The sequence below is a fragment of the Streptomyces sp. NPDC096311 genome (assembly GCF_044763085.1).
Classification (GTDB): Bacteria; Actinomycetota; Actinomycetes; order Streptomycetales; family Streptomycetaceae; genus Streptomyces.
Map to the genome: position 1 here is coordinate 1 of NZ_JBIWFN010000010.1, position 54,606 is coordinate 54,606.

Annotated in this window: 52 protein-coding genes and 2 pseudogenes (1 of these 54 only partly in view); 23 read left to right on the forward strand and 31 right to left on the reverse strand. The window is 71.2% G+C overall.

Annotation, left to right across the window (positions count from 1 at the left end; genetic code table 11):
- Positions 1–91: 91 nt before the first annotated feature.
- The 3 genes from ACIRA5_RS24990 to ACIRA5_RS25000 are packed head-to-tail and all read right to left on the reverse strand — an operon-like array spanning position 92 to position 4,180.
- The gene (locus tag ACIRA5_RS24990) at positions 92–574 is read right to left on the reverse strand and encodes a methylated-DNA--[protein]-cysteine S-methyltransferase (RefSeq protein ID WP_403693879.1); all 483 of its coding nucleotides are present in this window, start codon (positions 572–574) and stop codon (positions 92–94) included.
- A gap of 50 nt (positions 575–624) precedes the next feature.
- Positions 625–2,106: an AlkA N-terminal domain-containing protein gene (locus ACIRA5_RS24995; RefSeq protein WP_403693881.1), complete on the reverse strand. Its 1,482-nt coding sequence runs from the start codon at positions 2,104–2,106 to the stop codon at positions 625–627.
- A 55-nt stretch (positions 2,107–2,161) separates the two neighbouring features.
- Positions 2,162–4,180, reverse strand: a complete 2,019-nt coding sequence (locus ACIRA5_RS25000) for a heavy metal translocating P-type ATPase (protein WP_403693882.1) — start codon at positions 4,178–4,180, stop codon at positions 2,162–2,164.
- A gap of 34 nt (positions 4,181–4,214) precedes the next feature.
- Here ACIRA5_RS25000 and ACIRA5_RS25005 point away from each other — a divergent pair, with 34 nt between their 5' ends.
- A complete protein-coding gene (locus tag ACIRA5_RS25005) occupies positions 4,215–4,592 on the forward strand; it encodes an ArsR/SmtB family transcription factor (RefSeq protein WP_403693884.1) in 378 nt (125 codons plus the stop codon).
- A 16-nt stretch (positions 4,593–4,608) separates the two neighbouring features.
- On the opposite strand, the gene ACIRA5_RS25010 is transcribed toward ACIRA5_RS25005, so the two are convergent.
- Both ACIRA5_RS25010 and ACIRA5_RS25015 read right to left on the reverse strand, forming a co-directional pair.
- The gene (locus ACIRA5_RS25010) at positions 4,609–5,550 is read right to left on the reverse strand and encodes a M48 family metalloprotease (protein WP_403693885.1); all 942 of its coding nucleotides are present in this window, start codon (positions 5,548–5,550) and stop codon (positions 4,609–4,611) included.
- Entirely contained in the window at positions 5,550–5,936 is a 387-nt protein-coding gene (locus ACIRA5_RS25015; RefSeq protein WP_403693887.1) for a BlaI/MecI/CopY family transcriptional regulator, read from the reverse strand. Before ACIRA5_RS25015 ends, ACIRA5_RS25010 begins: the two co-directional genes overlap by 1 nt.
- Positions 5,937–6,052: 116 nt before the next feature.
- Between ACIRA5_RS25015 and ACIRA5_RS25020 the strand changes: the two genes are divergently transcribed.
- The 4 genes from ACIRA5_RS25020 (at position 6,053) to ACIRA5_RS25035 (ending at position 9,521) form a co-directional block, all read left to right on the forward strand.
- The gene (locus ACIRA5_RS25020) at positions 6,053–6,754 is read left to right on the forward strand and encodes a DedA family protein (protein WP_403693888.1); all 702 of its coding nucleotides are present in this window, start codon (positions 6,053–6,055) and stop codon (positions 6,752–6,754) included.
- Positions 6,751–7,359: a phosphatase PAP2 family protein gene (locus ACIRA5_RS25025; RefSeq protein ID WP_403693890.1), complete on the forward strand. Its 609-nt coding sequence runs from the start codon at positions 6,751–6,753 to the stop codon at positions 7,357–7,359. Before ACIRA5_RS25020 ends, ACIRA5_RS25025 begins: the two co-directional genes overlap by 4 nt.
- 79 nt (positions 7,360–7,438) lie before the next feature.
- Positions 7,439–8,101, forward strand: coding sequence for a response regulator transcription factor (locus ACIRA5_RS25030; protein ID WP_403693892.1), 663 nt, complete (start codon positions 7,439–7,441; stop codon positions 8,099–8,101).
- 55 nt (positions 8,102–8,156) lie between these two features.
- Positions 8,157–9,521: a sensor histidine kinase gene (locus ACIRA5_RS25035; protein ID WP_403693893.1), complete on the forward strand. Its 1,365-nt coding sequence runs from the start codon at positions 8,157–8,159 to the stop codon at positions 9,519–9,521.
- Positions 9,522–9,558: 37 nt separating this feature from the next.
- Here ACIRA5_RS25035 and ACIRA5_RS25040 read toward each other — a convergent pair whose 3' ends face one another.
- The 3 genes from ACIRA5_RS25040 to ACIRA5_RS25050 form a co-directional block, all read right to left on the reverse strand.
- A complete protein-coding gene (locus tag ACIRA5_RS25040) occupies positions 9,559–10,386 on the reverse strand; it encodes a hypothetical protein (RefSeq protein WP_403693895.1) in 828 nt (275 codons plus the stop codon).
- A gap of 555 nt (positions 10,387–10,941) precedes the next feature.
- Complete coding sequence (locus tag ACIRA5_RS25045) at positions 10,942–11,889, reverse strand: YbhN family protein (RefSeq protein ID WP_403693897.1); 948 nt, start codon at positions 11,887–11,889, stop codon at positions 10,942–10,944.
- The gene (locus ACIRA5_RS25050; RefSeq protein WP_403693898.1) at positions 11,886–13,391 is read right to left on the reverse strand and encodes a hypothetical protein; all 1,506 of its coding nucleotides are present in this window, start codon (positions 13,389–13,391) and stop codon (positions 11,886–11,888) included. Before ACIRA5_RS25050 ends, ACIRA5_RS25045 begins: the two co-directional genes overlap by 4 nt.
- A 199-nt stretch (positions 13,392–13,590) precedes the next feature.
- On the opposite strand from ACIRA5_RS25050, the gene ACIRA5_RS25055 reads away from it, so the two are divergent.
- Together ACIRA5_RS25055 and ACIRA5_RS25060 are read left to right on the forward strand one after the other, a co-directional pair.
- Complete coding sequence (locus ACIRA5_RS25055; protein ID WP_403693900.1) at positions 13,591–13,974, forward strand: BlaI/MecI/CopY family transcriptional regulator; 384 nt, start codon at positions 13,591–13,593, stop codon at positions 13,972–13,974.
- A complete protein-coding gene (locus tag ACIRA5_RS25060) occupies positions 13,971–14,867 on the forward strand; it encodes a M56 family metallopeptidase (RefSeq protein ID WP_403693902.1) in 897 nt (298 codons plus the stop codon). Before ACIRA5_RS25055 ends, ACIRA5_RS25060 begins: the two co-directional genes overlap by 4 nt.
- 45 nt (positions 14,868–14,912) lie before the next feature.
- On the opposite strand, the gene ACIRA5_RS25065 is transcribed toward ACIRA5_RS25060, so the two are convergent.
- Together ACIRA5_RS25065 and ACIRA5_RS25070 are read right to left on the reverse strand one after the other, a co-directional pair.
- Entirely contained in the window at positions 14,913–15,764 is an 852-nt protein-coding gene (locus ACIRA5_RS25065) for a hypothetical protein (protein WP_403693903.1), read from the reverse strand.
- A gap of 209 nt (positions 15,765–15,973) precedes the next feature.
- Complete coding sequence (locus ACIRA5_RS25070; protein WP_403693905.1) at positions 15,974–16,885, reverse strand: polyprenyl synthetase family protein; 912 nt, start codon at positions 16,883–16,885, stop codon at positions 15,974–15,976.
- Positions 16,886–17,772: 887 nt separating this feature from the next.
- Between ACIRA5_RS25070 and ACIRA5_RS25075 the strand changes: the two genes are divergently transcribed.
- The gene (locus tag ACIRA5_RS25075) at positions 17,773–18,393 is read left to right on the forward strand and encodes a TetR/AcrR family transcriptional regulator (protein ID WP_403693906.1); all 621 of its coding nucleotides are present in this window, start codon (positions 17,773–17,775) and stop codon (positions 18,391–18,393) included.
- Positions 18,394–18,439: 46 nt separating this feature from the next.
- Here ACIRA5_RS25075 and ACIRA5_RS25080 read toward each other — a convergent pair whose 3' ends face one another.
- From ACIRA5_RS25080 to ACIRA5_RS25095, 4 genes are read right to left on the reverse strand one after another with little or no spacing between them, the layout of a single operon-like run.
- Positions 18,440–19,516, reverse strand: a complete 1,077-nt coding sequence (locus ACIRA5_RS25080) for an alpha/beta fold hydrolase (protein ID WP_403694456.1) — start codon at positions 19,514–19,516, stop codon at positions 18,440–18,442.
- Between the two features lie 45 nt (positions 19,517–19,561).
- Complete coding sequence (locus ACIRA5_RS25085) at positions 19,562–20,176, reverse strand: GPP34 family phosphoprotein (RefSeq protein WP_403693908.1); 615 nt, start codon at positions 20,174–20,176, stop codon at positions 19,562–19,564.
- 19 nt (positions 20,177–20,195) lie between these two features.
- Positions 20,196–21,530 (reverse strand): YbfB/YjiJ family MFS transporter, encoded by a 1,335-nt coding sequence (locus tag ACIRA5_RS25090; RefSeq protein ID WP_403693909.1) that lies wholly within the window; start codon positions 21,528–21,530, stop codon positions 20,196–20,198.
- Positions 21,531–21,561: 31 nt separating this feature from the next.
- The gene (locus ACIRA5_RS25095; protein WP_382246839.1) at positions 21,562–21,864 is read right to left on the reverse strand and encodes a muconolactone Delta-isomerase family protein; all 303 of its coding nucleotides are present in this window, start codon (positions 21,862–21,864) and stop codon (positions 21,562–21,564) included.
- 216 nt (positions 21,865–22,080) lie between these two features.
- Here ACIRA5_RS25095 and ACIRA5_RS25100 point away from each other — a divergent pair, with 216 nt between their 5' ends.
- The 3 genes from ACIRA5_RS25100 to ACIRA5_RS25110 all read left to right on the forward strand — a co-directional run bounded on the left by ACIRA5_RS25100 (position 22,081) and on the right by ACIRA5_RS25110 (position 24,337).
- Positions 22,081–23,001, forward strand: coding sequence for a LysR family transcriptional regulator (locus ACIRA5_RS25100; RefSeq protein WP_403693910.1), 921 nt, complete (start codon positions 22,081–22,083; stop codon positions 22,999–23,001).
- 218 nt (positions 23,002–23,219) lie between these two features.
- Complete coding sequence (locus tag ACIRA5_RS25105) at positions 23,220–23,933, forward strand: SDR family NAD(P)-dependent oxidoreductase (RefSeq protein ID WP_403693911.1); 714 nt, start codon at positions 23,220–23,222, stop codon at positions 23,931–23,933.
- Positions 23,934–23,959: 26 nt separating this feature from the next.
- Positions 23,960–24,337 carry a YybH family protein gene (locus ACIRA5_RS25110; protein WP_403693912.1) on the forward strand — a complete coding sequence of 126 codons (378 nt, stop codon included), beginning with the start codon at positions 23,960–23,962 and terminating at the stop codon, positions 24,335–24,337.
- A gap of 25 nt (positions 24,338–24,362) precedes the next feature.
- Here the strand turns inward: ACIRA5_RS25110 and ACIRA5_RS25115 are convergent, their stop codons facing one another.
- The 8 genes from ACIRA5_RS25115 to ACIRA5_RS25150 form a co-directional block, all read right to left on the reverse strand.
- Complete coding sequence (locus ACIRA5_RS25115) at positions 24,363–24,881, reverse strand: adenylate kinase (RefSeq protein WP_403693913.1); 519 nt, start codon at positions 24,879–24,881, stop codon at positions 24,363–24,365.
- Between the two features lie 45 nt (positions 24,882–24,926).
- Positions 24,927–25,436: an O-acetyl-ADP-ribose deacetylase gene (locus ACIRA5_RS25120; protein ID WP_403693915.1), complete on the reverse strand. Its 510-nt coding sequence runs from the start codon at positions 25,434–25,436 to the stop codon at positions 24,927–24,929.
- Positions 25,437–25,512: 76 nt separating this feature from the next.
- A complete protein-coding gene (locus tag ACIRA5_RS25125; RefSeq protein ID WP_403693916.1) occupies positions 25,513–26,985 on the reverse strand; it encodes a beta-1,6-galactanase in 1,473 nt (490 codons plus the stop codon).
- A gap of 226 nt (positions 26,986–27,211) precedes the next feature.
- Positions 27,212–28,621 (reverse strand): phytoene desaturase family protein, encoded by a 1,410-nt coding sequence (locus tag ACIRA5_RS25130; RefSeq protein ID WP_403693918.1) that lies wholly within the window; start codon positions 28,619–28,621, stop codon positions 27,212–27,214.
- Between the two features lie 427 nt (positions 28,622–29,048).
- Positions 29,049–29,894, reverse strand: coding sequence for an inositol monophosphatase family protein (locus ACIRA5_RS25135; RefSeq protein WP_403693920.1), 846 nt, complete (start codon positions 29,892–29,894; stop codon positions 29,049–29,051).
- 86 nt (positions 29,895–29,980) lie between these two features.
- A complete protein-coding gene (locus ACIRA5_RS25140) occupies positions 29,981–31,804 on the reverse strand; it encodes a gamma-glutamyltransferase family protein (protein WP_403693922.1) in 1,824 nt (607 codons plus the stop codon).
- Between the two features lie 304 nt (positions 31,805–32,108).
- Positions 32,109–32,522, reverse strand: a complete 414-nt coding sequence (locus tag ACIRA5_RS25145; RefSeq protein ID WP_403693924.1) for a hypothetical protein — start codon at positions 32,520–32,522, stop codon at positions 32,109–32,111.
- Between the two features lie 614 nt (positions 32,523–33,136).
- Positions 33,137–33,352 (reverse strand): hypothetical protein, encoded by a 216-nt coding sequence (locus ACIRA5_RS25150; protein ID WP_403693926.1) that lies wholly within the window; start codon positions 33,350–33,352, stop codon positions 33,137–33,139.
- A gap of 399 nt (positions 33,353–33,751) precedes the next feature.
- Here ACIRA5_RS25150 and ACIRA5_RS25155 point away from each other — a divergent pair, with 399 nt between their 5' ends.
- Positions 33,752–34,138 carry a VOC family protein gene (locus ACIRA5_RS25155; protein ID WP_403693927.1) on the forward strand — a complete coding sequence of 129 codons (387 nt, stop codon included), beginning with the start codon at positions 33,752–33,754 and terminating at the stop codon, positions 34,136–34,138.
- 64 nt (positions 34,139–34,202) lie between these two features.
- Here the strand turns inward: ACIRA5_RS25155 and ACIRA5_RS25160 are convergent, their stop codons facing one another.
- Positions 34,203–34,871 (reverse strand): response regulator transcription factor, encoded by a 669-nt coding sequence (locus ACIRA5_RS25160; protein WP_352044622.1) that lies wholly within the window; start codon positions 34,869–34,871, stop codon positions 34,203–34,205.
- Positions 34,868–35,980, reverse strand: a complete 1,113-nt coding sequence (locus ACIRA5_RS25165) for a sensor histidine kinase (protein ID WP_403693929.1) — start codon at positions 35,978–35,980, stop codon at positions 34,868–34,870. Before ACIRA5_RS25165 ends, ACIRA5_RS25160 begins: the two co-directional genes overlap by 4 nt.
- Before the next feature lie 216 nt (positions 35,981–36,196).
- Between ACIRA5_RS25165 and ACIRA5_RS25170 the strand changes: the two genes are divergently transcribed.
- From ACIRA5_RS25170 to ACIRA5_RS25180, 3 genes are all read left to right on the forward strand, one after another.
- Entirely contained in the window at positions 36,197–37,198 is a 1,002-nt protein-coding gene (locus tag ACIRA5_RS25170) for a carboxymuconolactone decarboxylase family protein (protein ID WP_403693930.1), read from the forward strand.
- Entirely contained in the window at positions 37,195–38,028 is an 834-nt protein-coding gene (locus tag ACIRA5_RS25175) for a class I SAM-dependent methyltransferase (RefSeq protein ID WP_403693931.1), read from the forward strand. Before ACIRA5_RS25170 ends, ACIRA5_RS25175 begins: the two co-directional genes overlap by 4 nt.
- A gap of 122 nt (positions 38,029–38,150) precedes the next feature.
- Positions 38,151–38,816, forward strand: coding sequence for a hypothetical protein (locus tag ACIRA5_RS25180; RefSeq protein ID WP_403693933.1), 666 nt, complete (start codon positions 38,151–38,153; stop codon positions 38,814–38,816).
- A 110-nt stretch (positions 38,817–38,926) separates the two neighbouring features.
- Here the strand turns inward: ACIRA5_RS25180 and ACIRA5_RS25185 are convergent.
- Positions 38,927–39,587 (reverse strand): annotated as a pseudogene (locus ACIRA5_RS25185) (DNA-methyltransferase); the annotation flags it as partial.
- Between the two features lie 1,083 nt (positions 39,588–40,670).
- The gene (locus ACIRA5_RS25190) at positions 40,671–41,090 is read right to left on the reverse strand and encodes a winged helix-turn-helix transcriptional regulator (RefSeq protein ID WP_403693935.1); all 420 of its coding nucleotides are present in this window, start codon (positions 41,088–41,090) and stop codon (positions 40,671–40,673) included.
- 91 nt (positions 41,091–41,181) lie between these two features.
- Here ACIRA5_RS25190 and ACIRA5_RS25195 point away from each other — a divergent pair, with 91 nt between their 5' ends.
- The 4 genes and pseudogenes from ACIRA5_RS25195 to ACIRA5_RS25210 form a co-directional block, all read left to right on the forward strand.
- A complete protein-coding gene (locus ACIRA5_RS25195; protein WP_403693937.1) occupies positions 41,182–42,033 on the forward strand; it encodes an SDR family oxidoreductase in 852 nt (283 codons plus the stop codon).
- The gene (locus tag ACIRA5_RS25200) at positions 42,033–42,767 is read left to right on the forward strand and encodes an alpha/beta fold hydrolase (protein WP_403693938.1); all 735 of its coding nucleotides are present in this window, start codon (positions 42,033–42,035) and stop codon (positions 42,765–42,767) included. Before ACIRA5_RS25195 ends, ACIRA5_RS25200 begins: the two co-directional genes overlap by 1 nt.
- 260 nt (positions 42,768–43,027) lie before the next feature.
- Complete coding sequence (locus ACIRA5_RS25205) at positions 43,028–43,618, forward strand: TetR/AcrR family transcriptional regulator (protein ID WP_403693940.1); 591 nt, start codon at positions 43,028–43,030, stop codon at positions 43,616–43,618.
- A 492-nt stretch (positions 43,619–44,110) separates the two neighbouring features.
- Positions 44,111–44,719 (forward strand): annotated as a pseudogene (locus ACIRA5_RS25210) (LuxR C-terminal-related transcriptional regulator); the annotation flags it as partial.
- A 113-nt stretch (positions 44,720–44,832) separates the two neighbouring features.
- Here the strand turns inward: ACIRA5_RS25210 and ACIRA5_RS25215 are convergent.
- Complete coding sequence (locus ACIRA5_RS25215) at positions 44,833–45,882, reverse strand: enoyl-CoA hydratase/isomerase family protein (protein ID WP_403693941.1); 1,050 nt, start codon at positions 45,880–45,882, stop codon at positions 44,833–44,835.
- A 121-nt stretch (positions 45,883–46,003) separates the two neighbouring features.
- On the opposite strand from ACIRA5_RS25215, the gene ACIRA5_RS25220 reads away from it, so the two are divergent.
- Both ACIRA5_RS25220 and ACIRA5_RS25225 read left to right on the forward strand, forming a co-directional pair.
- The gene (locus tag ACIRA5_RS25220; protein ID WP_403693943.1) at positions 46,004–46,420 is read left to right on the forward strand and encodes a hypothetical protein; all 417 of its coding nucleotides are present in this window, start codon (positions 46,004–46,006) and stop codon (positions 46,418–46,420) included.
- Positions 46,417–47,844 (forward strand): amidohydrolase family protein, encoded by a 1,428-nt coding sequence (locus tag ACIRA5_RS25225; protein WP_403693944.1) that lies wholly within the window; start codon positions 46,417–46,419, stop codon positions 47,842–47,844. Before ACIRA5_RS25220 ends, ACIRA5_RS25225 begins: the two co-directional genes overlap by 4 nt.
- 361 nt (positions 47,845–48,205) lie before the next feature.
- On the opposite strand, the gene ACIRA5_RS25230 is transcribed toward ACIRA5_RS25225, so the two are convergent.
- Positions 48,206–49,033, reverse strand: a complete 828-nt coding sequence (locus ACIRA5_RS25230; RefSeq protein WP_403693945.1) for an SDR family oxidoreductase — start codon at positions 49,031–49,033, stop codon at positions 48,206–48,208.
- 74 nt (positions 49,034–49,107) lie between these two features.
- On the opposite strand from ACIRA5_RS25230, the gene ACIRA5_RS25235 reads away from it, so the two are divergent.
- Positions 49,108–49,722, forward strand: coding sequence for a TetR/AcrR family transcriptional regulator (locus ACIRA5_RS25235; RefSeq protein WP_403693946.1), 615 nt, complete (start codon positions 49,108–49,110; stop codon positions 49,720–49,722).
- Between the two features lie 62 nt (positions 49,723–49,784).
- Here ACIRA5_RS25235 and ACIRA5_RS25240 read toward each other — a convergent pair whose 3' ends face one another.
- Positions 49,785–50,105, reverse strand: a complete 321-nt coding sequence (locus ACIRA5_RS25240) for a hypothetical protein (RefSeq protein ID WP_403693947.1) — start codon at positions 50,103–50,105, stop codon at positions 49,785–49,787.
- On the reverse strand, positions 50,105–52,453 hold the full coding sequence (locus tag ACIRA5_RS25245; protein ID WP_403693949.1) for a CoA transferase: 2,349 nt from the start codon (positions 52,451–52,453) through the stop codon (positions 50,105–50,107). The genes ACIRA5_RS25240 and ACIRA5_RS25245 overlap by 1 nt, the downstream gene beginning before the upstream one ends.
- Before the next feature lie 195 nt (positions 52,454–52,648).
- Between ACIRA5_RS25245 and ACIRA5_RS25250 the strand changes: the two genes are divergently transcribed.
- Entirely contained in the window at positions 52,649–53,035 is a 387-nt protein-coding gene (locus ACIRA5_RS25250; protein WP_403693951.1) for a nuclear transport factor 2 family protein, read from the forward strand.
- 50 nt (positions 53,036–53,085) lie between these two features.
- On the opposite strand, the gene ACIRA5_RS25255 is transcribed toward ACIRA5_RS25250, so the two are convergent.
- Positions 53,086–54,606 carry the 3' portion of a class I adenylate-forming enzyme family protein gene (locus tag ACIRA5_RS25255; RefSeq protein ID WP_403693953.1) on the reverse strand. It continues 24 nt past the right edge of the window, so the window shows 1,521 of its 1,545 coding nt (coding positions 25–1,545); its start codon lies off the right edge, out of view; it ends in the stop codon at positions 53,086–53,088.

Genomic DNA, 54,606 nt, shown 5'->3' on the forward strand with positions numbered 1-54,606 from the left:
CAACTGCGCCCGAGCACGGTTCACTTCATGTGCGTCCACACACTCAGCATGCCGCTGAACACGGCCGACAGAAAGACCTAACGGAGTCCTACTAGAACAGTGCCGTACCGCTCTCGAAGTCCAGCAGGCGCTGCTTGCGGTCCAGGCCGCCGCCGTATCCGGTGAGGCTTCCGTTCGCGCCGACCACGCGGTGGCAGGGCACGATGATGCCGATGGGGTTCTTGCCGTTGGCGAGGCCGACCGCGCGGGAGCCGCCCGCGTTGCCCAGGGCTTCGGCCAGTTCGCCGTACGTGCGGGTCTCGCCGTAGGGGATCCGGCTCAGCTGCTCCCAGACGCTGCGCTGGAAGGGGGTGCCGGACATACGCAGTTCGAGGGTGAACTCCTTCAACTCGCCCTCGAAATAGGCCTTCAGCTGGTCGGTGACCTCGCCGAAGGGGGTGTCGTCGCGTTCGCCGAAGGTCTCCTCCGGCGGGCGGTGGCGTTGGCCGACCATGTAGAGGCCGCACAGGACGCCGTCGTCGGCGACGAGGGTGAGCGGGCCGTACGGGCTGTCGATGACCGTGTGCTGTTTCACAGTTCGTACCTTCGAGTCGTTTGAAGCCATCTGCATGTGCTTGAAGTCGCTTATACGGGGAGGAAGTTGATCGGGTGGCTGTCCGTCGCCCACAGGTACTGGACCGCGTACGCCCGCCACGGGCGCCACGCCGCCGCGCGCGACGTCAGGGCGGCGGGGGTCGACGGCAGGCCCAGCTCCTGGGCCGCGCGCCGGATCCCGAGGTCGGTGGGGAGGAACGCGTCGGGGTCGCCGAGGGCGCGCATGCCGATGACGTCGACCGTCCAGGGGCCGAAGCCGGGGAGGGCGAGAAGGCGGGCGCGGGCTTCGGCCCAGTCGCTCTCCACTCCCAAGTGGAGGGATCCGTCTGCGAGTTGGCGGACGAGCGTGGTGAAGGTGGTGCGGCGGGTGTTCGGCATCGCGAGTGACGACGGGTCCAGGGCCGCGAGCGCCTGAGGGGAGGGGAAGAGGTGAGTGAGGCCGCCTTCGGGGTCCTCGACGGGTTCGCCGTGCGCGGTGACCAGGCGGGCCGCGTGGGTGCGGGCGGCGGCGGTGGAGACCTGCTGGCCCAGGACGGCCCGTACGGCGAACTCGGCCTCGTCGACCGTGCGCGGCACCCGGCGGCCGGGAGCCTTCGCCACCAGGGGCGCCAGCACCGGATCCGTCCGCAACTGGTCGTCGACGGCGACCGGGTCGGCGTCCAGGTCGAGCATGCGGCGGCAGCGGCTGATCGCGACGGGCAGGTCGCGCAGGTCGCTGAGGGTGAGGCGGCAGGCGATGTGGTCGACGTGCGGGGTGAGCCCGACGATCCCGTGGCCGTAGGGCAGGCGCAGGGTGCGCCGGTAGGCGCCGTCGCGCCACTCCTCGACACCGGGTACGGCGGTCGCCGCGAGGTGACCGAAGAGGTTGTCGGGGTTGAGCGGGGCGCGGAAGGGGAGCCGCAGGCTCAGGACGCCCGGTGTGGCCGGGGCGCGTTTCTTGGGCACCCGGTCGCGCAGCTCGCTCGGGGCGAGGGCGAAGACCTCGCGCACGGTGTCGTTGAAGGTGCGGATGGAGGAGAACCCGGCCGCGAAGGCGATCTCCGCCATCGGGAGCGTGGTGGTCTCGATGAGCAGCCGGGCGGTCTGGGCGCGCTGGGCCCGGGCGAGCGCGAGCGGTCCCGCGCCCAGCTCGGCGAGCAGCTGCCGCTCGACCTGGCGGATGCTGTAGCCGAGCCGGCCGGCCAGACCCGGAACGCCCTCGCGGTCCACGACCCCGTCGCCGATCAGGCGCATCGCGCGGGCGACGAGGTCGGCTCGCTGGTTCCACTCGGGCGAACCGGGGCTGGTGTCCGGACGGCAGCGCTTGCAGGCCCGGAACCCGGCCTGCTGGCAGGCCGCCGCGCTCGGGTAGAACGTCATGTTCTCGGGTTTCGGCGGCACCACCGGGCAGCTCGGCCGGCAGTAGATTCGCGTGGTCAGGACCGCTGTGAAGAACCATCCGTCGAAGCGCGCGTCCTTCGACTGGACAGCGCGCACACAGCGCTCCGTGTCGGTGTGCATCCCATTCCGCATGTCTCAAGCATCGGGCACCCGCGCGGCCGGGGCTGGCGAGAATCCGACATCAACCTCACAGCGCCCGAGGTCGGCCTCCGTCCGGCCGACGCCATGCGGACTCCCGCAGCAGCCGAAGCCCGTTCAGCCCGACCAGCACCGTGGAGCCCTCGTGGCCCGCGACGCCGAGCGGCAGCGGGAGGTGTCCGAGCAGGTCCCACACGACGAGGACGGTGATGAACGTACCCGCAACAAGGAGATTCTGGACCACCAGGCGGCGGGCCGCGCGGGACAGCCGTACGACCGCGGGGATCGCCGCCAGCTCGTCGCGGACGACGACGGCGTCCGCCGTCTCCAGCGCGAGGTCGGAACCCGCCCGGCCCATGGCGACCCCCACATGGGCGGCGGCCAGGGCAGGCGCGTCGTTGACGCCGTCACCGACGAACAGGACCTTGCGGCCGGCGCGTTGGAACTCCCGTAGGGCCGTGACCTTGTCCTCGGGCAGCAGGCAAGCGCGTACGTCCGTGATGCCGGTGGCGGTGGCCACCTGGGCGGCGGCGCGCGGGTTGTCGCCGGTGAGGAGCACGGGTGAGGTGCCCGTCAGCGCGGCGAACCCCGCGACCGTCTCGGCGGCGTCGGCGCGCGGGCGGTCGGCCAGGACGAGCGTGCCGACGGGGGCGCCGTCGCGTTCCACACGGACGACCGTGCCGCCTTCGACGTCGACGTCCGTGCCCGTGCCCGCGTCCGTATCCGTGCCCGTATCCGTGTCCAGGCCCGAGTCGGGGCGGCCGACCGTGACGACCCGGCCGTCGACCGTGGCGGTGACGCCGTGTCCCGGCTTCGCCGCGAAGTCGCGGGCGGGGGCGAGGCGCAGGTCTCGGGCGCGGGCGGCGGCGACGATCGCGCGGGCGAGCGGGTGTTCGCTGGGGTGCTCGGCGGCGGCCGCCAGCGCCAGCAGGGCGTCCTCGTCCAGCCCCGATCCGGCCGCCGGGCGTACGGCCGTCACCTCGGGCGCGCCCTCCGTCAGCGTGCCGGTCTTGTCGAGGGCGGCCGTGTCGATCTCACCGAGGCGTTCCATGGCGAGCGCGGACTTGACCAGCACGCCGTGCCGGCCGGCGGTGGCGATGGCGGAGAGCAGCGGGGGCATGGTCGCGAGGACGACCGCGCACGGCGAGGCGACGATCATGAACGTCATGGCCCGCAGCAGCGCGCCGGTGAGGTCCGCGCCGAAGGCGAGCGGCACGGCGAAGACGGTGAGCGTGGCGGCCACCACGCCCACCGCGTAGCGCTGTTCGATCTTCTCGATGAACAACTGCGTCGGCGCCTTGGTGCGCGAGGCCTCCTCCACGAGGGTGACGATCCGGGCGATCACGGAGTCGGCGGGGTCGCGCTCGACACGGACGCGCAGGGCTCCGGTGCCGTTGAGGGTGCCCGCGAAGACCTCGTCGCCCGGGGTCTTCAGGACCGGCAGCGGCTCGCCGGTGATGGTCGCCTGGTCTGCCTCGCTCGTACCGTCGAGGACCCGTCCGTCGGCTCCGATCCGCTCCCCCGGCCGGATCAACAGCTCGTCACCGACGGAGAGTCGGCTCACCGGGACGGACTCCTCACCGTCGGCGCTCACCCGGGTCGCCGTCGCGGGCGCGAGGTCGAGCAGACCGCGTACGGAGTCGGCGGTGCGGGCGGTGGCCAGGGCCTCCAGGGCGCCGGAGGTGGCGAAGATGACGATCAGCAGGGCGCCGTCCAGGACCTGACCGATCGCGGCCGCGCCGAGGGCCGCGACGATCATCAGCAGATCGACGTCGAGGGTCTTCCCGCGCAGCGCCCGCAGCCCTTCCAGCGCCGGTTCCCAGCCACCGGCGAGGTAGGCGATCGCGTAGAGCGGCCCGTACGTCCAGCCGGGCGCGTCGGCGAAGTGCAACGGGAGCGCCAGCAGGAAAGCGGCGGTCGCGAGGAGCGCCCAGCGGGCCTCCGGCAGCGCGAGGAATCGGGTGCGGCGGCGCGGGGCCGTACGGGCGGATGCGTCGAGGGCGGGGACGAGCGGGAGGTCGAGAGTGGAGGACACCCTGGCACCATACAGGAACACATGAAGACTCATTCATACCTTCATGTGCGATGGGTAAGATACGCCCATGGGTCATGGAGCCGTCACCACCGCGCAGGACGCCGCCGCTCAGAACGTCACCTCGCGCGTGCGTCTGGACGCTGCCAATGTCGCGAAGGTGGCCACCACGCTCCAGGCCCTGTCCACCCCCTCACGGCTGCTGATCCTCGCGCGGCTGCGCGAAGGGCCGCTTCCGGCGACGGAACTGGCCGCCGAGGTGGGCATGGAGCAGTCCGCCTGCTCGCACCAGCTGCGGCTGCTGCGTAATCTGGGCCTGGTCGTCGGCGAGCGCCGCGGCCGGTCGGTGGTCTACGCGCTGCACGACCACCATGTCGCCGAACTCCTCGACCAGGCGGTCTACCACGTGGAGCATCTGCGGCTCGGTCTGAGCGACGCGTCCGAGTAGCGCCGGCCCCGAAGGGTCAGCGGGTCTCCTCGCCCTGGGCGATCTCCACCTCGTGATGGAAGGCGAGAACGCCGGTCGCCGCCGCGGAGGCCGAGACGGTCGCGCAGGCGACGAGGAGGAGGGCGATCCAGGAGGCGGCGCGAGGGCGGCGCCCGGGAGCCGCGAGAAGGGCCGCGACCCGCTGGGGTACGGGTCCGGTGGTCGCGGCGGCGGCGAAGTCGGGGCGGGTGGAGCGGGCGGCCGTGGTGGCGAGGGCGGCGCGGGCGATGGCGCGGGCGGTCAGCCGCCGGTCCCCCACCGCCGTGGCGGCGGCCTCGTCCGCGGCGCGCTCGGCCGCGAGCGCGATGCTGTCGCGGACCGGGCGCAGTCCGGGATGGCAGTGCGCGGCGATCTCGGCCGCGACGAGGAAGCGGTGGTGGTTGCCCGCGTTGTGGGCCCGTTCGTGGGCGAAGAGCACCTCGCGCTCTTCGGGACAGAGGCTGCGGAGCATCCCGGTGGTCACGACGATGCGGTGCGGACGGCCCGGCAGCGCGTACGCGTCCGGGTGGGGCGATTCGATCACGCACAGGTCACCCGCGGCCGGTCGGCGGTCGGCCTGACTGCGGGCGGTGCGGAAGGCGCGCAGCTGGCGCAGGGCGGAGCGTGCGAGGGTCGCGGCGCCGACGGTCAGGAGGCCGGTGGCCGCCGCCGCCAGGGGCAGGACGATCAGGTTCGACGGGGTACGCAGGGGGTGGACGAGGTCACCCAGGCCCGCCAGGACCGGCAGCTTGAGCAGGCCGGTGAGGAGCAGCGCGCCGAGCGCGGCCACGGAGGCGCCGGCCAGCACGAGGACCGTGAGGGTCAGTGCCCACAGGGCGGCGACCGGCGCGAGGCGGTCGAGGCAGCGGCGGGCCAGCCCCGGCAGTGCGAAAGGCAGCAGAAGCGGGACGAGCAGCGGAATGATCAGCAGAGTGGTCATTACTCACCCGATTCCAGTGGCTCACCCGATTCCAGAAGATCACGCAGGAGGCGCTCGTCGTCGGGGCTGAGCTGGGCGACGAACCGGGCGAGCGCCGTCTCCCGGTCCTCGTCCCGGTCGAGCACGGTGTGCATGCGCCGGGCGGTGAGTCCGTGCGGGTCCTGAACGGGGAAGTACGCGAAGCCCCGGCCCTGCCGCTCCCGGCCGACGATCCCCTTCTCATGCAGCCTGGACAGGATCGTCGTCACCGTCGTACGGGCCAGCCCCGAGCCGAGCTCCGTCTGGACGCGGCCCGGAGTCAGGGGTGCGCCGGCGGCCCAGAGGGCGGCCATGACGGAGGCCTCGAGCTCACCCGCCGGTCGGCGTTCGTCCTTCGCGCTGGTCATGGGAACGATCCTCACCCCGGTATCGTCTACAGTTCAGTAGACCGTCTACAGGATTGTAGTCACTCGGGTGCCGTCACCACTGCGCCCGCCCGTCCAGTATGAGAGGGCTCCCGGCGATGGCCGCACCTTTGTTCGCAGCGTCACAGCTCGGATCACAGCTGGGGTCGGAGCTGGCGGTGAACATCCTCAGCGCCCAGTCCCTGCTCGCCGCCTTCGGTGTGCTGGGTGTCGGCGTCGTGATGTTCGCGGAGACCGGGCTGCTGATCGGCTTCTTCCTGCCCGGTGACTCGCTGCTGTTCACGGCGGGCCTGCTGTGCACGGGGTCGGGCCACGGCGGACTGAAGCTCTCCCTGGGGCCGCTCCTGGTCTGCGCCGCCGTGGGCGCGCTGGCCGGCTCCCAGTGCGGCTATCTCATCGGCCGCAAGGCGGGCGGCGCGCTGCTCGCCCGCAGCGGCTCGTCCCGGCTGCACGAAGGGGCCAAGCGCGCCGAGGAGCTGCTGGAGCGGTACGGCCACGCGAAGGCGATCGTGCTGGCCCGCTTCGTCCCGGTCGTACGCACGGTGCTGAACCCGATGGCGGGCGCCCTCCAGGTCCCCGCCCGCACGTTCACCGTGTGGCAGGTCGTCGGCGGTCTCGTCTGGAGCATCGGCCTCACCCTCGCGGGCTACGCACTGGGCTCGTCGATTCCGAACGTCGACCGCTATCTGCTCCCGATCATCGCCGTGATCGTCATCGTGTCGCTGATCCCGCTCGCCGCCGAGTTCCGCCGCTCCCGCAAGGCCGCGACCGCGACCGCGGAGAAGGGCGCCCAGGGATGATCCTCGCGTTCAACGGGTCGTCGATCGACGGCTCCACCTACACCTACGTGGTGAATCTCGCCCATGACTCCCCGCACTGGCTGGACAGCCTGGTGTCCGCCTGGTCGACGTACGGGCTGGCGCTGTTCGCCGTTCTCATGCTCGTGGGCTGGTGGCAGGCCCGTCGCAGCAGCGCCCGGGCGGCGATGGTCGCGCTCGCGGTGCCGCTGATCGTCGTCGTGGCGTTCGGGGTGAACTCCCTGTTCAAGATGGTCGTGCGCGAGGACCGCCCCTGTCAGAGCCTGCACGTGAAAACACTGGAGGCGTGTCCTGCGCCGGGCGACTGGTCCTTCCCCAGCAATCACACGGTCATCGCCGCCGCGGCCGCCGTGGCCCTGCTCTACGTCTCCCGTCGCCTCGGCACCATAGCCCTGCTGGGCGCCTGTCTGATGGCCGTCTCCCGGGTCTGGGTCGGCGCGCACTATCCGCACGACGTGGTCGCCGGTGTCCTGGTCGGCACGCTGATCGCGATGCTGCTGACGGCCCTCCTGCGCAGACTCTCCGACCCGCTGGCGGGCCGGCTGACGGACTCGCGGCTGCTGCGGCCGTTGCTGGTCTCGGCGTAGGCCCACGGCTACGGCTACGGCTACGGCTACGGCTACGGGGAACAGGCAAGCAGCCTTCCGGAGCGGCTGAAGGAGGACCATGCGGCACACGATCCTGGTCGTCGAGGACGATCACGCCCTGCGTGACGTCCTGCTGCGCGGGCTGCGCGACGAGGGCTTCGACACCGTGCCCGCCCCGGACGGGGCGACCGCGCTGCGGCTGGCCGGGGACGACGTCGACGCGGCCGTGCTGGACGTCGGGCTGCCCGACGCGGACGGGCGGGACGTGTGCCAGGCGATCCGAGCCAATGGCTTCCTCTCACCCGTCATCTTCCTGACCGCCCATCACCACCTCACGGACCGGCTGGCGGGCTTCTCGGCCGGCGGCGACGACTATCTGCCCAAGCCGTTCCACCTGACGGAGCTGGCCGCCCGGCTGCGGGCGGCGCTCAAGCGCAGCGGACCGCTTCCGGCCACCACCGCCGGGGACCTGGTCCTGGACCCGGTCGGGCACAGCCTCACCGTCCAGGGCACCCGGGTCGGCCTCACCCCGACGGAGTTCCGGCTGCTGGCGGCGCTGATGACGGGGTCCGGGGACATCGTCCGCAGGCGGGAGCTGATCAGAGCCGGCTGGCCGGAAGGCGCCCAGGTCAGCGACAACACGCTGGACCAGTATCTGACCCGGCTGCGCCGCAAGCTCCGGGACGGCGGCAGCGCGCTGACCATCACCACGGCGCGCGGCATCGGCCATCGGCTGTCATGAAGACCCTGTCAGGCGGTGTCATGAGGGCCCTGGCAGCCGGCGCGAAGGCACGGTCATGAGGGCGTTCGCCTCCCGCTGGTGGCCGCGCACCCTGCGAGGCCGGCTTTCCCTGGTCGCGCTCACCACGGCGACGATCCTGATGGTGATCCTCACGGTCGCGTTCAACACGGTCGTACGCCGTCACCTTCAGCACCAGGCGGACGACGAGCTGCGCACCCGGGCCGCCGCCGTCGCCGCGACCGTCGTCACCGACGGCTCCCGGGTGCGGGTCCTGGAGACCCCGGGCGAGGAGCTCCTCGACACGAACGTGTGGATCTACTCGGCCGGCCGGCTGCTCGAGAAGCCCTCGTCCGCCACCGCCACCAGCCCGCTGACCCGCGCCGCCGGCCGGCTCGTGGCACGCGGCGCCCGGCACTGCGTCACGGTGCACAGTCACGACGAGGTACGGCTGTGCTCGCGCCCGGTGCCCGGTGGCAAGGGCGCCGCCACCGTCGTCACCGCACTGGACCTCTCCCCGTACCGCGGGTCGGCCGACACGATGCTCTTCGCGTCCCTCGCCCTCGACGCCGCGATGCTCGCCTGCACCTACGCGCTGACGCGGCTGGCGGTGGGCCGCGCCCTGCGTCCCGTGCGTTCGATGACCGAGCACGCCACCCAATGGAGCGCGATAGCCTCCCAGGAGCGCTTCGGCGCCGTGCCCCGTCCCACCGAACTCGCCCAGCTGGGCGGTTCGCTCGACGCCCTCCTCGATCGCATCCGCGCGCTGCTGCGGCACGAGCAGCAGCTCACCCGGGAGCTGTCGCACGAGCTGCGCAACCCGCTCGCCCGGATCATCGCCGAGCTCGACTGGTGGGGAGCCCGCCCCCGCTCCGACGCCGACACCAAGGCCACGCACGCGGCGATCGCCGACGCGGCCCAGTCCATGCGCACGATCTGCGACACCCTGCTCGACGAGGCCCGCGACAGCGCCGCCACCGCGCCCGGCACGGCCGACGTGCTGCCGGTGCTGCACCGACTGGTGAACCGCCTCGGCCCCACGAAGGCGGGCGTGGAGGTCGTCGTCACCGCCTGCGACGCGCGGTTGTCGGCCGGGGTGCCGGACGCCCTTGTGGAGCGCATCGTCAGCCCGCTGCTCGACAACGCCCTACGGCACGCGCGTACCCGGGTCGAGATCCTGGCCCGCGCTCGGCCCGGCGGCGTACGCATCGAGGTCGGGGACGACGGTCCCGGCGTACCGGCGTCGTTCGCGGCGCAGCTCTTCCAGCCCGGCCGGCGCGCCGATCCCGAGGACGGACACGGCGGAGCGGGGCTCGGGCTGCCGCTGGCGCGACGCCTGGCCCGCTCCGCCGGCGGGGAGGTGGACCACGACGGGCGGCGCACCCGCGGCGCGACGTTCGTGGTCACGCTTCCCGCGGGTTGAGCACGTCATCCCGCCTGAAGACCTCTGCTCGCGGCCCCTACGGGAGGCTGAGCTCCCGCTCGGACTCGGTGACGTCCTTGCGGGTCATCGACAGGTACACCACCAGAGCGAGGATGACCGCGAGGAACAGCACGCTGGTGACCGTGGTGCCCAGGCCCAGGCCGCCGTCGCCGGTGGGCTGCGAGAGGTAGTCGCCCATCGAGGCACCCAGCGGGCGCGTCAGGATGTACGCGATCCAGAAGCTCAGCACGGCGTTCAGGCCGAGCGCGAAGTGCGCGACCGCCACCGCGGCGATGGCAAGGCCGAACAGGATCGCGGACACCCAGTATCCGAGGGCCATCTTCTCCGCGACGAGGTCACCGGCCGCGGTGCCCAGCGCGAAGGTGAACAGGACGGCCAACCAGTAGTAGGCCTCGCGGGACACCGTGTCGATGCTGTGGATGGACAGCGTTCCCTCGCGGCGGTACCAGATGGCGAAGACGACGGCGAGGGCGACGGCGAACACGGTGGTGCAGGTCGTCAGCGACACGCCCAGATTGTCGGTGAGGTTGTCGCTGATCAGCGTGCCGACGATGCTGATCAGGGCCACGGCGAACCAGTACACGCCGGGCCGGTAGGCCTTCGTGCGGAACTGGACGACGAGGACCCCTATCAGCAGCGCGCTCATCAGCAGCGACACGCCGGTCAGGCCCATGCCCAGGTTCGAGTTCAGGAAGTCCGCCGCGGTCTCGCCGACCGTGGTGCACAACACCTTGATGATCCAGAAGTACGCGGTGACCTCGGGAACCTTGTTCCAGCGGAGGCGGTGGCCGGGGGCCGCCCCACTGCGGACATAAGCCCCGGGCGTCTCAGAAGTCTCAGTCATGGGGCCGACCCTGTCAGCGGGACCCTGAACACATCCTGACCACCGGGTGGCGGGAGCGACGGCGACGGGCCCGCCTGGCACCAGGACGTCGGCCGGGGCGTCCTGGACTCCGCAGTCCAGGCGCCTGCCGTCCTGGGCGAAGAGCCCGTGCCACCGGGCGTCGGTCTCCGCCAGAAGGTGGACCACCGACCGGTCCGGCACGACCGCGCCCGGCGGGCCGGGCGAACCCGCGAGCCGCAGCACCTCCTCCACCGTGTCGTGCAGCCGCCGGATGGCGTCCAGCGCCTCCTCCAGTGCGGGGCGCAGCCGGGCGTCGTCCTGCGCGAGCCCCGCCTCCAGGGTGAGTTGCAGCCCGGTCAGGGGGTGCGCAGCTGGTGGAAGGCGTTGGTGGTGAAGTCCTCCTCGTGGCGCAGGAGTTCGGAGAAGCTGTGCAGCATGTCGTTGTGCGTGCGGGCGACCTGGTCGATCTCGGCGATGGTGCTGGGCGCGGCCTGTGCGGTCAGGTCGCCCGACAGGGGGGCGGGGCCGGAGTCCCCCAGGGACCTTGCGGCGGGCTCAGAGGACCTTGCGGCGGGCCAGTACGGCCAGTGCCAGCAGCCCGGGGATCAGGGGCAGCCACACCGTCAGCAGCCGGTAGCCGAGGACCACCGACGCCGCCGCGCTGCCCGGGACTCCGGCCAGCGTGAGGGCCACGGCGAGCGCCGCGTCCAGCGAACCGATCCCACCGGGCGTGGGCAGGAGGACGGCGGCGCTGCTCGCGGCGAGGTAGGCCAGCGCCACCTGGGCCGGGGGGAGCGGCAGTTCGAGGGCCTGGGCCACGGCGACGACCACGGTGGCGTGCAGCACGGCGAAGGCCAGCGAGCCGCCCCACAGCGCGGCCGCGCGCGCCGGGACCTCGTGCACGGCACGGACGTCGGCCAGCACGGCCCGCAGCGCGCGCCGCAACGGCCCGCGCAGCAGTACGGCGGCGATGACCACCACGGCGAGCGCGATCGCGACCACCGTCGCCGAGATGTGCGGCAGACGGAGAAGGCCGGGGCAGGCCAGCGCGAGCACGGCGATCAGGAGGCCGCGCGAGACGGCCCCGGCGGTGGCCTTCACACCGAGCGCGGTCGCCGACCTGACGACCGGCAGACCGCACCGGGTCAGGAAGCGGAGGTTGACCGCGCCCGCGCCGAGGCCCGCGGGCAGCACATGGTTGGCGGCGGAGGCCGCGAACTGGACGGCCACCAGCTGCCCGGCGGGCAACGGCCGGGTCACCGCCCCTTGTTGGGCGAGCGCCGAACACACCCAGGTCGCCACGGTGGCGACGGCCGCCACGAGCAGCCAGCCGCGGTCGGCCACGGCCAGCCGACCGGCGCCGGTCGCGATCACCGGCCAGTGGCGCCGGCCGAGACAGACCGCGCCCACCATGACGGCGAGGGTCACCGCGGCGTGCAGGGAGACCCGCCTGCTCACGGCCGTCACGGTCGACGTCCGGACGCCGGGTGGAAGGACGGTCATGTCGCCCCGCCTCCCTGGACGACGGGGGCGACGTATGCCATCAGATGACCGACGCGGTGCGCTTCCCACGTGCGGGCGTACGCGGGTGGCTTCTCGCCCGGTGTGGTGAGCACGCCCACCGGGATCCGCTGTCCGGCCCGCACTATGGCGCCGACGGTGGTGTTGGCGTTGTTTCCGCCGGTGTCGACGGAGGAGCAGCCGGCGTAGAAGGCGACGGGGACGTCCTCGTAGCCGGTCAGCATGCAGGGCGGCTTCACCCCCAGCCGGTGCAGCTCCGTCGCGGCGTCGGCCCAGTCCTGATGGGAGACGGTGGTGCCGTGCACGGTGCGCTCCAGCACCGCGAACTGCACGGCGAGATGCCCGGCCAGGCCGAGCGTCACCAGGGTGACGGCCACCGGTCGCCAGGCGCCGCGGGGCGCGGTCAGCAGGTGGATCAGGCCGTCGGCGACCGGGATGGCCAGCAGGATGTACACGGGCAGCAGGAAGCGCGGCGCCGCGTATCCGATCATGAAGAGGTACGGGAAGCCCGCCGTCGCGGCGCAGGCCAGGAGCAGCAGGCTGCTCACCCCGCGCTGGGCTCTGACGGCGATCACTGCTCCGAGGACGGCCACGACGGGCAGCGCGAACCACCACAGCAGCACCGGTGGGGCGGGCATCGCCCCGGTGCAGGGGCGGCACAGGACGCGCCCGCCGAGGCTGCGCAGCTGGTCGCCGACGGCGATGTTCCACCCCAGGCCGCCCTGGACCTTGGAGCCGTCGGAGAGCCGCTGGGTCAGGCCGCCGTAGCTGACATACGCCTCGACGACCCACTCGCCCCCGCCGGCGACCAAGCCCGCGACGAGCGCCACCAGCACTCGCGGGCGCCGCCAGCGGCGTACGCACACGACGAGGAAGAGCAGCGGCACGGTCACGTAGACCGCGTCGGTGGGCCGCATCCACGCCATCAGCGCGGCGCTCAGGCCAACGCCCCACAGCGCCGCCCGGTCGAAGCGGTCGGCCTGGGCGCGCAGGAAGCAGCCGGCGCAGGCCAGGGCGCCGATCGCGACCCAGTAGTTGGGCATGGCCTGCGGGCCGTAGAAGAGGGTCACCCAGAGCGTGGCGAACAGGGCACCCGCCGCCGCCAGTACCCGCATGGGGAACAGTCCGCGCCATACGCGCAGCGCCACGAACAGGCCGAGTCCGGAGAGCACCGCGAGATAGACGCGCAGCAGGGCGGTGGACGAGGACCAGGACGCGATCGGTGCCACCAGCAGCGGCACGCCGCGGGCGCGGGGGGCGCTGAAGAAGGCGGCGGGGGCATGTGAGCCGACCTGGCTGACGTAGACGGTCTCGTCCCAGCCGAGCCCCATGCCCGGCCGTACGAGGAGCAGTTGGGCCAGGGTGAAGGCGCCCGCGACCAGGGCGAGCCACTGCTGACCGTGCGGCCGTCCGCAGATGCGCCCCGTCGAGGGCGGACTGTGGCGATGGGCGCCGAGGAGCGGAAGGTTCACGGTCTTGGCCATCGTCCACCCTTCGCCCTACAGTCTGTAGGGTCCTTCACCCTACAAGACGTAGGGTGAAGGAGGAAGTTGCGCAAAACACGGTCAAATTACCGTGGATCGAGCGGGGACGCAGTCCGGGAACACACCCTCGTACCGCCCCTGGGCGCACTCGCACACCCTCACCACCCCCCGCACCCCTACGCGCTGTAAGGTGACGGACATGGCTCGCACAGGCCCCCACGGCAGAGCGGAACGACGCAACGCCGGTGAGCTGGAGAGCGAGGTCCTCGCCGCCCTCTGGGCCACCGGCGAGGCCCTCACCCCCGCCGACATCCAGGGCGAGATCGGCGGCAACCTCGCCTACAACACCGTTCACACCATCCTCAAACGCCTGTACGACAAGGGTCTGGTCCTGCGTGACGTCGACGGTCGACGCGGCGCGTACCGGCCCGCCAAGAACGCCGCCGAACTGACCGCCGAGGCCATGCACGAGGCGCTCGACCGGGGACCCGACCCGATCGCGGCCCTCCAACAGTTCGTCACCGGCCTGAGCCCCCAGGAGGAAGAGGCCCTGCGCGATCTCCTCGGGGGGAGCGGGATGTGAGGATCGACGTCTACATCCCCCTCGTCCTGCCGCTGCTGCTGACGGCCATCGCACCGCAAGTCGGGCTCAAGGTCTCCCCCGCGCTGGCCGCCCGGGTCCTCACCATCGCCGCCGTACTGGCCGCCACCGCCTCCACCTGGGCGCTGCTCCTGCTCGCCGCCACCCTGGTCAACGAGGCGCCGCGCGTGGCCACGGAGGCCGGCGAGGACGGCCGGCGGCTGCCCGAACCGGTCCCGGTGGCGATCGCCGTCGCCGCGATCATGCTCCTGTGGCTGATCGGCTTCCGGCTCGTTCGCGCCCTGCGCGCCCACTACGCGACCCGCCGCGTCTACGAGCGGCTGTGCGAGGGACATCCGCCCGACAGCGAACTCATCGTCGCGGCCTCCTCGACGCCCCGGGCCTTCGCGATCCCCGGCACGCCGGGCCGGATCCTGGTCACGGCCGCCATGCTCGGCGCGCTGGAACCGGCGGAGCGGCGTGTGCTGCTGGCCCACGAGCGCGCCCATCTCGCCCACCGCCACTCGGTGCTGTCGACCGCGGTGACCCTGGCCGCCGCCGCCAACCCGGTGCTCGCACCCGTGCGTACGACCGTCGCCTTCCTGGTGGAGCGCTGGGCCGACGAGGAGGCCGCGCGGCGCGTCGGGGACCGCCGTACCACCGCCCGCGCCCTCGCCCGGGCCGCCCTTGTCGCCCAACGCGCCCGGCCGGGCTGCGCCCTGAGCTTCTCCGAACACGCGGTCACCCGCCGCATCGCCGCCCTGCAGACGGCCCCGCCGCCGAACCTGTGGTCCATCGGCGTGGCCGTCCTCGCCCTGGGCGCCCTGCCCGCGTTCGGCGCCCTGGACGCCACCGGCGATCTGCTGCGCCTGCTCGGCGAGAGCCTGCCGCTGTAGGCCCTGCCGGGGCCTGCCTTTCGGATCGGGCCCGGCTCGCCGGTCTCAGGTGGCGAGCGTCCTGCGCTCCCGCAGGTGGGCGTAGCCCATGAGACCGACGAGCACCGCGAACAGCACGGCCGACGAACCCGCCGTACCGAGGTCGAGCCCGCCCTTGGCGGTCGGCTTGGTGAGGAAGTCGCCCGCGGTCGCGCCGAGCGGACGGGTGAGGACGAAGGCGATCCAGAACAGCAGCACGTTCGGCACCGCGGGGACGCGCATCAGCACGACGAGGACCGCGAGCAGCTCGGTGACGAGCAGCGCGCCGCCCGCGTAACCGAGCCCGGAGCTGTCCGACAGGAAGTCGCCCATCGAGGTGCCGAGGGTGTTCGACACGAGGATCGCCGACCAGAAGAGGGCCTCGGCCCGGAAGGTCACGATGTCGCGGATGACGAACGTCATCCCGGTGAACTTCCAGACGGTGAAGATCACGACCAGCAGCGAGATCAGGATCGCGGCGCCCACGGGGTACCCGAGGCCCAGGCCCTGCGGACCCCAACCCAGCGAGGTGGCCCCGTCGGAGAGGTACTTGGCGCTGGCGTCACGGTTCATGAAGTCGGACATCGTGGTGCCCGCCATGCTGGTGGAAAGGATCACCGTCCAGTAGAAGAAGGGGTTGTACCGGCGCGACCTGAGCTGCACGACCAGCGTGACCACGAAGATCAGGAACAGCAGGATCGTGGTGAGGAAGTAGCCCAGCTTGAGGGTCTGCGCGAAGAGGTCGCCCGCGGTCTCGCCGAGTGTCGTCGCGGCGATCTTCATGATCCAGAAGGCCAGGGTCACCTCTGGCAGCTTCTTCATCACGGAGGCGCCGGGGCCGGCGACTTGGGGGTCGGCGGCAAGGTCCGTCTTGTCCAACGTTCGCTCCTGGGGGGTGCATCGACGTCCCCCCAGGGCCACGGCCGAAGGAGGCCGCGTGTCCGTTGGCTCAGTGTTGCGCATGCCCGCGCGCCGCGCCGATCAACGTGGCAGTCGCAGCCTGAACACATCCTGAACGCGCGATCACGCCTCCGGGAGGTCGTCCCGCGCAGGCACCCCTCACAGGTGCCTGGATGAGCCGCTACGGCTCAGTGCGCCGGCCGGGTGAGGAGTGCCAGGGCGCGGACGTGGGCGACGTGGGCGGTGGCGGGCAGTCGGGTGAGGAGTTCGCGGGCCCTGCGGGCGTAGTCGTCGGCCATCGCGTGCGCGGTGTCCAGGGCTCCGGTCCGCTCCAGCACGGCGCGGATCCGGCACAGGGCGAGCTCCGGTTCGGTCTCGTCCAGCAGGGCATGACGCAGCGCCGCGCGGCTCTTGGGGTCCGCGCGACGGTGGGCGATCAGCACGGGCAGAGTGGGGCGGCGGTTACGGACGTCGCTGTCGGCGGGCTTGCCCATGGTGCGCGCGGCGATCGGGTCGTACGGCAGCACGTCGTCGCGGATCTGGAAGCAGATCCCGAGGTGGTCGCCGAAGTCGCCGAGCAGTTCCGTCGTCGGGGCGTCACCACCGCCGAGAATCGCGCCCACGCGGCAGGCGGCCGCCAGCAGCACGGCGGTCTTCGCCCGGGCCATCGCCACGTACGCGCCGACGCCCGGTTCCAGGTCGCCACGCATCGCCAGTTCGTCGAACGCGCCCCGGCAGATCGCCACCCCGGCCTCGGCCTGCGCCGCCATGGCGCGCTCGACACGCTCGGCGGGCACCCCCAGGCGACGGCACTCGGAGAGCGCCGCGAACCAGGAGAAGAACAGGGCGTTGCCCGCGACGACGGCCTGGGCGGGTCCGAACTCCGTGTGGACGGCCGCGCGGCCGCGCCGCTGGGTGTCGCGGTCGATGATGTCGTCGTGCAGGAGGCTGCCGACGTGCGCCCCCTCGATACCGACCGCGGCGGGCAGCACCGCGCCCAGCTCCCCACCCACCGTGAGCGCCGCGTGCAGCACCAGCGAGGGTCGCAGGAGCTTGCCCGGCGGGATCATCGCGTACCGGTGCACGGCATCCAGCCCCACCGAACGCCCCGGCCACCGCCGCACAAACTCCGCCTCCAGAAGCTCCCCGAACTCGACGCGGGGCGAGGGGGGATCGGGCGGGGGTCCGGGCGGACGGTGGGGCACGGGGCCGGGGTCGGGACCGGGACCGGGGCGCGGGTTGGGGCTGGGGTTGAGGCTGGGACTGGGACTGGGACTGGGGCTGGGGTCGGGCACAGGGTTGGGCACAGGGTTGGGGCTGGGGCTGGGCACAGGGCTGGGGCTGGGGCTGGGCGCAGGGTTTGGGCTGGGGCTGGGGTCGGGCACAGGCCTGCAGTGGGGCTCAGGCCTGGGCTGGAGTCGGGAGCCAGGGTGGGGACTGGGCTCAGCCCCGGGGGCGAGTCGAGGCTTCGGCTGAGCCCCGGGACCGGGACGGGGACTGGGCTGATTCCCGGAACCGGGTTGAGGCTTGGCATGACGCTGGGGTCCGCGTCGGCTATTGGTCTGCCCCTCGGGTCGGGCTTCGGGCCGGGCCTGGGACTGAACTTCGGGCCGCACCTCGGACCAGGCGTCGGGCCGCACGTCGGACCGGGCCCGGGGCCGCACCTCGGACCGGGCCTCAGGCCCCACCTCAGGCTGCGCCTCGGGCCGGATCTGGGGCCGGGCCTCAGGGCAAGGTTCGGCGGTGGGTGGGGCGTCCTCGTTGGGTGGTTCGGTCATGGAGGCTCCCCCGTCACCCGCTTGCATAAGCGTGGCGATGGACCCACCTCAGCAGACCCGCCACCTCGCCGGAACGGCTCACGCGCATCCCGTGGGGGCACGCCCCCGCCCGCTGCGGGAGCTCGTGCTCCCACACCACCCGATCAGACGGTTTCACCGCACGGACGCGACCAAAGTCAGAGATAGTCGACCGGTCGTACAATTACGTCATGGGACGAACCAGCGACGCCAGGGAAAAGATCCTCAGCGCCGCGCAGTCACTCATCGAGCTGCGCGGTTACTCGGCGCTGGGGGTGGCCGAGATCTGCAAGGCGGCCGGCGTGCCCAAGGGCAGCTTCTACTACTTCTTCGCGTCCAAGGAAGCCCTCGCCCTGGCCGTGCTCGACGAACACTGGGACGCCCAGAAAAGCGCCTGGGCACGCGTCCTGAACAGCGACGAGGAACCCCTGCGGCGGCTGTACCGGCTCTTCGAGGAGACGGAGGCCAGCCAGCGCGCCGGCCAGCAGAGCTGCGGCACCGTGTCCGGCTGCCTGTTCGGGAACCTCAGCCTGGAGATGAGCAACCACACCGAGCCCATCCGCACCCGCCTGCAGGAGATCTTCGACGCGCAGGTCGAGATGGTCGAGTCGGTCATCACCGAGGCTCGTGAGCGCGAGGAGGTCACCACCCTCGACAGCCGGGAAGCGGCACGGGCGGTGGTCGCCCAGTTGGAGGGGCAGGTGCTGTTCGCCAAGCTCTACAACAACACCCGCCGGCTCAGCCCCCTGTGGGCGAACTGCCTGGCCCTGCTCGGTGCCCGCGCCCCGCAGGAGGCCGTGGCGGGCGCCTGACGCCCACCACGACACTGTTCAGAGGGTTCAGAGGGTTCAGAGGATTTCAGAGGGCGTTGACGTCGACGACCGCCGCGGCGAATGCCTCGGGTGCTTCCTGCGGCACGTTGTGACCGATGCCCTTCAGCGTCCGGTGGTCGTACGCGCCCGTGAAACGCTCGCGATAAGAGGCACCGTTTCCCGGCGGCGTGAAGGGATCCAGCTCGCCGTCAAGGGCGATCGTCGGCAGCGAGATGGCGGGACTCTCGGCAAGTCGCTTTTCCAGACGATCGAATCGCGGGTCACCCTTGGCCAGACTCAGTCGCCACCGGTAGTTGTGGATCACGATGGGAACCCAGTCCGGATTGTCGAAGGCGGTCGCGGTCCGGTCGAATGTGGCGTCATCGAAGTGCCATGTCGGGGAGACGTTCTTCCAGATGAGTTTCGCGAAATCGTGCTTGTACTGCGCGAGGCCGAGCCGCCCCCTTTCGGTGGCGAAATAGTACTGATACCACCACGCCCACTCGGCCTGCGGCGGCAGCGGCGCCTTGTTGCGTTCACGGTTGGTGATGAGATATCCGCTCACGGAGACCAGGGCCCTGCAGCGCTCCGGCCAGAGCACCGCGATGATGTCGGCCGTCCGCGCTCCCCAGTCGAAGCCGGCGAGGATCGCCTTCTCGATCTTCAGCGCGTCCATGAGCGCGATGATGTCGAGCGCGATCACCGACTGCTGGGCGTTGCGGAACGTCTTGTCCGAGCGGAACCGTGTGGTGCCGTGACCGCGCAGGTAGGGCACGATCACCCGGTAGCCCGCCGCGGCGAGCCGGGGAGCCACATCGACATAGCTGTGAATGTCGTAGGGCCAGCCGTGCAGCAGGACGACCGCGGGGCCGTGCGCGGGGCCGGCCTCCGCATATCCCATGTCCAGCTCTCCGGCACGGATCTGCTTCAGCCGACCGAAAGAGGTGTGCCTTCCGGACTCGGACGCGCGGCCCGACGGAGAAGCCGAGGCGGAGGCCGATATCGCCGGGAGCGTCGGCAGCGAGGCTCCGGCGGTTCCGACGGTGAGAATCCGGGAAAACGTGCGCCTGTCTATGACATTCACCTTTCTTGACCGGTGCGTGGAGATTGAGGGAATCGACAAGACCGACACGTCATGAATGACTTCGTGAATGACGCGTGAATGACGTCATGTGCCGTCGCCGCCTCGCCAGATGTTGTCGAAGGCCGCGTCCTCGATGCTTCGCCGTTGCCGTACCGCTTCCAGTTCCGTCACCGCGCCGTTGACGGCGGCCAGTACGGTCAGGACCGAGTCGTCGACGAGACCCGCGGCCTCCTCGGTCGACTCGTCGTGGATCCCCACGGCGGCCGCGAGGACGGTGAGGATGGGCTCGCCCGCGGTCCAGCGTTCGTCCGCGTGGCTGCGGTCCGGCGAGTCGGCCGCTTCCGTACGGCCGCCGAAGGGAATCCAGCGGTGGCGCGGCCTGGTGAGCCGTCCCTCCGCCTCCAGGTCCGCGCGATAGGCCGCGGACAGCCCACGGCCCCGGCGCCAGAGCCAGTCGTCCACGGACTCGTACGGCCTCTCCCGGACCAGCGACGCCACGGCCCCGTCCAACAGACGGTCGCCCATGGTCCACTGCGCGCCGGGCACGATGCGGTCGTCGTCCTCCAGCGTGATGGCCTGGGCCTCGATGAGGTCGACCAGTTCGGCTCCCGCGAGGGCCAGCGACAGGTCGCCCTGCTCGACGGGCCGGCTGGACGGGACGTCCATGGCGATCATCAGCAGGTCCCGCGGTGTGGTCATGACGGACTCCACGTCTGAGTCATCGGTGGCTGCCCGCGTCCGCGGCGGATTCCGTCGGTGCGGGCTGTCGTACCGGGGCGGTAGCTCGCACTACCACCATGTGGTGCGGGAAGCCGATGCGCAGCACGGCGGCGGCCGCGGCCGCCACGAGAACCACGGAAGCGGCCAGGACCAGTGCCTGCTGATAGCCGTGGTGGAGCAGGGGCGCGGCCACCAGCGGGCCGAGGATCTGGCCGACGGAGTATCCGGCGGTCAGGAGCGCGACGGAGCGGGGGAACTCCAGGTGGGCCCCGGTGGCGAGAGCGAGGGTGCTGACCCCGATGAACGTCGCGCCGAACAGCACCGCGGAGACCAGGGCGGCCGGTGCTCCGCCGATCAGGGCGGGCAGCGCGATGCCCACCGCCTGGACGACGAGCGCGGCCAGCAGCAGGTCGGGGCGGGACCAACGGTGCCCGAGCCGGGCCCACAGCGCGGAGGAGGGCACGGCGGCCAGCCCGACCAGCACCCAGGCGCCGCCACCGAGCGGTCCCGGGGAGCTCTGCTCGATCGCGGCGACCAGGAACGTACCCGCGATGATGTAGCCGATGCCTTCCAGCGTGTAGGAGGCGAACAGGGCGGTGAACCAGCGGTGCGTGCGCGGCCCGCGGCTGGAATCCGCGGTGGCCGCAGTGCCTGTGGTGGCCTGCGTGGCTTGGGTGGCCTGCGTGACCTGCATAGTCACCGTGGCCTGCGTGGCCTGCGTTGTCGTAGGAGGCGCTTCGGGGCGGAGGTTCCACGAGGCGGCGGCGAGGAGCGCGGCGAGTGCGGCCGAGGCCCACCAGGCGGCCCGCCAGTCGGCGACGGGGCGCAGTACCAGGACGAGCAGACCCGACAGGGCGATGCCGGCGCCGACCCCGCCGAACGCCCATCCGGGCAGATGAGCCGGGTACTCCCGCAGGTGGCTGAGGAGCGAGCTGACCGCGATGACGAAGATCAGAGCGCTGGCGACCCCGGCCAGCAGCCGCAGCGCGAACCACTCGGCGGTGTCGTGGGTGGCGGGCATCGCGGCCAGGGTGCCGGTCAGCACGACGAGGGAGGCGCGCAACAGGGCCCGCGAGCGGACCACCGCGGGGGCCAGGATGCCGACGAGCGCGCCGAGCAGATAGCCGATGTAGTTGGCGGTGGCCAGGTTCGCGCCGGCGCCCGCGGACAGCCCCGCCCCGGCGTGCATCAGCGGGAGGATCGGGGTGTAGACGAACCGGCCGACCCCCATGCCCGCGGCGAGTGCCGCGGCGGCCTGGGCCACGTGGCGCCAGGGCGAGTGCGGCGCGCCGGCACTCCGGGCCGGGGAGGCGCGCAGGGCTCGTACGCTCATGACGAAGTCCATGCCGCACCGGTCCCCGCCGTCACCGCGCGGCGTCCGTCCGGCCCGGGTCGTTCGGGTGGGACTCGAGCGCGGTGACGGTGAGGCTCATCCACGGGCGCAGTGGCAGTGTGCCGAGCACCTTCTCGTGGAGTTCGTCCTCGTCACCAGCACACCAGATGCCGATACTGCGCAGTTCGCCGACCGGGCGCCACAGCCGTGCCAGGTTGCCGGTGGCGGCCAGTTCCCGGGCACGGACGGCCTCGGCGGCGCGCCGCCGGTCGACCTCGTCCTGAGGGGTGCCCTCGGGGATCGTGGTGGTGATCTCGACCAGGAACTCTCGCATGGTCCTGCTCCGCTCGATGGGACGTCCGGCGGGCACCGGAACGCCGCGTGGGCTGATGGTGGCCGGCCGGAGGAGCGCAGAGGTCATCCGCCGTCAGATGTCCCGCCGTGCCGCCCTCGGTCGGGCTTCCATGGGCTCCATCGTCCGCCTGTCACCGGGGCGATGCCACGACAGGCTTCCTCCTTGCTGAGAGGCGCGGCCTCGCACCGACGTAGCATGACCAGCGTGGAGTTGCGCCAACTGCGGTATTTCGTCGCCGTCGCCGAGGAGCTGAACTTCGGCCGGGCCGCCGAGCGTCTGCTGATCGCGGGCCCTTCCCTGTCCCAGCAGATCAAGGCGCTCGAACGCGACCTTGGCGTACGGTTGTTCGATCGCGATCGTCGCTCGGTGTCCCTCACCGCGGCCGGCTCGGCCCTGCTCCCCCACACCCGCGCCCTGCTCGAGCGGGCCGACGACCTCCAGCGGCGAGCCGGCCGACTGTCCGGATCGGAACCGGTGCGGCTCGGCTACGTCAACTGGCTCCCGTCGGACCTCACCGCCCGCACCGCCACCGTGGCCCAACTCCACCTCGACGCATGGGTCGCGCCCTCGCACACCCAGGCCGCCCGGGTCGCCGCGGGCGGTCTGGACCTCGCGGTGTGCTGGGTGCGGACCGAGGACCTGGAAGAACGCGGCCTACGCGCCCGGCTCATCGGCGCCGACCGGCTCTACGCCGTCGCAGGCGGTGACGACACGGGCGACGTGGCCGCCCGGGACACCGCCGTCCTCCTCGACGACGACACCACCTCCTGGTCGTCCTGGAACGTCTACGCCGAAGAGCTGGCCCAGGACACCGGGGCCCGCGCGGTACGCATCTCCAACGGCGGCATCACCGGACCGGCGTTCTTCGAACACGTCCGTCGCTGCCGTCGCCCGGTGATCAACTCCCCCAAGGGTCAGACTTCCCCGCTGCCGCCCGATCTGGTCCAGCGCCCGGTCACCGCACCGGAGATCTACTGGACCTGGTCGCTGGTCTGGCGCGAGAACGAGGACCGCCCGGCCGTCCTCGCGGTCGTCGACGCCCTCTGCGACGGCGTGGGCGACCTCGGCATCCGCGCCCCGGGCGCCTGGCTGCCTGACGGGGATCCGCACCGGTAGGGCCACCGGCCCACTGACCTGGACTGGGAGGCCGCGCCTACCAGCAGGGACGAATTCGGTCCTGCCCAGACCCTTGTTGACCTTTGACTTCTCCACTCCACCCCGCCTAGCTTCAGATAGTCGACCGGTCGGCTAGTAGCTGGCGAGATCGGCGACCCGTCAAGAAGCCCCCGCTTCATCACGGAATCACGGAATCACGGAACCCGGAGAAGATCAGCATGAGCTCTCAGAACCAGAAGGTCGCCGTCGTCACCGGAGCCTCGCAGGGCATCGGCGCGGGCCTCGTCGAGGCCTACCGCAAGCTCGGGTACGCCGTCGTCGCCACCTCGCGCACGATCGCCCCCGCCGACGACGCGGGCGTCGTGACCGTCCAGGGTGACATCGCCGACCCCGCCACCGCCGAACGCGTCATCGCGGCAGGCGTCGAGCGGTTCGGCCGTATCGACACCCTGGTCAACAACGCGGGCGTCTTCATCGCCAAGCCCTTCGGCGACTACACCCAGGACGACTACGCCACGGTGACCGGCGTGAACCTCGACGGCTTCTTCCGCATCACCCAGCTGGCCGTCGAGCACATGCTCGCCCAGGGCGGCGGCCACATCGTCAACGTCACCACCAGCCTGGTCGACAACGCCGACTCCAACGTGCCCTCCGTACTCGCCTCGTTGACCAAGGGCGGCCTCCAGTCCGCCACCAAGTCCCTCGCCATCGAGTACGCCACACGCGGCATCCGCGCCAACGCCGTCTCGCCGGGCACCATAAAGACCCCGATGCACGCCGAGGAGACCCACGAGGCCCTCGCCGGGCTGCACCCGGTCGGCCGGATGGGCGAGACGAGCGACATCGTCGACGCCGTGATCTACCTGGAGAACGCCCCGTTCGTCACCGGCGAGATCCTCCACGTCGACGGCGGCATGAGCGCCGGCCACTGACGGAACACGACAAGGGGAGAATCCCGATGAACAGCACGACGGACAGCGACACGGAAGCGATCCTGCGCGGCGTCCTCGACCAGTGGAAGGCCGCCGTCGACGGGCACGAACCGGAGCAGGTCGCCGCCCGGTTCACCGAGGACGCGATCTTCCAGGGGCTGCACCCCTACAGCGTCGGAAGGCCGGGGGTCGCGGCCTACTACGCCTCCCAGCCCGTCGGCATGGCCGCCGCGTACCGGATTCTCGAGACCAGACGCCTCACCGACGACCTCGTACTCGGTTATCTGAGCGTCGACTTCTCCTTCACCGACCGCCCCACCCTCGACGTCAAACTCGGCGTACTGGTGCGACGCGTGGGGGAGACCTGGTACATCAGCCACTACCAGGTGTCACGGCTCGAGTAGTCCGGCTCCCTTACAGGGACGTCACCTACAGGGACTTCACCCAGCCCGCGGTGTCGCCGGGGCGGCCGAAACGAAGGGTGTCGAGGGGCGCGAAGCGCGGGTCGCCGGTGCGGCGGGTGATCTCGCGGCGCCGGTTCGCGTGCTGGGACCAGGCCCACCAGAGGGGGTGTTCCCGGCTCAGCCAGCCGGTCCAGGTCTCCCTGTTGCCACCGAACAGCGGCTCGCGTGTGACGGTGCGGCGAACGGAACGGCGCAGGACGCGGGGCAGGACGACTCGTTTGGGATAGTCCAGCCATATCACCGTGTCGGCCCGGTCCCACATCAGGTCACGGACCTCCGGATAACCGAGGGAGTCGATGACCCAGCGGGGTTCGGCCGTGATCCGCAGTACGTCCTCGCGCAGCTTCTCGTTCACGGCCCACCCGGCGCCGGTGAAGTAGAGCGCGTCCAGCTCGTGGTAGGGCAGGCCGAGGCGACCGCTCAGGCCCCGGGCCAGCGTGGACTTACCCGCACCGGTACTGCCCACCACCAAGATCCGTCGCATCCCCGCACCCTAACCGAGCGGGACCCGTCCGCGAGAAAGGCCCGGTCAGCGGACCTGCGCGGAGAACGCCTCGTACGCCGGGTCGTCGAAGAGGACGAACGTGACCTCCTCGACGGCCGTCCGCGTGGCCCGTACCGTCTCCACCGCGATCCGGGCGGCGTCGTCCATCGGCCACCCGTAGATACCGGCGGAGACGGCCGGGAAGGCGACCGTGCGGGCGCCGAGTTCGTCGGCCACCTTCAGCGACTCCCGGTAGCAGGAGGCGAGGAGTTCCGAGCGGTCCTCCTCACGGCTGAAGACCGGGCCGACCGTGTGGATCACCCACCGCGCGTCCAGCTCGCCCGCGGTGGTGGCGACCGCCCGGCCCGTGGGCAGCCCCTTGCCGTAGTGCGAGGCGCGGAGCCTGCGGCAGTCGGCGAGGATGGCGGGGCCGCCACGTCGGTGGATGGCCCCGTCCACGCCTCCCCCGCCGAGCAGCGACGAGTTCGCCGCGTTGACGATCGCGTCGGCGCTCTGACGGGTGATGTCTCCCTGGACCAGGGTGATGGCGGTCATGACGGCCTCGGCCTCCTCGTATGCGGTCTTCGATCCTCGCCGCATCGCGCTCCGGCCGCCACGCGACATCCGACGGTCAGACGACCACTCCGTCGATCTCGAAGGTCTGCACGGACGCGGCGGAGAAGGCCGCGGTCAGCGTCTTGCCGCTCAGATAGGTGTCCGAGTGGGCGGTGTAGAGGTCGCCGCTGCCGGAGGTGACGGTGTTCCAGCGTCGTACGAGTCCACCGCTGCCCCCGCTGACCTGGCTGAACTTGGACAGGTCGAAGGTGAGGTTCTGTGCGGCGCCGGAGTTGACGGCCACGATGACCAGGCGCTTCGCGCTCGCGTCGTACGCCGCTGCCGCGTATCCGACACCGGTGTCGATGATGGTCATGCCGGGGCGGATGTGCCGGCTGAACTGGGCCATCACGTAGTACTTGGTCTGGACGGTCGTCGGCTGGAGGGTGCTCTGGTCGTAGGCGATCATCGCCCAGCCGGTGCTGGGGTCCATCACCTGCCAGTAGACCCACGCGGTCGGGTGCAGCCAGCGGAAGTCCAGGCAGAGGTTGCTCGCCAGGGTGAGGCCGGTGGCGTCGGAGTCGCCCGTCTCGGAGTTCCACAGCCGCTTGCCCGCCGTGGTGACGACGTCGGTGTAGAGGAGGTCACGGCGACCGCCGGAGCCCTGGTACCCGTGTACGTTGACCCGGTTGACCTGGGCTTTCGTGGTCGAGCTGAAGGAGTTCCAGGTCGTGCGGGCCAGGTCGTAGTTCGTCTCGTCGGACGCGGAGACCAGGGTGCCGGTCAGACCGCGCTTGTCGAGTTCGCTGCGCAGATACGGGAGGACGGCCGCCTGGACGGTGGCGTCCATGTGGCAGCCCTCCTGGGTGCCCGTCGCCGTCCACCAATTGGAGGAGGGCTCGTTGAACGCGTCGACGGAGCTGAAGCTCACACCCCAGTTGTTCTTCGCGTAGAGCGCCACCGCGGCCAGGTGGGAGGCGTGCTGACGGTAGTTCCAGGACTGGAGGTTGTTGCCGCCGTCGGACGCGCCGGACGGGTTGTGGTTGAGGCACATCCACCACATCGGCGAGTTGGCGAACAGCTCGCTGACGGCGCCGCGTTGGGTCGCCTTGACCAGGGCCGCCCGCTGGTTGGCGTCGGCCGTCCAGTCCCAGGCGGAGGAGGTGGGGTCCTCGTTGTTCCAGTCCTGCCAGTACCCCTCGATCTGCTTGAACGCGGGGATGTTGGCGGAGGCGACCATGCTCGCGCCGCTCACGGTGTTCCCACTGCACGCGCCCAGGTTGTAACGGGCGATGTTGAGGCCGAGGCCCGGCAGCGTCTTGCCGCCGTACGCCACGGACTTGGTGGTGAAGAAGATGTCGGCGAAGTCGTCCCGGGCGCCGAACACATTGGCCCACCAGGCGAGGGAGGTGCCCCAGCCCTCCCAACTGCCGTACGTCGTACCCGGGTTGACCCCGATGGTCGCGTCGGCCCGAGCGGTGCCCGTGGCCAGCGCACTGCCGAGCAGCGCACCACCCGCCGCGGCCAGCACCGATCTGCGCTTGATCATGTGGAAGTCTCCTGTCACGGTCATGCCACGGCCCTCTCGCATGATCGGGCCGGGGCGGGACGTTGTCGAGACGCGTGACAGCGCTTTCTTCCTGTGAACCGAGGCACGGATGTGACGGCTCGCGCCGCCTCCGGTCAGGACTTGCGACCGCCTCCGGTCAGGACTTGCGACCGCCTCTGATCAGGACTGGTGGTCGCACCTGATCAGTACGGGCGGCATCCTCCGGTCAGGGCCGGCGCAGGCGCCGCCATACGGCCTTCGCCGCGTTGTGCCCCGACATGCCGTGCACACCGGGGCCCGGCGGGGTGGCCGAGGAGCAGATGAAGACGGCCGGGTGCGGTGTGCTGTACGGGAACAGGGACAGCTTGGGGCGCAGCAGGAGCTGGAGTCCGGAGGCGGCGCCGCAGCCGATGTCGCCGCCCACGTAGTTGGCGTTGCGCGCGGCGAGTTCGGGCGGGCCTGCGGTGGCGCGGGCCAGTACGCGGTCGCGGAAGCCGGGTGCGAACCGCTCCAACTGCCGCTCGATCGCGTCCGTGAGGTCACCCGTCCAGCCGTTCGGAACATGTCCGTACGCCCAGAAGACCTGCTTGCCCTCCGGGGCCCGGGAGGGATCGACGACGCTGGGCTGCACCGTGATCAGGAAGGGGGCGTCCGGCGCCCGGCCCTCGCGCGAGGCGGCGCGCAGGGCGCCGGCGATCTCGGCACGGCTCGCGCCCACCTGCACCGTCCCGGCGGTGCGTGCCTCCTCGGCCGTCCAGGGGACGGGGCCGTCCAGGGCGTAGTCGATCTTGAAGACGGAGGCCCCGTAGCGATAGTCCTCGTAGTACCGCCCGAAGCCCGCGATGCGGGACAGCGCGGCGGGTGAGGTGTCGAAGACGTACGCGCGGGCGGGCGGCAGGTCGTCGAGACGCTTGACCTCGTAGTCGGTGTGGACGGTGCCGCCGAGATCCTTGAGGTAAGCGGTGAGCGCGTCGGAGACGGACTGGGAGCCGCCGCGGGCGACGGGCCAGCCGCGGGCGTGCGCGGCCAGCGCGAAGACCAGGCCGACGGCGCCGGTGGCGATGCCGTCGAGCGGGGCCATGACGTGTGCGACGAGACCGGCGAACAGCGCCTGGGCCCGCTCGTCTCGGAAGCGCCGCATGAGCCAGGTCGAGGGCGGCAGCCCGGCCAGGCCGAAACGGGCGAGCGTCACCGGGTCGCGGGGCAGGGCGGTCAGTGGCAGGGACATGAAGTCCTGGGCCAGCGTGTCCCACTTGGGAAGGAAGGGGGCGACCAGTCTGCGGTACGCACCGGCGTCGCGCGGGCCGAACGAGGCCGCCGTCTCGGCCACGGAGCGGGCGAGCACCGCCGCGGTGCCGTCGGGGAACGGGTGCGCCATCGGGAGCTTCGCGTGCAGCCACTCCAGGCCGTACCGCTCCAGGGGCATCGCTCGGAAGGCGGGTGAGTTGATCCCGAGGGGGTGGGCCGCGGAACAGGGGTCGTGCCGGAAGCCGGGGAGCGTCAGCTCTTCGGTGCGGGCGCCGCCGCCCACGGTGTCCCGTGCCTCGAACACGGCCACGGAGAAGCCACGGCGGGCCAGCTCCACGGCAGCCGTCAGTCCGTTCGGCCCCGCACCCACCACGACCGCATCGAGCATCGACGGCACCTTCGGACTCCTTTGTCAGCCGACGGCCACTGGACATCAGGATATGCCGGGGGACTGACAGCCTTGATGGCGCGGGGGGTTGGGAGACGGGGAGTCGTCCGGCGGACGGGGGCCTGGGGCCGCCGGTTCAGGGGCCGCCTGGGCCGAGGGGCCGCCGGACCTCAGGTCGCCGGGGTCCGGGACCCGCCGGGGACCAGAAGGCCGTCCGCTTTCACCTTGTGCCGACGAGGCCACTGGTGTGAGGTAGGGGCGCGCTCCGGTGCACATCGTCGAGAGCGGCTACCTCAACGGCGCCGTCATCCGCCTCGACGGCTCCAAGCGCCTGGCCGCACAGCGAGCCGCGCGATATCGGAACATCGAAGCCCTTGCCCTTGCCCGTTCCCGGTCGTCGTCCGGGGTGCTCGGCGTGTCGGTGGGGTCAGAGGCCGGCGGTCAGCAAGCCCCGTACCCGTCGGGCCGTGGTCTCGTCGCGGGCCGCCGTGAAGGGGAGGGTGTTGCCTCCCGTGATGCGGAAGGGTTCGCCCGTGAGGGTCAGGTGGGCGCCGCCCGCCTCCTCCACGAGGAGCAGGCCCGCCGCGTGGTCCCAGGCCGCCTCCCAGGAGAAGGCCGTCGCGTCCAGCTCGCCGCGGGCGACGGCCAGGTACTCCAGCCCCGCCGAACCGCAGGGACGCGGCCGCACGCCCTCGGTGCGCAGGCCGAGGAGAGCCCGCTTCTGCTCGTCGGTGGTGTAGTCGGGGTGGGAGGTGGCTATCTCGAGGTCACGGCCGGGCGTGGGCGCACCCGGGCGCAGCAGCTCGCCGTCGAGACGGGCACCCCGGCCGCGCACGGCGACGGCGAGCTGGTCGCGGGCCGGGGCATAGGTCCAGGACGCCTGGACGACCCCGCCCACGGCGAGCGCCACGAGCGTGCAGAAACCGGTGTCACCGTGGACGAACTGGCGGGTGCCGTCGACCGGGTCGACGATCCAGACCGGGGCCTGCCCCTGGATCGCCTCGTACGTCGCCGGATTGGCGTGGACCGCCTCCTCGCCGACCACGACCGAGCCGGGCAGCAGCTTGGCGAGCACCTCGGTGAGGTACTCCTCGGCCTTGCGGTCGGCGTCCGTGACCAGGTCGTGCGGGCCGCTCTTCTCGTCGATCTCATCTGCGGTCAGCTGCCTGAAGCGCGGCATGATCTCGGCGGCGGCCGCCTGCCGGATCGCTTCTTCGACGTCGGACGTGCGGTGCGCGAGAAACTCGTCGATGGTTTCGATGTCTTCGATCATGGCTCCATGACAACACGCGCCACTGACAATCCCCGCACCTCCGGTGCACTCCGGGTGGAATCGCCGTGAATTCCCGGAGTTGCTGATCAGCGGCCCACCGCGTACCCCTGCATCCCCCGCGGGTTCGCCGCCGCCGACAGCACACCCGTGTCCGGATCCCGGGCGACCGCGCACAGCCGGCCCTCGGACCAGGCCTCCGCGACCTCGACGTCATGGCCGCGACGGCACAGCTCCTCGACGACCGCCTCGTCCGTGCGGGACTCGACGGTGAGGCTGCCTGGCCGCATGCCCCGCGGGTAGAACGAGCTCGGGAAGCTGTCGTTGTGCCAGTTCGGGGCGTCGATCGCGCCCTGGAGATCGAGCCCGCCGCGTACCTCGGCGCGCAGCGCCACGGCCAGGAAGAAATGGGTCTGCCACTGGTCCTGCTGGTCGCCACCCGGGGTTCCGAACGCCATGACCGGGACTCCGTCGCGCAGCGCCAGCGAGGGTGTCAGCGTCGTACGGGGACGGCGTCCGGGTGTGAGGGAATTGGGCAGCCCCTCGTCCAGCCAGGCCATCTGGAGCCGGGTGCCGAGCGGGAAGCCCAGCTCGGGAACGACGGGGTTGGACTGAAGCCAGCCACCGCTGGGGGTGGCCGCGACCATGTTGCCCCAGCGGTCGACGACGTCGAGGTGGCAGGTGTCGCCCCGGGTGCTGCCGTCCCGGGCCACCTCGGGTTCCCCCGCGGTCCTGGCGACGGTGGGTTCGCCCGCGCCCGGTACCGCCAGCGCGTCGAAGCCCGGCTCCCCGGCGGCGCCCTCGCGCGCGCGGTCACTGATCGTCGGGGTGCGCCCTCCGGGACTGCCGGGACGCAGCTCGCTGGAGGCCTTGTAGCCGATGAGTGAGCGCCGCTCGGCGTTGTACTCCTGCGACAACAGCTCGTCGAGGGGCACCTCGGCCGCGTCCCCGTACCAGGCCTCCCGGTCGGCCATGGCGAGCTTGCAGCCCTCGACGAGCAGGTGGACGTACTCCGCGGAGCCGTACCGCGGCAGCTGGGGCGGGAGCAGGGCGAGCTGCTGGAGGAGGACCGGACCCTGGCTCCAGGGGCCCGCCTTGCACAGGGTCCAGCCGCGCCAGTCATACGTCGCGGGCGCCTCGTAGCTCGCGGACCAGGAGGCGAGGTCGGTGGCTGTCAGGGTGCCGGTGTGGCGGTTTCCGCTGGTGTCCATGGTGGGCCGCCGGGCCTGCCGTACCAGGGCCTCGGCGATGAAGCCCGAGCGCCAGACGCGGCGCGCGGCCTCGATCTGCGCCACGCGGCCGGTCTCTCCGCAGACCTCGGCGAGCAGGCGGCGCCAGGTCGCGGCGAGGGCGGGATTACGGAACAGTTCGCCGGGACGCGGCGCCTTCCCGCCGGGCAGGTACACCTCGGCCGACGAGGTCCACTCCGTCTCGAAGAGCGCGCGCACCGACTCCACGGTCTCGCCGACCCGCTCCACGGGCGGGTGCCCGTCCTGCGCGTATCCGATGGCGTACTTCATGACGTCGGCGAGGGACCTCGTGCCGTGGTCGCGCAGGAGCAGCATCCATGCGTCGAAGGCGCCGGGCACGGCGGCCGCGAGCGGCCCGGTGCCGGGTACGAGATCCAAACCGAGTCCCCTGTAGTGGGCGATCGTCGCTCCGGCGGGCGCGACGCCCTGTCCGCACAGCACACGCACCTCGCCGCCCGCCGGGGCGAGGATGATCGGGACCTCGCCGGCGGGTCCGTTGAGGTGCGGCTCGACCACGTGCAGTACGAAGCCCGCGGCGACGGCGGCGTCGTACGCGTTGCCGCCGTCCTCCAGGACGGCCATCGCCGACTGCGAGGCGAGCCAGTGCGTGGAGGACACCATGCCGAAGGACCCTTGAAGCGTGGGTCGAGTAGTGAAGTTCATCTCTCACCTCGGTGTTTGCGCGCGTCGGCCGGTACCCATCGGTCCTCCGGACTCGCTGTGGGAGGAATCCGGGGAGTTCCGGCTCGGCTCCGGTCGCCCTGATCAGGCAGCAGACTACCGATCGGACGCGCTCTCACTTCGGCGCCCACCGGCGGGCAACTGTCGCCCCCGTCCGCGGGGGGGGGGGGGGGGGGGGGGGGGGGGGGGGGGGCGGCCCCGCGGGGGGGGGGGGGGGGGTGGGGGGGGGGGGGGGCCGGCGGGCCCCCCCCCCCCCCCGCGGTTCTCGTCGGGCGGAGACTCTCGGTCAGACGACCGGCAGCTTGCCCTTGGCAGTCGTCACCGTGCCGAGGTAGGTCGCCGTCTTGCCCTTGACCCAGTACACCTTGACGCGGACCTTGTGGCCCTTGGCGATCCGGGGCGAGATCTCGCAGTCCTTGACGGAACTGGTCTCACAGGTGTTCCGCCGCTTGCCCGTGGTCGCGTCATAGGTGACCGCTCGGATCGAGTGCCCGTCCTTGGCCGAGTCGATCACGTCGGTGAACTGAGGTCCCCCGGAGGAGTTCCGCGGCTCGAACACCACGGTCGCGACAGACTTGCCGTTCTTCTTGAACGAGCCGACGTAGTTGCCGCCGGCGAAGGAGGTTCCCGTGCCCAGTGCCAGTGCCAGCCCGGTGGCGGTGACGGCTATACCGACGCGGGCCATGATGTGCCGATTCATTGCTCTCCCGTTGATGTGCTGTACCGCTGAGTACGCGGCTCGCGGACTGTAGCTCACACATCTTTGTGAGTCGGAATCAACTCGAGCCACGTCGAACCGGCGGCGGTACCAGGAGATGGACCGTCAGACATCTTAGGACCGGGACGAGTTGACCATGTTGATGAGGTCGTCGATCGCGATGTCCGCCTCGTCACTCGCGACAAGGTCGCGGACCGAGCGGATGATGTCGTCCGCGGAACTGTTCATGTGCGCCGCCTGCGTTTGTACGGCGCCAACGCGGCGGGGGGTCAGGTGAGTTGAGCTTGTGCGCCCCTGTTGCTGACGACCAACACCGGGGGTACAACTTGACATCGACCAGCAGCAAGCTGATCGCTACGACCGCGACCTTGCTACTCGCCGCCACCGGCACCACCGCCGCCTCCGCCCCCCACAGCGGGTCCGGTGGAGCCAGCGGAAGCAACGAGATCATCGTCACCACCAGCGCGGCGAAGTCCGACTTCGCCGCCGGCAACTCAAAGACCTGGCTCTCGGCGTTCGTCAGCACGCGGAGAGCCCGCGGGAGCGTCGTCGCGTGTCGGGCGTTCATGCGGACCTGGGCACCGACCGGGGCGACATCAGACGGATTCAGTCATGTCCTCCATGAGTTCCGGTAGCTTGCGCAGTCTGGTCAGCGTCTGGTGGAGCAGACGCACGGTCACGTCGGACCGCTGCCGGCCGATGGGCTGGGCGATGGACGCCGCGCGGCTCTGTTCCGCCAGCTTGTTCAGGAGGTCGCCGATCTCCGAGGACGCCGTGTGCAGTCTGCGGACTTGGTCCTCAACGCGTGTCACCAGTGCGTCCACGGTGGGCTGTCCGTCAGGGCCGGGATCGATGACGTCTTGGGGAGGTCCGGGGACGGGCAGCTCAAGGTCGAGGCTCGGTGGCAGCGTCGGTGCGCCCGCAGCGGTCAGCGAGGGTACGGCTGGGCTCCCGGCACCGTCCGGCACATCAGTCCTGGTGGGAGCCCCGAGCGCGGACGCGGACACGGGCGGCGACAGGGACGCGAAGGTACCCGCTGTCCTGCGCGGCCTCGTTCCGGTGTCTTTCGGGAACTCCATGTCGAACCAGAGAGGCGTCATCTCACGGCCTCGCATCTCCTTCCCGGAATGGCTGACCCGCCATGGCCGACGGTCCCCGTCGGCCATCGCTGCGGCGAGTGCTCTCAGCACCCCGACAGCCATCATTCGGCCATGAAGATCACTTCCACCGCTGTCTCCCTCACCGTCGACGACGTCCCCGCCTCCGCCGCATTCCTGACCAGGCACTTCGGCTTCCAGGAGGCCATGGCCGCCGAAGGCTTCGCCTCCCTGGTCCGCGAGGACGCCGTCAACGTGATCTTTCTGCGGCGCGGCATCGAGGTCCTGCCCGAGGGCATCAGGGACCAGCACGCCGCGGGTGTGATCACCGCGTTCACCGTGGCTGACCTGGACGCCGCATACGAGCGACTGCAGAGTGAAGGCGTCTCCATCACCATGCCGCTGCGTGAAGAGCCGTGGGGTGAGCGCCTCTTCCAGGTCACCGACCCGAACGGGGTCATCCTCCAGCTGGTCGCCTGGGCCACGCCCGGCGACCAGTGAGAAGAAGCGATGCTGCCAGAGGCCCCGGGGGTACGTGCCGTCCACGGCGGCCGTCACGCACCCCTCAGTTCGCGCTCCCCCGCGCTGTCACCAAGCCCGACTCGTAGGCGAACACCACCAGTTGGGCCCGGTCACGGGCGCCCAGCTTCGTCATCGCCCGGCTGATGTGGGTCTTGGCGGTGAACGGGCTGATGACCATGTGCGCGGCGATCTCCTCGTTGGTCAGACCGCGCGCGGCGAGTGCCGTGACCTCACGTTCGCGGGGGGTGAGGCACTCCAGGCCGGGCGCGGTGGCCCGGTCCGGGGGCCGGGCGACGAACTCGCCGATCAGGGTGCGGGTCACGGACGGGGACAGCAGCGCCTCTCCCCGCGCGACGACCTCGATGGCCTGGAGCAGGTCGGCGGGCTCGGTGTCCTTGAGCAGGAAGCCGCTGGCCCCGGCCCGCAGCGCCTCGAAGACGTACTCATCCAGGCCGTAGTTGGTGAGCATGACGACGCGTACGGCGGACAGCTCCGGGTCGGCGGCGATACGGCGGGTGGCCTCGATGCCCGACATCACCGGCATCTGTACGTCGACGAGGGCGATGTCCGGCAAGGAAGCGCGCACCAGCGCGAGGCCCTGCCGGCCGTCGGCGGCCTCGCCCACGACCTCGATGCCGTCCTCGGCGTCGAGCAGGGCGCGAAAGCCTGCGCGCATCAGCGCCTGGTCGTCGACGAGTGCGACCCTGATCACGGCACCTGCTCCGGTAGGCCCAGCGGCAGTTCGGCGCGCACCGAGAAGCCGCCCTCCGTGCGCGGTGCGGCGTGCAGGGTGCCCCCGAGGGCCGTGACGCGTTCACGCATGCCGGTGAGGCCGATGCCGGGGGTGTGCGGACGGGACGGGTCGGCGCCGCCGTCGTCGTCGACGGATATCGTCAGGTCGTCGGTGCTGTAGTCGAGTTGGACGGCCACCTTGGCGGGTCCCGCGTGGCGCGCGGCGTTCGTCAGGGCCTCCTGGACGATGCGGTACGCGGCACGGTCCACCGTCGCCGTGAGCGGACGCTCGTCGCCGCACACCGTCAGCTCCACGGCGAGACCGGCCGCGCGGGCCCGCTCCACGAGCAGCGCGGGGGTGCCGGTCGGCTCGTCGGTGCGCAACACCTCGAGGGTTGCCCGCAGTTCGCGCATCGCCTCTCCGCCCGCCTCCTGGATGGCGAGCAGGGCGGGCGGGACCTCCTCACCGCGTTTGCGGGCGAGGTGGACGGCGACGCCGGCCTGGAGCTTGACGATCGAGATGCTGTGCGTGAGCGAGTCGTGCAACTCGCGGGCGATCCGCAGCCGTTCCTCGCCCGCCCGACGCAGGGCCGCCTCCTCACGGGTGCGTTCGGCTTCCATCGCGCGCTGTTCCGTCTGGCGCAGATACGCCTGCCAGTTGCGGTCGGCGAGGCCTGTCACCAGGGCGCAAAGGAACCAGCCGGCCAGCAGGAGGGAGCGCTCGGCGCTTGCGCGTGCCGTGAGGTCGGTGGTCACGAATGCCGCCAGGAACAGGGCACTCGCGAGCGCCGCCACTCCTCGGTGACCCGCTCGGGCCGCCGTGTGGACGGCGCTCAGTACGGGGAGGGCGGCGAGGGTGCCGGGGTGGGCGTGCAGGACGTACGCCGTCGTGGTGACCGTACTGACCGCGAGTACCCGGCGCGGGGCGCGGCGGTAGGCCGCGAGGGCGAGGGAGCCCACGGTGATCAGCGCGTAGTCGGCGGGGCTCGCGCCGTCGTCGACCGCGGCCGCGGTCATGACGAGGGCACCGACCACGACCGCGAGGGCCGCGTCGGTCAGGTGCCTGCGCGTACCCTGGTCCAACGCCATGTTCCGCACGATAGACGGCTGTTCGGACCGTGGCGTCAGACCTGTGGAGGGGGCCCGGCGTACTCCGGCTGGAGTAGATCACGGCGCGCGGGGGGCGGGTGGGGGTAGCTCGGGATGCCTTCGGGTGGGCGACGACCGGAGACGGCTCCCTGAAGGAGGGTGGCGTTGGCGGCCGCCCCGGCGGCCCCGCGCTCATTCCCCACCAGGAGGTGTCCCATGCCCAGTCCCTTCCGTTACACCACCCCGTCTCCGCCCGGGTCCGCCACCGGCCGTGTCGCGGGCGTCTACGCCCAGCTCGCCGACGACTTCGGCATCGAGCGCGCGGTGACCTTCGTCGTGCTCTCGCCCGCTCCCGGTCTCATGGCCTCCGCCTGGGCGTTGATGCGCGAGTCGCTGATCGCGGGCGAGGGCAGCCGGACGGGGAAGGAACTCGCGGCGCTCGGGGTGTCCGTCGCCAACCGGTGCCCGTTCTGCGTGGACGCGCACACGATGTTGCTGCACGCGACCGGGGACCACCGGCTCGCGGAGACGGTGGCGCGCGGGGACACCCCCGCCGACGAGGAGCACGCGCGTGTGCTGGCATGGGGCGGGGCGACCCGGACCCCGGGGGCGCCCGAGTTGGCGCCGTACCCCTTCCCCGTCGCGCACGCCCCCGCCTACATCGGCACCGCCCTGTCCTTCCACTTCATCAACCGCGTGGTGTCGGCGCTGCTCACCGAGAGTCTGCTGCCCGGCAACGTGCAACGGTTCCGGGCGGTGCGGAGTCTGGCCGGGCGGTCCGTCGCCCGGACGGTGCGTCGGCGAGCCGCGCCCGGTGCTGGCCTGGAACTCCTCGACGACCCCGGGCCCGGTCCGGACTGGGCGCGCGGGACCACCGTCGGCCCGGCCTACGCCGCGCTGCGGGCCGCCGCCACCGAGGGGGAGGGTCTGCTCGACGAGGCCGACCGGATCCTCGTACGTCAGACGCTCCGGGACTGGGACGGCTCGCACCCGCCGCTCGCGTGGGACGCACTGCCCGACCGTTCGCGCCCCGGGGCGCGGCTCGCGCTGCTGGCCGCGCTGGCCCCGTACCGGATCACGGACGAGGACGTGACGGCCTGGCGTAAACCCATCCATACCGACCACTGTCTGGTGCATCTGGTGGCGTACGGCGCGTTCGCCGCCGTCGACCGGATCGAGAGCGCGCTTCCCGTCCGCACCGCCGAGGAGACCTCATGACACAGATCGCCGACTCCGCTCAGGCGCGGGCCTGGAACGGCACTCTCGGCAACCACTGGGCGAGCCGTCACGAGCGCTATGACACGCTCGTGTCGGGCCTGAACACCGCGCTCTTCGACGCGGCGGCGATCGCTTCGGGCGACCGCGTCCTGGACGTCGGCTGCGGGGCCGGTGCGACGACCCGGATCGCGGGCCGGCTGGCGGCGCACGGGCACGCGGTCGGGGTCGACATCTCGGCCCCCCTGCTCGACCAGGCCCGGGCGACGACCGCCGCGGAGGGGGTCACCAACGTCGCGTACGAGCTCGCCGACGCCCAGATCCACCCCTTCCCGCCCGCCGGATACGACGTCCTGATCAGCCGGGGCGGAGTGATGTTCTTCGCGGACCACGCGGCGGCGTTCCGGAACCTGGCGCGCTCGCTGCGGCCGGGCGGGCGGCTCGCGTTCGTCTGTCCACAGGCCGCCGGTCCCGAGGTGGAGGAGTCACGCGCCCTGAGCCTTTTCGGAAAACTCCTGGACGAACCGGACGCCGCGACGATCGCCGTCCAGGCCGCCATGGCCTCCCTGTCCGACCCGGCGCGCATCCGCGAGGTTCTGCGCGGGTGGGACGACGTGACGGTGACTCCGGTCGCGGCGGCGACGACATGGGGGCGCGACGCCGCGGACGCCGTCGGCTTCATCCTTTCCCGCACGCCCGGCCGGACGGTCGACGCCGACACGCGCGCCGCCCTGGAGGACACCTTGCGCCCTTATGAGACGGATCGCGGCGTTCGACTCCGGGCGGCGGTGTGGCTGGTGACGGCGAAGTGGCGGACAGACGGTTCCCAGTGAGTCACTGTCACCACACAGGCACGGAGTGAGTTGGCACTTCCGCCCCACAGTGAGTCATGTGAGACTGGCGTTCCGTCCGCAGTGTGGACTCCCTCCGCACCGTCCCCCACGAGAAGTGCGCCGTGCATTCTCTTCCTCTGCCACTCGCCCTCACCGCGCGCCTGCTGCCGGTCGCGGTCCTCGCCTGCACGGGCTGGGTCATGTCGTCCGGCACGTCGACGACGACTCCGGCCGCCACCGACCACAAGTCGCCCCAGGCGACGCAGTCCCCGTCGGGCCCCGCGGCGACGGCGGTCGCGAAGACGTTCACCGCGGCCCCCGCGCCCTGCACCGGCGTGACGGAGAAGACGATCAAGTCCCTTGTCCCGGGCGCCAAGACGGCCGGCCAGGAGATTCCGTCGACCGACAAGTCGGTGCGCCGCACCTGTTCCTGGAACGCGCTCAAGGGCTTCGACTACCACTGGCTGGACGTCTCGTACGAGATCAAGGACTCGGACGAAGCGGCACAGAAGTCCTATACGGGGCGCGTCGCGGACAAGAGCGGCGGCGGGGCGGTTCCCGGCCTCGGCGACTCGGCCTACTCGGTCGTGAACCTCACCACCACGGACAAGCAGCAGACCCGCGAGGGAGTGGTGATCGTCCGCGCGTCCAACGCGCTGGTGGTCGTCACGTACAACGGCAGCAACTTCGAGACGAAGAAGGCGCCCAGTACGGACGAGATCAACAAGGGGGCCATCAAGGCCGCCAAGGACGTGGTGGCGACGCTGGAGAACGGCCAGAAGGGCTGACCGTTCTCCGACGGCTGTCCTCGCTCACGCGTCAGACGGCGGTCTTCTCCTTGCCCCGCAGCAGCATCAGCGTCAGGTACAGGACCATCGACGTACCGAGTCCGACCGCCCAGCCGTAGGCGGCTGAACTGCCGGCCTTCTCGGAGAGCGGCGACGCCGGTCGTCCCGGAGCCGGTGAAGGGATCGAGGACCGTACCGGCCGGCGGGCAGATCCTCACCAGTTCCTGCATCACTTCCACGGGCTTCTGCGTAATGTGCACGCGGTCCTTCCGGGGCTGGCTCGCCGTGTAGAGGCCTGGCAGCTAGACCGGGTTCCGGTTGGCGTCAACCGGCCCCTTGGTGCCCCAGACGATGCACTCGCATGACTGCTTGAGCCTGCCCTTCTGCGGGCGGGAGACCGGCTTGTGCCACGCCGCGATGCCGCGCCAGGTCCACCCGGCCGCCTGGAGCGCGTCGGTCGTGGACGGGAGCTGCCTCCAGTCCGTGAAGACGAGCGCGGTGCCGGACTCGACGGTCGCTCGGTAGGACTCCGTGAGCAGGAACGTGAGCCAGAAGCCGTAGCTGCGCTGGTCTCGGTTCTCACCGGGGAAGTTCGCGAGGTCGTGCTCGGCGTCGGCCGACGTGTACTTCGCGCGCGCAGCGGCCCGTGCGCTCGCCGCTCGTTCGGCGACCGCTGTTGTAGGGCGGATCGGTGATCACAGCGTCAACGCTGTTGTCTGGGATGCCGGCGAGGGCGGTCAGCGCGTCGCCTCGGTGCAAGGTGTACGGCATTGCGCGGTTCTCTCATTTCGGAGGGATTGTGCGCGTGCTTCCCCTTTGACGGAACGCAGCGCACGTAGGCATGGGCCGCTCCGGGAAACTGCATGCGCAGCCGCATGGGGCGAGCAATGCGCTGGAGGTCAACGCCGTTTTCCGGCCGCACCCAATAGCCCCCCTCCCACCATGAACCCCGCAGGAAGGGTCGTTCGGTGCGGTCGGAATTCGTCTCCACAGTCTCGCCGTGTTCGCAGGACGGGATCTCGTTCCGGCCCCGTTGAGCTGTGCTGGTGTGTGTTGTCCCGTACAAGCGACAGCACACCTGGCACCCCGTCAACCGATCTCCAACCCGGGTAAGGGGATTTCCCATGTGGCGCGTGAGATTACGAGTGCGGCTGGCTGCCGCACTCCATTGAGGGTCCAGCGACCGGGAGTCAGCAGCTAAGCCGCCCTCGGCGGGAGTACAGCATGGTGTCCGCAGCCAAGGACGCCGACGTCCTGACCGCGGAGGCCACCGCGATGTTCTTCGACCCCCTTGCACCGCTACCAGAACGGGGACAGCGGGTCGGTGTCATCCGGGACGATCTCGTTGTCGACGACCTCCGCCGGATCATGATCATGCTTGTCGGAGTCCTGTGGCCGCTGGAACCCGCCGAGGGCGGCTGGCGACGCTACGCCACGCTGGTCCTCGACGCACTCTCCCCGGACGGAGCCACCCCCCTGTCGCCGGCCGCTCCAGTGGTACTTCGCAAGCCGAGCAGGAACAGACATCAGACGGGGAGCGCTCCTGCGCCAGCGAGGAAACGTGCGCTCTGCCTTCAGCCATGCACGGTTCTGCTACCCGGACACCCCGATGGCGGGCAGCGGGCACACCGTCACTGCCCCCGTATCGCATCGGGTAGTTCGTCACCCGCACGTGCGTCCGCCAAGCGGATCACCACACCATCTCGTTACACCGGTCAACGACGTCGCGGGCGGCCATGGCCCGTCCTCGGCCGAGGACGTGCACCCGGGCCCGCCGTGGACGACAGAGCCCGCCAGGGAGGTCGGTTGACACCGACTCAACAGCCCCAAGAACCGAGGTGGACTTGTGAGCCCTCAGAACCCGGATGCGCGCCCCTTGGCCACGTCGTAAGCCGCCCGCGACTTCTGCACATCGTCCATCCGCTCATTGGTCCACAGCGCCAGCGCACGGACCTGCTCGGCGGCCTCCCGCCCCAAGTCCGTGAGCGAGTAGTCGACATGAGGCGGGATGACCGGCTTGGCATCACGGTGCACCAGCCCGTCCCGCTCCAGGTTCTGCAGGGTCTGCGCGAGCATCTTCTCGCTGACCCGGCCAACCGTGCTGATGGACCGGCGCAGTTCACTGAAGCGGTGCGAGCGCTCCAGCAGTCGGATCAGGACCATCACTCCCCAGCGGCTGGTGAGGTGCTCCATGACCATGCGTTGGGGGCAGAGGGGCTCGCCTGCGATGGGCTCGCCGGCTACCGCGCTGCCCGCTGCGGTACTAACAGCCATGTCAGTACCGTACTTCAAAGTGCGTACTCACGCTGAGTGATCAAGGCTCCTAGGGTTGACCGCACAACCCGTGACAAGGAGTTACCTCATCATGAGCATCGTCGTCACCGGCGCCGCCGGACAGCTGGGCCGTTTCGTGATGGAGGGCCTGCTGGAGAAGGTCCCCGCCGATCAGATCACCGCCGTCGTCCGCACCAACGAGAAGGCCGCCGAGCTCGCGGCCCGCGGTGTCAATATCGCCGTCGCCGACTACAACGAGCCCGAGACCTTCGACGGCCTGTTCTCGGCCGGCGACAAGGTGCTGCTCATCTCCAGCAGCCAGATGGACAAGGACCGGGTGGCCCAGCACAAGGTCGTCATCGACGCCGCCAAGGCGGCCGGAGTGGCGCTCTTCGCCTACACCAGTGCCTTCGGCGATCACGTGGACCCGCTCTCGCGGGCCCATCGTGACACCGAAAAGCTCGTCGTGGAGTCGGGACTGCCATACGCCCTGCTGCGCAACGACTGGTACAGCGAGATCTTCGCCGATCAGCTGCCCCAGGTGCTGGAGCACGGCGCCGTCGTCCACGCGGCCGGTGACGGGCGTATGGCGTCCGCCACGCGTGGCGACTACGCGGCCGCCGCCGTCGCGGTCCTGACCGGCGCGGGACACGAGAACCGGACGTACGAGCTGAGCGGCGACTTCGCGTGGAGCTTCGCCGAGTTCGCCGCCGAGGTGAGCCGGCAGTCCGGCAAGGAGGTCGTCTACCGGGCGCTCACCACCGACCAGTTCGCCGAGATGCTGATCAGCACGGGAATGCCCGAGCTGTACGCCAGGATCATGGCGGGCACCGGCGAGACCATCGCCCAGGGGCACCTGGCCGGGACGCCTGGTGACCTCTCCCGGCTGATCGGACGTCCGACCACGCCCATCGCGGACTCGATCGCGTCCGCGCTGAAGTAATGAGCGGCCTGGGGTTCGTGCTCGTGCACGGTGGCGGGCTGGACGCCCGGTCCTGGGAGTGGCTGACACCGCGCCTCGATGGCCCGGTTCTCGCCATGGACCTCCCGGGACGGAATGCGCGTCCGGCCGATCTGACCAGGCTGTCGATCTCCGATTTCGTCGAGTCGGCGATCGCCGATCTGGACGCCTTTCGCGAGGCCGACCGCGTCGTACTGGTGGGTCATTCGATGGCGGGCCTCACCATTCCGGGGGTGGCGGCCCGGCGGCCCGACCGGATCGCGCACCTGGTGTTCCTGGCGAGCTCCATCCCCCGCGAGGGGGGCTCCATGGAGGACGAGATGCCGTCCCTGATACGGCTCGCAGCCCGACTGCGTCCCCGGCCGCGCGCCGGGGCGCAGCCGAAGCCCATGGGCCCCAGACTGGCCCGCCGTATGCTCTGCAACGGCATGGATGCAGAACAGACGGCCTTCTTGACGTCCCGCCTGGTGCCAGAGGCACCCCGGCTCAGCGCAGAGCAGGTGTCCCGCGACGACCTGCCCTCCGACGAGGTCATCCCGCGCACATACGTCAAACTGCTGCGCGACCGGGCCGTGCCACCGAAGACGCAGGACCGGATGATCGACAACCTCGGCGTCTGCCAGGTCCGCACGCTGAACAGCGGCCACGCCGTCATGGCCGGCCGCCCCGCCCAACTGGCGACCCTCCTCAACGAGATCAGGAGTTACGCCGCCTAGCCGGATCATCACCACGGGGTACGCCGTTCAGACGGCGTGCCCTGTTCCGCCGTTCGTACCCAACCCCCCTTCATCCAAGTGGATTTGGGGCAATCACCCATACCACCGCCGCCCTCGGCGGGGAACATGGGAAACACACAGTAATGCGATGTGCATCACAAAGAAAACGGTGCCGTTTCTATAGCGCGACGGCTAGCCTGTCGACATCAGATGAAACGGAACCGTTTCGGAACGATTCCGTTTCGATGCAAGGAGGAGCGATGTCGGAGCCGGCGACCACTCGTCGCAACCGTATGACTCCCATGCGCGCGGCCGAGCTCTACGAAGCCGTCCTTCACCTCTTGCGCGAAGTCGGTTATGACGGGCTCTCCATGGAGGCCGTCGCCACCCGCACCCGGTCCAGCAAGGCCACTCTCTACCGGCAGTGGGGAGGCAAGCCGCAACTGGTCGCCGAAGCCCTGCGGTACCGCACGCCGATCACGTTCGACACCATCGACACCGGTTCACTGCGCGGCGACCTGAGCGAGCTCGTCGCGCAGACGGACGAGACGGAGATCGAGATGGATGCGGCACTTCGCCTCGGTGTGGGCCGCGCGATCTACGACCAGCCGGAACTGCGCCGCACCATGAGAGAGGTGATGATCGCCCCCGCGATCGAAGGAATCAGCGGCATTCTGCTCAGGGGCGTCGCCCGAGGCGAAGTCCCCGAGGACAACCCCGCGATCGACCTTGTCCCGGAGATGCTGGTCAGCATTGTCATCTCCCGCCCCATGCTCACGGACGCACCGATGTCGCGGGCCGAACTCAAGCGGTACGTGGAAGCGATGATCTTCCCCGCTCTCGGCGTCTGACCCCTCCTCCGGCCGTGTCGGCCGGGGCTCCTCTCCTCCGCGTCCCCGCACAGCCGAAGACAGCCACCCGGCGCGCACCATTCACGTCGCCGGGTGATCCCTCGACGCCGTCCTGCACATGGCGCACGGCGCCGAGCCTCTACCGGGACCTCGGAAGCTTCACAGTCCGTACGCGTCCGACGATCACAACCCATGCCCCGGGTATGCACGGTGAGCGGCCTGCGTACCCGGTCCGCGCCGCCCGTGGGGACGGGGATGGCGCGGGGAACGGCCCGGCCGCGGTTCCTCCTGCCCCGGGGGTCCGCGGCCGGGTCATCGTCCCAGCCGCTGTCCGGCTCAACTGAGGGATTCCGGTTGACCTCTCGACGTGTGCCGTCGGCACGACGGTCCACCACGCCATGGGCTCCGCCACGGCGTGCCGCCCACCTCGGCGCCGGGGCCACCGGCTCCGCCCCATCGCGATCGCCCCCTCCCTTCGCAAGGAGCACCCCCATGTGCAGCATCATTCTGGTCGACGACCAAGGCCTTCGGCGCATCGGCCTCCGTATGCTCCTCGAGGCCGAGCCCGATCTGACCGTGATCGGCGAGGCAGCCACGGCCGCCACCGCGGTCCGCATGGCCGCCGCACTGCGTCCCGATGTCGTCTTGATGCACGCCGGCATGGACGTCGTCGAGACAACTCGCGCCATCATGAGACCCGGCAGCCCTTCCCGTGTACTGATCCTGACGGATGGCGGTCCCGACTCCCATGCTTTCGCGGCTCTGCGCGTCGGCGCCGGAGGCGTCCTGCTCCAGGGGACGCGCCCTGCCGAACTGAGCTCGGCCATCCGTGCCGTGGCCGCGGGGGACGCCGTGATCTCCCCCAGACTGACCCGCAAGTTGATAGAGGCCATTCGCGCGCAGCCGCCGGTCGAGGCCGCCCCTGAACGGGAGTTCCAACTTGCCGCACTGACCGAGCGTGAACGCGACGTCCTCACCGCCGTGGCCGCCGGCTGGACCAACGCAGAGATCGCCGACCGGCTCTCCATCGCGCAGACCACGGTCAAATCCCATGTCAGCCGCATCTTCGCCAAGATCGGGGCCCGGGCCAGGGTCGAGGCCGTCGTCTTCGCATACGAGTCGGGAGTGGTCCAGCCACCGTTAAGGCGGTCCACGAGCGCCGCGCCTCGACCGAGTGGCGCCGACACTGTGCCGAGCCTGCGGCAAGGACACTCTCAGGGCCGAGCGGTCAATTCGTCCACGAGCCCCCACCGCGCAGCCGTGGCCGCGTCGAGCCCCACACCCGACAGCGCGAGATACAGCGTGCGCCAACGGCCGATCCGGCGCGGAATGCTGACCGTACCGCCCGCGCCGGGGATGAGGCCCATGCCCACTTCGGGAAGCCGAATGACCGTGTCCCGGGTGGCCACCACGCGGCCTGCGAACGCAGCCAGTTCAATACCGGCTCCGACACACGCGCCGTGAAGCCGCACCGTCGTCCGCCGGGACGTCCGGTGCATCAGCTCGGCCGCTCCGGCGAACCTGCGGACGAAGTGTCCGGTCGTCGTGTCCGGGACGGTGCCGAACTCGTCGAGATCACCTCCCGAGCAGAACGCGGGACCCGCGCCTTCGAGCGTCAGCGCGCTGATGCTCTCGTCGAGCACCGCCACCCGCAACGCGTCGACAAGCGCGTCGCGCAGTTGACGGCTGTAGGCGTTGCGCCGCTCGGGCCGGTTGAGCGTGATCGACAAAAGATCCCCGTGCCGCTCGACCAGGACCGGGGGCGTCTCCACGGTCGGCGGCAGTGGGCGGGGGCCTCGGTGGGCCAGCCAGCGGCGGAACTCGTCGCCGCCCAACGCGGTCGAGTAGGCGAACGACTCGAGATCCAGGGCCGGTCGTACGCCGAGTTCCGTGCCCGCTCGCAGCACCTGCGTCAATACGAGGGCGGCCTGCGGGTTCACGGCCGCTGCGGATTGCAGCCGGGTGGCCTGGATCGCCGGGTCCGCCACCAGGACACACGGAGTGGACGGCGCGACGGCCGCTTGCGGCAGCAGGGTCATGTCCAGGGCGGTGAGAAGCTCACGCCAGGCATCGGTGGGGGGTTCCTGCGAACAGACACCGACAAGGATCCGTTCGGTGGCGTACGCGGCGTCGCGCGCCGCGCGCAGCAAGGTCGGCCCGGCGGGCATGTCGAGATCCACGAGAAGCAGGGGATCCGTCACCCGGCCCTCGGGATCGAGCTCGGGCGCCGCAGCGGCTCCGTCGGCCAGTTCCGCGACAGACATCCGGCCTGCCATGTCTGAACGTGTTGGTGAGAGCGATGGCCTCACGTGTCCTCATCCGGCAGTCCCAAAACTCCGGTACGACAAGAACATCGGAGTCTGTGATCAGCGTAACATCGGCGTCGTGGCGGCTGAGCAGTTCGAGGCCAATGTGACGGAGTGGGCCCGCAGCGGTGTGATGACAGCGGGCGCGGGCCTCGTGGCGTACGACGTGGACCGGGCGCCGGTGTTCTGCGGCGACGCCCTCGCCGACCCGCTGACCGGTCTGGTCGCCGCCGAACTCGCCCTGTCCGCGCCCGAGAACGGCCGGGGACGGCTGTTCGACGTCGCGATGTCCCAGGTGGTCGCCTCGACACTCACGGCGCCTCCGGACACCCCCACTCCGGCGGCCCGACGACACGGTGGGGGCTGGGCGGTCGAAACCTCCAGCGGACTGATACCGGTGGCCGCGCCGCGCCGCCGGTCCGTCACCGGCCGCGCACCCGAACCGGGCGCGCACACCACCGAGGTGCTGCGCGAGTTGCGGATCCCGCTGCCATGACGCCGGGACTGCTGATCCGCAATGCCGAACTCCACGGTCGGATCACGACGGACGTGCGGATCCGGGACGGAGCGGTGCTGGAGATCGGTGCGGGATTGACCGTCCACCGCGGCGAGGACGTGCTCGACGCCCGTGGCGGGGCCCTGCTGCCCGGTCTCTGTGACCATCACCTGCATCTGCACGCCATGGCGGCCGCCGACCGCTCCGTGCTCTGCGGGCCGCCGTCGGTGACCGGCAGGGAGGCGCTGGCCGAAGCGCTGTCGCGGGCGCCGTCCGACGATCGCGGATGGGTGCGCGGCATCGGGTACAGCGAGGAGGTCGCCGGTCTCCTGGACTCCGCCGGCCTGGACCGCCTGCACCCCGACCGGCCCGTGCGCCTACAGCACCGCAGCGGCGCGTTGTGGGTGGTCAACAGCGCTGGAGCCCGGTCGCTGGACCTCGATCGTGCCGTTCATCCGGGCGTCGAACGGGACGCCCGGGGCCGTCCGAGCGGCCGACTGTGGCGCGCCGACGACTGGCTCCGGTCCCGCTGGCCCGCCACCGCGCCGCCCGAACTACGGCCCGTCGGCGCACGGTTGGCCCGCCTGGGCATCACCCACGTCACGGACGCGACTCCTGACCTGGACACAACGGCGCTCGACGCCATCGGTCAGGCCATGCGCACCGGTGCCCTCCCCCAGCATGTCCGCCTGTTGGGCGCGCCGCTGGGCTGGACCGAGCCGCGCGCCCCGCGTGCTCCGACCGTCGGGCCGTACAAGATCGTCCTCGCGGACTCCGGACTGCCGGACCTGGACCTGCTGGTGGACCGGGTCCGTACGGCCCACGGGGCGGGCCGGGCGGTGGCCGTGCACTGCGTGACGCGCGAGTCCCTCGTCCTCCTGGTCGCCGCCCTGGACCATGCCGGTACGGTGCCGGGTGACCGGATCGAACATGCCTCGCTGGTGCCCGCCGAGCTGATTCCCCGTCTGAGGGACCTCGGTCCGGCGGTGGTCACCCAGCCGGGTTTCATCGCGCACCGAGGTGACGACTACCTGCGCGACGTTCCTGCCGCGGACCAACCCGACCTCTACCGAGCGCGGTCACTGATGGACAGCGGAGTCGCGGTCGCGCTGTCGAGCGACGCTCCGTACGGACCCGTCGACCCGTGGACGGTGATCGACGCGGCGGTGCGGCGGCGTACCGGGTCGGGGCAGATCGTCGTCCCGGGCGAACGGCTCACCGCCCAGCGGGCGTTGGAGACCTACTTCTCCTCGTCCGCGACGCCGGGCGGGGCCCGGCGCAGGATCGCACCGGGGTCGCCCGCCGACCTCGTCCAGCTGCACGTGCCCCGTGCGGAGGCGCTGGCCCAGCCATCGGCCGACCTCGTGGCCGCCACGCTGATCACCGGTCGCGTGGTGTGGTCGGGCCAAGGAGTGTCCGGCTGAGGGCGACGGTCTCGTCAGGGAGCCGTGGGCCGTCAGTCGTTGTCGGGACGGGTCCTGTCGGGTCAGGTTGTGCGGTGGGCATGCGGTATCACGCGCACAGCCGTGTCAGCGGTCGTCAAGTCGGGACAGCCCAGGGTTCGCGGGGCCCGCGAAAGGCGTGACACGCGGCCTCTCCTCCGCGGTCGTGCCGGACGGGCCGGTCCTCGTCGCCCCGGGCGGCATGACCGTGCCGTCGGTGCTGCCGCTGTCTCGACGAGAAACCGCCTGTCCGCGAGCCGACGGCTGATCGGCCCGGCACCCGGGGCCCGTCGGCCCTGTGAGCCTTGGTGGGCGGTCAGAAACAGTGCCACCCGGGCGCCGGTCAGGTGGACGGGTTCGAACGACCGGACCGCAGGGCTGCGATGACGCCTCCGTCGACGAGGAGGTCGGTGCCGCTGATGTAGGTGGAAGCCGGACCGAGCAGGAACGCGGCCGCGTCGGCGATGTCCCCCGGTGTGCCCAGTCGTTTGGCTGCCGAGTTGGCGATCATCGCGCGCATCGCGGTGCCGCTCTCGCCGGTCAGTTCCTGTTGTCCCATGGGCGTGGAGATGACCCCAGGGCTGATGGAGTTGATCCGGGCGCCGCGCTCCCCCCAGTGCGCGGCGGCGGCTTGGACGCGGAGTTGGTTGGCACGTTTGGCGAGAGCGTAGTTGCTGACGCCGGTGGCTTCCGAGTCGATGAAGGGCAGGTCGAGCAGGTCGTCGGCGGGGACGTGGGCAAGTTCCCGCTCCTGCGCGGCATCGAGGGGCGGGGCCATGTGGCCGGCCATGCTGGAGATGACCACGCCCGCCCCGCCAGGAGCGACGACCCGCCCGAACTCCTCCAGGACCAGAGCCACGCCCAGCAGGTCCACTTCAAGGATGGCAGCGGGGGCTGCCTGCACCGGGGAGAGCCCCGCGGTGTGGACGACCTCGGTGACGCTGCCGAGGTCCGCCGCCTCTTTGGCCAGGGCCGCCACCGACGAGCGGGACGAGACGTCGACAGGGCGCGTGACGACCCCGTATCCCTCGCCTCGCAGCGCTTCGGCCACGGTGTTCAGTACGTCCTCGTCGAAGTCGGCGAGCAGGACCTCCCTGCCCGCACCCTGCCGTCGGGCGATGCTCTGCCCCATCCCACCGACACCGATGACGACCAGCACGTTGACGCTCATGGATGTGCCCTCGCTTAATTACTTTACGGTCCGTTCCGTAAATGAATGCTACACCCGGCATATACGGTGGAGACATGGGAGAGGTACGTCGGCGAGGCCGACCACGCAGCGCGACCGCGGACCAGGCCATCCTGGAAGCCACACGGGAACTGCTCGTCGAGAACGGGTACGCCCGGCTGTCGATGGAAGGTGTCGCCGCTCGGACCGGAGTGGGCAAGCCGACCGTGTACCGGCGCTGGCGCTCCAAAGGCGCCCTCGTGGCCGATGCGGTCCGCGACGGCCTGCTGTCGACCACGCCCGGCCGTGACCTCGCCCCGCCCAACACGGGCAACGCGGAGCAGGACCTGCGCGCCTGGCTCCACCGGTACACGTTGGTGGCCACGGATCCACGCAATGTCCCGCTGGCCCTCGCTCTCACCGCCGCGGCAGCAGAGAACCCCCACGACGCCGAGGTCCTTTACCAGCAACTGACCGGTCCTCAGCACGCAGCACTCGTCGAACGGCTCCGCTCCGCCGCGGATTCCGGACAGCTACGTGCCGACGCCGACGTCGAAGCCGTCGCTGACGCCGTCATCGGCGCCGTACTCTTCCAACTCCTGACCGGCAACGCCGCCGCCTCCCCACAGCGAGCCGACGCACTCTTCGACATCCTGCTCGCAGGGCTCCGCCCTGCCCCCTCCCGGAACTGAGGGGCAGAGCCGGGCAGGCCGGAGCCGGGGCCCGGGGCGGATACGTCGACGCCCGCGGCGCGTCAGTCGCTGCTCGGCAAGGGCTTGGGTCCTTGCAGGTTCAGCGGTTCGCCGTCGACGGCGAGGGTGCCGTCGCCGGCCTTGGCGCAGACGACCTCAAGGCCGCTCGCCTCGTGGAGGTAACGCTTGCTGAGCAGACTTCCCCCGGCGAGGGCGGGGTCCGGGGAGCCGTCCGGCGCCGTGGGCGCCTTCGCCAGCATCGGACGGCCGCCGCACGTCAGCCGGACATCGCTCCTGGGCGGACGCACCACGATCACCGCGGTGCTGCAGACCGCGCTGTAGAGCTGCGTTGCCACTGTGAGGGTGGTGGTTTCGGCACTCATCATCGTTCTCCGAGGGGTCCGGCGGCGATCGTGCGCGCCTGGGCGACGACGCCATTGTCGAGGAGTTGCTCGATTCGCTGCGGTGCGATGCCGAGCTCGTGCAGGACGGCGCGGCTGTGCTCACCCGGCACGGGTGGCCGCCGCGGGGGGTCGTCGGGGGCGGCGGAGAAGCGCCAGGGGCGCCCGACGTCGAACATCTCGCCCCTGACCGGGTGCCGGTGCGCGACGAGCGGCCCGATGTGCGCCGCGTCGGTGTGCAGCAGCATCTCGGGGATGACGAACTGCGGTTCGGCGCAGGCCACGCCGGCTTCGCCCAGGCAGGCCAGCGCGCCGGCGGTGTCCAGCGCGGCGAACGCCTGGGCCAGGGGGCCGTTGTCGTCCTCGGCCGAGAAGGCACGGCCGCGCGCCTGGACGTAGCTCTCCCGCCGCTCGGCGCCGAGCGCGTCCTGCGCGGCGGCCCACTCGCGCTCGTCGTGGCAGGCGAGCAGCAGCCAGCCGTCCCGGGTGCGGTACAGCGCGTTGGTCGGGGCGTGCCCGCGCTGCTGCGCGTCGAGCGGGTAGGTCTCGACGATCTTGCCGTCCGCACGGTAGGGGTCGCAGATCCACAGCATCGACGCGCCGAACTGCGGGGTCTCGACGAACTGGCCCCGGCCGCTGCGCTCCCGCTCGACCAGCGCCGCCAGCACCCCCGCGGCGCCGTTGAGCGCCGCGCCGTAGTCGGCGTGGCTGACGGCGTGGACGGGCTCGTTCCCCTCGCCGCCGCTCCTGCGGAAGGCACCGGCCAGCGCGTCCGGCATCGGCCCGAACACCGGCAGCGACGCCCACGGCCCGAGGTTGCCGTACCCCGAGGCATGGCAGTAGATCAGCTTCGGATTGACCTCCCGCACCGTGTCGTAGTCCAGCCCCAGCCTGTCCATCGCTCCGAACCGCTGGTTCTGGTGGAAGATGTCCGCCTTCTTGGCCAGTTCCAGCACCAGCTCCCGCCCGTCCGGTGACTTCAGGTCCAGGGCGAGGCTCTCCTTGCCGCGGTTGTTGCCCATGGAGTGGCCGGGAATGTCCTGACCGGTCAGTGCCGTCTCCTCGACCTTGATCACTCGTGCGCCGAGGTCGGCGAGCAGCCGCATGGAGAGCGGTCCCTGGATGAAGACGCCGAGGTCGAGCACCGTCACCCCGTCCAGCGGGCCCCGGCCGCTGGGCCGCTGCCGCTCCCCCTCGCTCGGGCGGGCCGCCGCGCGGACGGGCGGCCGGTGGTGCGCGCTGTTGTGCGCGCCCACCTCGGCCGGCGGCGCACCGACCCGGCCGGGTGTCCGCTCGAACCGCCAGGGCAGGCCGAACTGGGCGCCGTCCGACGTCTCGTGCGCGATGCCCTGGACGAGCGCCTGCTCAAGGGAGAGGGCTTCGCCCGGATCGAGCAGCGGCATCGTCGACACACCCGCGTCCGACAGCGCCTCCCACCACTCCTGCACGGTCCGCTTCTTGAACTCGCCGGGCATGAACTCCCAGAACTCGTCCGCCATCTCATGGCTGGGGAAGGGGCTGTAGGGGTTCAGGTCCGTCTGGGGATCCACCAGGTCCTCGCGGCCGAGCAGCCGGAAGAAGTTGTTGGAGGCGCCCTTGGCTCCGGTGTTGAACTGGATCCAGCCGTCGGCGCACTCCATCATCGCGAGGATCATCCGGGAGTCACCGAGCCGGGTGAAGGTGGAACGGTTCGGCCATGCCTCCAGCGGCGGCTCGCCCCCGCCGAGCCAGCGGTGGTTGTTCAGGAATGCCAGGGCGTCGACGAGCGAGGTCGTCAGGACCTGGCCCCGGCCCGTCCGCTCCCGGGCGTACAGCGCCCCGAGGACCCCGATCTGGATGAGCCAGGCCGCGCCGAACACCCCGTGCGGCACACCCACGTAGACCGGTGGCTCGCGTATGCCGTCCTGGATGTACATGTACCCGTACTTGGCCTCGGCCAGCTCCCCGTAGACGGGTTCGGCGGGGCGCACTCCCGCCGCGACGTCGTCCGCGCGCGCGGGCTCCGCCGTCAGCAGGCAGTACACCTGCCGTTCCGGGACCGGCGGCCGGTAGGCGAAGCTCTTGCCGGACCAGGCCTGGGCGGTGTCGATCACCACGTCGGCCGAACGGCACAGCTGTGCGAGTTCCGCCTCGCTCAGGCCGTCCTCGCTCACACTCTCCTGGCCGCGCAGCCACACCCGGGCGGCCGGCAGCGCCCGGACCGGGTCGCCGCCGGGCGGTTCCACGCGCACGACCCGCGCGCCGTAGTCCGCGAACACCATGCCGGCGATCGCCGCCGCCGCCGAGCGTTCGGACAAGTCCACGATCAAATAACCGTCGAGAGGGCCCATGGGACCAACCTCCTGGCTTGGGTCCGCAGATTGGATCCAATTATCGTATCCGGTGAAGCTAACAGTGGCCCCTTGGTGCGTCAAAGCCCCGTGCACGCTTTCCCCTTCAATAGCCCATGAGCGTTGACGTCACACAGGTGGCGCCATAGCGTGAATCCATAATTTGGATCCATACAGCGCTGAGCGGAGGAAACTGTGACCTATGACCTGGAGCAGCACAAACGTGTCGTGAAGGAGTTCGTGGAGCTCGCGTTCAACGAGGGCGAGCCGCAGCGGGCGGTGGACCTCTACGTGGGCTCGCGGTACGTCCAGCACTACCCGGGCGAGCGGGACGGGGTCGAGGCGTTCGTCGAGTTCGTCGGAAAGCAGGTCGCCGACGGCCAGCAGGTGCACCACGACATCCGGCGGCTCATCGCCGAGGAGGACATGGTCGCGGCGCATTCCCTGGTGACCCGGTCGCCCGACGACCTGGGCATCGCCGTGGCCGACTACTTCCGCCTTGAGGACAACAGGATCGTCGAGCACTGGGCCGTCTTCCAGCCCGTCCCGGAGTCGGCGGCGAACGACAACGGGATGGTCTGACCGCGCGGTCCGCGTTCCAGGGACGGTAGCCGTGGGCCGGGGGGCCACGGCTACCGTCCCTGGACGTTCGCGGAGGCGGGGCCGGGCCCGGCCGCGCCGATGCCGCCCTCCCCCGCGAGCCGCGCGGCGATCCTGCGCCGGAGCAGCTTGCCGGTCTCGGTGTACGGCAGTTCGGTCCACACCACGATCTCGTCCGGCGTCCGTGACGAGCGCAGGTACCCCTTCGCGAACGCCCTCAGCTCCTCCGCCGTGACCACGGCGCCGGGATGCAGGACGACCGCGGCCGCGATCCGCTCCCCCCACTCCTCGTCGGGTACGCCGACGACCCCGACGTCGCCCACCGCCGGATGCCGGCTCAGGACGTCCTCGACCTCGGCGGGCGCGACGTTCTCCCCGCCCCTGATGATGGTGTCGTCCGAGCGGCCCTCGATGAACAGGTATCCCTCGCCGTCGAGCATCGCCCGGTCCCGCGTGGGGAACCAGCCGTCGGCGTCGAGGAGGCTGCCGATGCCCGCGTACTCACCGGAGATCTGGGGCCCCCGGACCCACAGTTCGCCCAGGACGCCGGGGCCCAGCGGCTGCCCCTCCTCGTCACGGATTCGGAACTCGACACCCGGCACCGCGCGCCCGGCGCTGCCCAGCCGCGCGCGCACCGCCGGATCGTCGGACGTGCCGGCCGCCCGGTGGTCCTCGGGCCCGAGGAGCGCGATGGTGGAGCTCGTCTCGGTCAGGCCGTAGGCGTTGACGAATCCCGTGCCGGGAAACAGCCGCAGGGCCCGCTCCAGCGCCGTCGGCGACACGCGGGCGCCGCCGTAGGCGATCGTCGCCAGCGTCGGGACGTCCACCGCCGCGTCGCCGAGGTGGTCGACGATCCGCGTCAGCATCGTCGGCACGAGCATCGCGCTCGTCACGCCCTCGGCCTTGACCAGGTCGAGCCAGCGCTCCGGGGCGAAGGAGGGCAGGTGGACGACGCGGCGCCCGGCGTAGACGTTGCTGAGCACGGAGGCGACACCCGCGACGTGATACGGCGGCACGCTCGCCAGCGTGCACTCGTCCTCCCCCGCCCCGAGCAGGTCGACGGTCTGCAGCACGTAGGCGAGCAGGTTGCGGTGGCGCAGCAGCACCCGCTTGGGGCGGGAGGTGGTCCCGCTGGTGAAGAGGACGACGGCGACGGAGTCGTCCGTCACCTCGGCCGGCTCGGCCGCGGGGGTCGCGGCGGCCCGGCTCAGCCACTCGTCGGCGGCGATCACCTCGGCGCCACTGGAGCGCACGCGGTCCACCATGTCCGGATCGGCCAGCACCATCGGCTCCTGGAGCTCCGCCAGCAGCTCCAGCAACTGGTCGTCGGGGAGCCGGTAGTTGAGCGGCGTGATGGGCACACCGCTGAGCGCGGCGGCGAACACGGCGCAGGCGAAGGCCGGGCCGTTCACGCCGAGATGCACCACATGGCGGGCGCCCGTCGCGCGGATCAGCGTGGCACCTCCCCTCGCCCGCGCGGCCAGTCCGGCAAAGCTCATGCCGTCCTCGCGGGTTCCGAGTGCGATGCGGTCCGGAGCGACCCCAGCCGTGAC

Excerpts from the sequence above, each read along its gene's own strand:
- ACIRA5_RS24995 (WP_403693881.1), bottom strand. The coding sequence starts at position 2,106 with ATGCGGAATGGGATGCACACCGACACGGAGCGCTGTGTGCGCGCTGTC.
- ACIRA5_RS25000 (WP_403693882.1), bottom strand. The coding sequence starts at position 4,180 with ATGAGTCTTCATGTGTTCCTGTATGGTGCCAGGGTGTCCTCCACTCTC.
- ACIRA5_RS25005 (WP_403693884.1), top strand. The coding sequence starts at position 4,215 with ATGGGTCATGGAGCCGTCACCACCGCGCAGGACGCCGCCGCTCAGAAC.
- ACIRA5_RS25010 (WP_403693885.1), bottom strand. The coding sequence starts at position 5,550 with ATGACCACTCTGCTGATCATTCCGCTGCTCGTCCCGCTTCTGCTGCCT.
- ACIRA5_RS25015 (WP_403693887.1), bottom strand. The coding sequence starts at position 5,936 with ATGACCAGCGCGAAGGACGAACGCCGACCGGCGGGTGAGCTCGAGGCC.
- ACIRA5_RS25020 (WP_403693888.1), top strand. The coding sequence starts at position 6,053 with ATGGCCGCACCTTTGTTCGCAGCGTCACAGCTCGGATCACAGCTGGGG.
- ACIRA5_RS25025 (WP_403693890.1), top strand. The coding sequence starts at position 6,751 with ATGATCCTCGCGTTCAACGGGTCGTCGATCGACGGCTCCACCTACACC.
- ACIRA5_RS25030 (WP_403693892.1), top strand. The coding sequence starts at position 7,439 with ATGCGGCACACGATCCTGGTCGTCGAGGACGATCACGCCCTGCGTGAC.
- ACIRA5_RS25035 (WP_403693893.1), top strand. The coding sequence starts at position 8,157 with ATGAGGGCGTTCGCCTCCCGCTGGTGGCCGCGCACCCTGCGAGGCCGG.
- ACIRA5_RS25040 (WP_403693895.1), bottom strand. The coding sequence starts at position 10,386 with ATGACTGAGACTTCTGAGACGCCCGGGGCTTATGTCCGCAGTGGGGCG.
- ACIRA5_RS25045 (WP_403693897.1), bottom strand. The coding sequence starts at position 11,889 with ATGACCGTCCTTCCACCCGGCGTCCGGACGTCGACCGTGACGGCCGTG.
- ACIRA5_RS25050 (WP_403693898.1), bottom strand. The coding sequence starts at position 13,391 with ATGGCCAAGACCGTGAACCTTCCGCTCCTCGGCGCCCATCGCCACAGT.
- ACIRA5_RS25055 (WP_403693900.1), top strand. The coding sequence starts at position 13,591 with ATGGCTCGCACAGGCCCCCACGGCAGAGCGGAACGACGCAACGCCGGT.
- ACIRA5_RS25075 (WP_403693906.1), top strand. The coding sequence starts at position 17,773 with ATGGGACGAACCAGCGACGCCAGGGAAAAGATCCTCAGCGCCGCGCAG.
- ACIRA5_RS25085 (WP_403693908.1), bottom strand. The coding sequence starts at position 20,176 with ATGACCACACCGCGGGACCTGCTGATGATCGCCATGGACGTCCCGTCC.
- ACIRA5_RS25090 (WP_403693909.1), bottom strand. The coding sequence starts at position 21,530 with ATGAGCGTACGAGCCCTGCGCGCCTCCCCGGCCCGGAGTGCCGGCGCG.
- ACIRA5_RS25095 (WP_382246839.1), bottom strand. The coding sequence starts at position 21,864 with ATGCGAGAGTTCCTGGTCGAGATCACCACCACGATCCCCGAGGGCACC.
- ACIRA5_RS25100 (WP_403693910.1), top strand. The coding sequence starts at position 22,081 with ATGACCAGCGTGGAGTTGCGCCAACTGCGGTATTTCGTCGCCGTCGCC.
- ACIRA5_RS25105 (WP_403693911.1), top strand. The coding sequence starts at position 23,220 with ATGAGCTCTCAGAACCAGAAGGTCGCCGTCGTCACCGGAGCCTCGCAG.
- ACIRA5_RS25110 (WP_403693912.1), top strand. The coding sequence starts at position 23,960 with ATGAACAGCACGACGGACAGCGACACGGAAGCGATCCTGCGCGGCGTC.
- ACIRA5_RS25115 (WP_403693913.1), bottom strand. The coding sequence starts at position 24,881 with ATGCGACGGATCTTGGTGGTGGGCAGTACCGGTGCGGGTAAGTCCACG.
- ACIRA5_RS25120 (WP_403693915.1), bottom strand. The coding sequence starts at position 25,436 with ATGACCGCCATCACCCTGGTCCAGGGAGACATCACCCGTCAGAGCGCC.
- ACIRA5_RS25125 (WP_403693916.1), bottom strand. The coding sequence starts at position 26,985 with ATGATCAAGCGCAGATCGGTGCTGGCCGCGGCGGGTGGTGCGCTGCTC.
- ACIRA5_RS25130 (WP_403693918.1), bottom strand. The coding sequence starts at position 28,621 with ATGCTCGATGCGGTCGTGGTGGGTGCGGGGCCGAACGGACTGACGGCT.
- ACIRA5_RS25135 (WP_403693920.1), bottom strand. The coding sequence starts at position 29,894 with ATGATCGAAGACATCGAAACCATCGACGAGTTTCTCGCGCACCGCACG.
- ACIRA5_RS25140 (WP_403693922.1), bottom strand. The coding sequence starts at position 31,804 with ATGAACTTCACTACTCGACCCACGCTTCAAGGGTCCTTCGGCATGGTG.
- ACIRA5_RS25145 (WP_403693924.1), bottom strand. The coding sequence starts at position 32,522 with ATGAATCGGCACATCATGGCCCGCGTCGGTATAGCCGTCACCGCCACC.
- ACIRA5_RS25155 (WP_403693927.1), top strand. The coding sequence starts at position 33,752 with ATGAAGATCACTTCCACCGCTGTCTCCCTCACCGTCGACGACGTCCCC.
- ACIRA5_RS25165 (WP_403693929.1), bottom strand. The coding sequence starts at position 35,980 with ATGGCGTTGGACCAGGGTACGCGCAGGCACCTGACCGACGCGGCCCTC.
- ACIRA5_RS25170 (WP_403693930.1), top strand. The coding sequence starts at position 36,197 with ATGCCCAGTCCCTTCCGTTACACCACCCCGTCTCCGCCCGGGTCCGCC.
- ACIRA5_RS25175 (WP_403693931.1), top strand. The coding sequence starts at position 37,195 with ATGACACAGATCGCCGACTCCGCTCAGGCGCGGGCCTGGAACGGCACT.
- ACIRA5_RS25190 (WP_403693935.1), bottom strand. The coding sequence starts at position 41,090 with ATGGCTGTTAGTACCGCAGCGGGCAGCGCGGTAGCCGGCGAGCCCATC.
- ACIRA5_RS25195 (WP_403693937.1), top strand. The coding sequence starts at position 41,182 with ATGAGCATCGTCGTCACCGGCGCCGCCGGACAGCTGGGCCGTTTCGTG.
- ACIRA5_RS25200 (WP_403693938.1), top strand. The coding sequence starts at position 42,033 with ATGAGCGGCCTGGGGTTCGTGCTCGTGCACGGTGGCGGGCTGGACGCC.
- ACIRA5_RS25205 (WP_403693940.1), top strand. The coding sequence starts at position 43,028 with ATGTCGGAGCCGGCGACCACTCGTCGCAACCGTATGACTCCCATGCGC.
- ACIRA5_RS25215 (WP_403693941.1), bottom strand. The coding sequence starts at position 45,882 with ATGTCTGTCGCGGAACTGGCCGACGGAGCCGCTGCGGCGCCCGAGCTC.
- ACIRA5_RS25225 (WP_403693944.1), top strand. The coding sequence starts at position 46,417 with ATGACGCCGGGACTGCTGATCCGCAATGCCGAACTCCACGGTCGGATC.
- ACIRA5_RS25230 (WP_403693945.1), bottom strand. The coding sequence starts at position 49,033 with ATGAGCGTCAACGTGCTGGTCGTCATCGGTGTCGGTGGGATGGGGCAG.
- ACIRA5_RS25235 (WP_403693946.1), top strand. The coding sequence starts at position 49,108 with ATGGGAGAGGTACGTCGGCGAGGCCGACCACGCAGCGCGACCGCGGAC.
- ACIRA5_RS25240 (WP_403693947.1), bottom strand. The coding sequence starts at position 50,105 with ATGAGTGCCGAAACCACCACCCTCACAGTGGCAACGCAGCTCTACAGC.
- ACIRA5_RS25245 (WP_403693949.1), bottom strand. The coding sequence starts at position 52,453 with ATGGGCCCTCTCGACGGTTATTTGATCGTGGACTTGTCCGAACGCTCG.